We start from the raw sequence: 57,671 nt of genomic DNA, 5'->3' as shown, positions 1-57,671 counted from the left end.
CAGTGAGAATAGAAATAATCAGCCTGCGCGGCTGATCCAGCAGTGCGTGCAATGTCTCGGCGTGTGGATTGCGCTCTCGGCGCAGTTGTTGCAGGTCCAGGCGCGACAGTGAAAAGAGCGCCGTTTCCGAACCCGAAAAAAAAGCCGATCCGCACAACAAAACCACCAGGAGAACCAGCCGAAAAACTATGCCAGGCTCTGACAACAGCACAGGATCAAAGGCAAAGAAAGCCCCCAGATGATGCCATTGCGTACTGATGAACTGGAGTGTGTTGTCCATAGGTCTTTCCCCGTAGACAATCGGAAAGCCTGACCGACACGGTCTGTATACAGATGGGTGGGCAACCGTAGACGACCGCCAAAACTAATTTAAGTGACTTGTCAGGTAAGTCAGGTAAGGTATTGTGCCACAGCGGCATTAAATCTCAAAAAACCTGTAACAGCAGGCCTACCTGCGGATCGATTCTGATTTATTTCAGGCGATCAGTCGCCGGCAACAGTCAGTCCATCGATCAATATCGAACCGCAGCGTATGTTGCGCCGCGTATCCACATCCTTGCCAATCGCGCACAAGCCGCTGAAGATTTCTTTAAGGTTGCCGGCAACTGTCACTTCCTCAACCGGATATTGGATCTGACCGTTCTCAATCCAGAAGCCGGCGGCACCGCGGGAATAGTCCCCAGTGACCATATTGACGCCAAAACCAATCAGCTCGGTTACCAGCAACCCCTTTTCCAGGCCACCGATCAGATTGGCCAGATCCTGGTCTCCTGACTCGGCGGTAAGATTGTGAATACCCCCCGCATTACCAGTCGTCTCGAGCCCAAGGCGCCGCGCAGAGTAGGATCCCAGCAAGTAACGCTGCAGCACACCATTGGTAACAACATTGTCAGCCGAGGTGGTGACACCTTCGCTGTCGTAAGCGGCACTGCCCATGGCGCACTTGAGCAGCGGTTGTTCGTAGATCTGTACAAAATCCGGGAAAACCCGCTGACCGACCTGGTCCAGCAGAAACGACGCCTTGCGGTAGAGCGCACCACCGCTGATCGCCCCGACGAAATGGGATATCAGACTAGAGGCAACCGGTGCTTCGAAAATCACGGGTACCTGGCAGGTGTCGATTTTCCGAGCATCGAGTCGCCGGACTGTTCGCCTGGCAGCCTCCAGACCCACGACATCCGGTTTGTCCAGTTGTGCGGCCTGTCGTGATGAACTGAACCAGTAATCCCGCTGCATCCCGCTGTCGTCCCGACCAATTACCGAACAACTCAGCCCGTGCCGGGTCTTTCGAATCTCTCCCCAGAAGCCACCGGTGGTGGCATAAACCTCGTGTCCTTCATGAGAGCTGACCGAAGCTCCTTCAGAGTTTTCAATTCGCCGATCATGATCGATGGCCGTTTGCTCACACTCCAGTGCCATGTCGCGAGCATCATCGACCGATGGATTCCAGGGATGGAAAAGATCCAGATTGGGAAAGTCCATCGCCAGACGATCCGGATCGGCCAGCCCATTGCACGGATCAGCCTCAGTATATTCAGCGATCCTACAGGCGGCCTGGACTGTATCTTTAACCGACGCTGGCGAATAGTCAGACGTGCTGGCACTTCCGGTTCGTTGTTCAAAATAAACTGTGATGATCAGACTTCGGTCGCGGGTATGCTCTACGGTTTCAAGCTCGCCCATGCGGACATTGACAGACAATCCCTGGCTCAGGGCAGCAGCCGCTTCTGCCCCACTCGCACCCCGTCTCGTTGCTTCGGCCAGAGTCGTCTCGACCACATGGCCAAGGTCTGACGGATCGAGTCGGCTTGACTCAGGTGCTGCAGGTTCGATGCTTTTATTCACTGAGGTTGCTTCTTTCTACAGCCGATCAAACTTCAACGCCACCAACCGTCAGGCCGTCGATCTTTAGGGTGGGCTGACCGACACCCACAGGTACGCTCTGTCCCTCCTTGCCACAGGTGCCGACACCCGAATCCAGGGCAAGATCATTCCCGACCATCGATACTCGCGACAATACATCGGGGCCATTCCCGATCAGGGTTGCACCCTTGACCGGTGTCGTGACTTTTCCGTTTTCAATGAGATAAGCCTCGCTGGCCGAAAACACAAACTTGCCGGACGTGATATCGACCTGCCCACCACCGAAATTGACCGCGTACAGCCCATTACTGACAGATTCGATGACTTCTCCAGGATCATGCTCGCCGGCCAGCATATAGGTATTGGTCATACGCGGCATCGGCAAATGGGCGTACGATTCCCGGCGGCCGTTGCCAGTCGTGTTCACCCCCATCAGACGCGCATTGAGTGTGTCCTGCATATAACCTTTGAGAATGCCATTTTCGATGAGCACCGTAGAGGCCGTGGGGGTCCCCTCATCATCTACCGACAATGATCCCCGGCGGTCTGGCAATGTCCCGTCGTCAACCACGGTACACTGTGTAGAGGCTACCTGTTCACCGACCCGTCCGGAAAACGCCGATGTTCGTTTTCGGTTGAAATCTCCCTCGAGACCGTGACCAATTGCTTCGTGCAATAGAATACCGGGCCAGCCTGGCCCCAGAACCACGGTCATGGTGCCAGCGGGAGAATCTGTGGCTTCCAGATTGATCAGCGCCTGACGTACCGCGTCGCGGGCAAATTCCTCAGCGCGTTCGGCTTCCATAAACCAGTTGTAGCCAAATCGGCCGCCGCCGCCGGCGCTGCCCTGTTCACGACGGCCCTCACTCTCGACGATCACCGTCACATTGAGCCGGACCAGGGGCCGCACATCGGCGACCAGACTGCCATCGTGGCGGGCCACCAGCATCACTTCGTGGGATCCGGCGAGGCTCGCCATCACCTGATTCACGCGGGGGTCTTGCCGTCGCGCTTCGGCTTCAACTTTTTCCAGCAGCTTTATCTTTGATTTTTCTTCCAGCGTCGCGAGCGGATCGGCCGAAGTGTATAACGCAGTGCCGGCATTACTTTGACGATCGACCGCCTGGGTTGCGTCATCGCCTGCCTGTGCGATGGCCCGTGCGGCATTCGCAGCCTGCGTCAGCACTGGCAGCTGAATCTCATCCGAATAGGCAAAACCGGTCTTCTCACCGCTGATTGCCCGCACACCGACACCTTGATCGGTACTTCGACTGCCGGATTTGACAGCGCCGTCTTCCAGTGACCAGGCCTCGTGACGGCTGTATTGAAAATAAAGATCCGCGTAGTCCAGCTGATGCGACATCATTCTCGCCAGCAGGCCGTCTATATCGGTGCGGTCAAGTCCAGAGGGCTCAAGCAATGTCTCGACTGCCGTTTTGAGGGGATCTGTCACAAAGTGTCACACGATGATTAAAAGGGGCGAAGATTATACCGCGCAACCCGGTATGAAAGCCGTCACAGAAAATTTAGCCACACTCCGACCAAGGTTACCGCCAGTAGCTCTGCCCAGCAGGCGCATGAATAGATTACCCGTGCTGGTGAGAAGTTTCTGATGGACCTTCAAACCCATGACATGACCGATTGCGGCGCAGGGCAATAGCCAAACTTGGTGTAGCAGTTGCAGGTCAACGCCGCTATAAACAAAAGCGCTCATCTTGAACACCACCAGAATCCGCCACAGAACGATCAAGGTTTCCCGCAAGTTCTGGCGCGACACCTGGCGCAAGCAAACCGCAGCGGCAAGGCCAGTGCTGCACCCTAAAAAACCCAGCTCGGATAGGACAAATCCACTCCACAGGAAGATCAGTCCGAATGCAATGTACTCCCAGCTGGTTAATTCAGACACATAATCTCTTGTGACGGCTAAATGACACCGACGCCACAATTCAATCAGGTTCAACTTTTAATGAGACACTTCTAAGACTGGCCTCGCCGTCAATTTATCACTCAAGTTTGTCGGCGATACAGCACAAAACTCAGATCATCGGGTTTGGACGGCACATTATCCTCTGCCATGAACATACGCTGCCGCGTTGAACGGGCCAGTCGTCTCCCCACCTGTGCCAACGGCCCTTGGCGAACAATCTCAATGATTTCATCACTGAAAAAATTATCCCACAACCCGTCACTTGCAATCACAATCGTGTCGAAAGTGGCCAATTCATAACAAGCTGAGCGTTCAACCCAGAACGCCTCATTACCGACCATGTTGCTGACTAAATGTCGCTGAGGATGAAACAAGGCGGCTCGTTCGCTGAGTTCCCCGCGGGCCTGAGCGACCCCGACCGGAGAATGACAAACGCTCTGAAACTTGATCCGGCCGCGCTGACCGACCACGAGTGTCGTGGAATCTCCGGCGTGGTAACTGGTGAACCGTTTGTTCTGGATCAGAACAGCCGAGAGCGTTGTCGCACCTATGGACTGGTCCTGACGTATTGAATCGTTGGCATTATCTAACAAGTAACCGACGGGATCTTCGTGCTCGCCAGCAGGTGCGTTGCGCAGTGTTTCTATAACCCGCCTGGCCGCGGCGGCACCGCCGGGCAGACCACCGACCCCATCAGCGACCGCCAGCAACAGCTTCCCGTCCCCCCAGTCAAACACCCCGACCGCGTCCTCATTGCCTTTGTGTCCCGTTGTCGATCGATGAGAGTACACCACCGCCTGGCCAACCTGGCACGCGATAGTCAGGGGATCATCAAGATCCGTACCACAGGTCACGAACGGCATACCCGCAAGAGAAGCAGACGTCAGACAGGCCTCCTTTTCACATCCATTCCATAGTTTCCAGGTGACGGCGCAGTTTCCCGGCACTGCGAAATTTCTGTGCAATCAGTGTGCGCTTAAGCCCTCTGCAGATGTCTTTAACCTCCTGCGGTTGCCGCGCATAGTGGCGCTGCCCACCGATAGCATCGTAGAAAATACGAATGAGATCGTACACGTCATGTTGAATGTTCTCTGCATTGGGGGCCCCCCAGTGGAACATGTCCAGCAGTTTGAGGTCGAATCCCAGACCATATCTCAGCACGATGATGTTGTCGGTATGCAGATCGCCATGATAGTCACCTAGGTTGTGAATAGACTCAATACCGATTGCAAGGGCATGTAACAGGTGCACGCCTTGGAATGGAGAAAGCCTGCGACCACGTTGCCGTTTCAAAAAATCCTGCAGCAATTCGCCTTCGACAAATTCTGACAACAAAAAAGACACTTTGGTGCCCTCGTAGACAAAGGTATCTCGGGTGTGATACTGGATCACCACAGGACAGTGCCGCAATTTGTGCAGTTTCCTGGCATAAAAACGCAAGGCACGGTCATGCGGGTTTCGCTGTGGAAAAAATATTTTTACCGTGCGCTCAATACCGGTACCGCGCTCACAAACCAGGTAGACCTCACCTTCCCATCCCGCACCCAGCAAGGTGACCACCTGGTATTTTCCGGCCAGACAGTCACCACGATGGAGATTAAAACTCCAGATTCTCGGCTCTGATTTCATCAGCGCTACGTCGTTAACATCCTTCGTGGTGTGACACCGTCCAAAGTTTCAGTGCCAATAGACTGCTCGGTAACAGATTAAATTAACGGGCGGTGGGGTCTTTTGCTAGACGACGACCTGCTCCGGGTTCAGGCTTCTTGATCATTAAGGTCCTGTGCAGACTCAGCTTCTTGGGTCTCCTTGGATTTGATCAAGCGTGAACAGTACAACCCCACTTCAAACAGCAACCAAACCGGCACGGCCAGCATGGTTTGTGAAAAAATATCGGGCGGCGTCAACACCATACCCACCAAAAATGCACCCACAATGATGTAAGGCCGCTTGCTGGCCAAACTATCCGGTGTGGTCATACCGACCTTGACCATCAACACGGTTGCAACCGGCACCTCGAACGCCAGGCCAAAGGCGAAAAATAGCTTCAGCACAAAACTGAGGTAGGCATTGATGTCGGTCATCACCAACACCCCTTCGGGTGCGGTACTGGTAAAAAAAGCAAAAATAAGCGGAAAAACTGCGTAGTAAGCAAACAATATACCGAGGTAAAACAGGATACTGCTGGACACCAGCAGGGGTATTGCCAACCGTTTTTCGTGACGATAGAGCCCCGGGGCCACAAACGCCCACAGCTGATACAGCAGATAGGGCATGGCGACCGCTGCTGCTAACGCGAAAGCGAACTTGAACGGCACGAAAAACGGTCCGTGAGGCTCGGTCGAGATCATGCTGTTCCCTTCCGGCAACGCCTCCATCAATGGGGCCGCCAGATACTCATAAAGATCGTTTGCGAACGGTGCCGCGATCAGGAACACAATCAGAATAGAGGCCCCACCGCGCATGATGCGATTCCGCAGCTCCAGCAGGTGGGACATAAACGTCGTTGCCTCATCTCCGGGTCGATTGCTCGGTTCAGCCATGGTCTAATCGGTCAGGGCGTAGGGGTCTTTTTGTCTTTGATCTGGGAAGTGTCTGTGGTGTCATCCACGGGAGACTCGTTTTCTGCCGACTGAGCCGAATCGTCGGTTGCTGTGACATCGGTCACTGACGATTGAATATCATCGGCTGACTTTTTGATGGACTCGACGACCGACTCCACACCGCTGTCATCGGCAACCTCTCCAGCAACACTCTGGAATTCATTTTTCACGTCACTGATTTCGTTGCCTAGCTTGCGAAGGTCGGCCAGTTCACTCTCGCGCATCTCCCGATCAATGTCGGACTTGACGTCAGCAACCATCCTGCGGGCTTTCCCGACCCAGAAACCGAGCGTGCGTGCGACTTTGGGCAGCCGCTCGGGGCCCAAAATCACGAGGGCGATAATCGCAATGATTACGACCTCGGAAAATCCGACGTCAAACATGATGCTGCCTCAGAAAACGGTCAGACTTTTTCCGTCTTCACGTCCTCAGTCGCCTGCGCATCGGCAAGGTCATCCTGGGACGCTTCAGCCTGCTGATCCGCCGCCTCGGAATCCTCGCTGTCGCTGTCACTGTCCCCACCCTTGACCTCTTTCATTGAACTGCGGAACCCTTTGATTGCGCCACCCAGGTCACCACCCATGTTGCGCAGCTTCTTGGTACCAAACAACAACAGCACAATGACCAGTACGATCAGCAGCTGCCAAATACTTATGCCTCCAACACCCATGTGATTCTCCTCTTTTTAATCTGCCATCTCGACAGGGTTGCGACTTGCCCGAACCCACCGATGGAGCGCACCCTGATAGTTGAATAATAACCCTTTTTCGAAAAATCCACGTAAAACTACCCGTCAAACGTCTGCACTAAGCAGCCATAGCTCCCTATTCAGCACTCGGTGACCCGGATTTCATCCTTTTCTAGTCGTCTTCAACCTGGGTACCTGTATCAGATTCTGTATCGGTTGTTCTGCAGTTGGAGGTACTGGTAAAACCTGGCGATGCGTTAGCTGTCGGGACGATCTGGGCCTAAATCATATTATTCTCGATTTACCTCTATGCCCCGCTCAGCCATATACACCTTCGCCTGGTCAATGGTGTACTCGCCAAAGTGAAAGATACTGGCTGCCAGTACGGCATCGGCGCCGCCGTCAACAATGCCCTCGACCAGGTGGTCCAGTGTACCGACACCGCCAGAGGCGATCACCGGTATGGACACTGCGCGTGATACCGCACAAGTGAGTTCGATATCAAAACCGTCACGGGTCCCGTCACGGTCCATGCTGGTCAGCAATATCTCACCAGCACCCATATCCGCGACCTGCCGTGCCCAATCGATAGCGTCCATTCCCGTTGCGCTGCGGCCGCCATGGGTGAACACCTGCCAACGATCATCTTTACGCTTGGCATCAATAGCAACCACAATACACTGTGCGCCAAAGTACTTACTGGCCTCTTTAACTACGCCCGGCCGCTTGACAGCGGCGGTATTGATCGACACCTTGTCAGCACCGGCTTGCAGCATTGTGTGAATATCAGCAACTTCCCGAATACCACCTCCTACTGTCAGCGGTATAAAAACCTCTCCCGCGACTGATCGAACCATGTCAACCATGGTATGTCGATGATCAGAACTCGCGGTGATATCCAGGAACGTAATTTCATCAGCTTTCTGTTCATCGTAGCGCCGTGCAATTTCGACCGGGTCACCCGCATCACGAATATCGACAAAGTTGATGCCCTTCACCACCCGACCCTGATCGACATCAAGACAGGGAATAATCCGTTTCGCAAGACCCACGATTCAGAATACCTCAGCGTAGCTCTGTGCTAAGGCCTGACCTTCCCGATAGTCGAGTGTTCCTTCGTAAATTGCACGGCCCGTGATCACCGCTTGGATGCCGGACTCCGCACACTCACCCAAACGCCGGATATCCTCGGTATCCCGGATTCCCCCGGAAGCAATGACCGGGATCCGCACAGACTCAGCGAGTCGCACCGTCGCTTCCACATTGACACCACTGAGCATGCCATCGCGTTCGATATCCGTGTAGATGATCGCCTCAACACCATCGTGTTCAAAGTGCTGTGCCGTGTCAATCACATCATGACCGGAGAGTTTTGACCAACCATCGGTTGCGATCTGGCCATCACGGGCGTCCAGTCCCACCATGATATGACCCGGAAATTCCGTACACAGGTCGCTAACAAAATGGGGCTCATTTACTGCCTGCGTGCCGATAATCACATATCGAATGCCGGTTTCCAAATAGGCCTCGACTGTTTCTTCATCTCGAATCCCCCCACCCACCTGAATTCGAATGTCGGGATACGCGTCACTGATACGCTGAATGAGTTTTGCATTGGCCGGACGGCCTTCTGTCGCCCCATCGAGATCAACGATATGGAGCCGCTGTGCACCCTGACTGACCCAGCGCTCGGCCGCCTTCACAGGATCGTCGTCGAAAACCGTTTCCTCGTCCATGTTGCCCTGCCGCAGGCGAACACAACGGCCTTGCTTAATATCAATTGCTGGAATCAACAACATGGGTCTGGGTGCCGATTAACTGATTTGTTGCTTTAGCCTCAGGTACAACCATTCCAGTGCACGAAGTTGTGCAAAAGAGCAAGTCCCTGGGTATGACTCTTTTCTGGGTGAAATTGTACCGCAAAGACGTTCTCCCGCCCCGCCGCAGAGGTGAACCGCACACCGTATTCAGTCGTGCCCAGCACCTCTACACACTGCACCGCATCGGCATAGTAGCTGTGTACAAAATAGAACCGGCTGTGCTGATTGATACCAGCCCACAGCGGATGAGAAGTGGTCTGGGTAACGTTATTCCAGCCCATGTGAGGCACCTTTTGGACGTCATGATCCAACCCGATGCCCTCTGTAAAATGTTTCACCTCTCCTTTTAGAAAGCCAAGCCCGACTCTTCCGCCATCTTCTGTACTGTGGTCAAACAGCGCCTGCAGTCCCAGACAGATGCCAAGTACGGGTCTTGACTGGAGCACTGTGGACAACGTCTCCTGCAGACCCTGACGGGCCAGCGCATCCAACCACGTACCTACTGCACCCTGGCCCGGCAATACGACATGACTCGCCTGGCCGATGACGTCCGGCTCGCAACTGATTTCCACACGAGTACCGGATGCAACCCGCTCCAACGCTTTGCCGACAGAATGGAGGTTGCCGGTGCCGAGGTCGACAACGGCAATGTAAGACACAACCGAGCCTACAACGAGCCCTTGGTTGAAGGAATTGCACCAGCCAGTCGGCTATCAACCGAGACTGCAACGCGAAAAGCACGGCCGAAAGCCTTGAAAACAGTTTCGGCAATGTGATGGGCATTGTGACCGCGCAGATTGTCGATGTGCATCGTTACAGCGGCATGAGCGCAAAACCCCTGAAAAAACTCGTGGATCAGATCGAGGTCGAAATCCCCTACCCGTGCTCGCGGCCACTTCACGGTATAGTGCAAACCCGGCCGACCAGAGAAATCCACCACCACCCGACTTAAAGCTTCGTCCAGCGGTACATAAGCATGCCCGTATCGCGTGATTCCACCGCGGTCGCCAAGTGCTTTATTAACTGCCTGACCCAATGAGATACCAACGTCTTCGACCGTGTGGTGTGCATCTATATGAAGATCACCGCTCGCGTTGATCGCGAGATCAATTAACCCATGTCGCGCCACTTGGTCCAGCATGTGTTCGAAAAAACCTATGCCGATATCGAGCTCAGCTGTACCGCGACCATCCAGATCAATATCCAAAGTGATCTGGGTTTCGCGGGTGTTACGCGTAATCTGAGCGCTGCGTTGTGACATGAATTAAGTCTTGGGAGGAATTCAGTGAATACCAGTCCTGTGACGGGGCAGCTATTTTACCCAATCATGATCACATTACGAAGATTCACGTAAATCCACTGTTTCAAGACTGTTTCTGAGCGCAGCTACAAATGCCTGATTGTCGTCCGTACTGGATACACTGACCCGCAAACAGTCCGCCAGCGCTTCATGGGAGCCGTCGAGATTCTTAACCAGTATGCCTGATTGACGCAAGCACTGGAATATTTCCGTTCCTCTTCCACGCGGCATACGCATCAACAGAAAATTGCCGTCGCTGGGATACACTTGAACGTCCGGCAGACCAAGAAGCGCGATTGACAACTGTTCCCTGTGATTGCAGATCTGCTCCGCGCACCGTTGAAACCATTCCATATGCTCCAGTGCAAAACGCACGCTGACCTGAGTCAGTGTATTCACATTGTAAGGCAGTCTGACTTTATTAAATTGATCAAGCCAGTTCTTGGGACCGGCCAAAAAGCCCAGTCGAAGAGCAGCCAGACCCAACTTTGAAAAAGTTCGCATGACCACCAGATTGTCATGGTCAGTAATCCGATCAAGAAAGGTATGACCGCAGAAAGCGTGGTAGGCCTCATCCACAACGACCAGTCCAGGCGCAGCATCGATGATCGCGTGAACGGTTTCATTACTGCACAAGCTGCCTGTAGGGTTATTCGGTCGGGCCAGAAACACACAACAGGGCTGATGCTCAGCGATCCCGTCTAGACAGGCCTGAAGATCGATCCGAAACTCAGTATCCCGGGGCACACCTAGAAACCGGGTACCGGTGACAGAGGCGATCATCGAATACATCGAAAAACTCGGTTCTGGCGCCATGATCACCTGACCCCGACCACCGAGGGTCATGGCGATGATCTGAATCAACTCATCTGATCCGTTCCCCAGCATCAGATCAGCCGCCTGATCCAGGCCGCACCAAGTCTTCAGATCCTGGCGCAAAGCTGTGCCCTGTGGGTCCGGATACCGGTTAAGTGGAACCGTGGAAATAATCTGCAGCCACTGATCTTTGATCTCTGACGGCCAGGTATAGGGGTTTTCCATCGCATCTAATTTCAGCAGGCCGTCTGCTGAATCGGCGTGATAAGGAGACAACTCAAGAATACGCGACGGCACCCAGCGCGCTATCCGATTACCTTGGCCGGGCACCGGTTCAGTCCTTTGCCGGCGGTCGGTTTCGAAACGCTGCCGACTGAGCATGTGCAGTCAGACCTTCAGATGCCGCGATTGTGATGGCGGTTTCCGACAGATCAGCTGCACCCTGAGCGGAACACCGGATCACACTGCTCCGAGTCTGAAAATCGTACACGCCCAGAGGCGAACTGAAGCGCGCTGTACCGGCTGTTGGCAAGACATGATTCGGGCCTACACAGTAGTCGCCCAGCGATTCGGCGCTGTAGTGACCGCAGAACACAGCGCCAGCATGACGTACCCGTGCAAGCAGTTCCTCAGGTTCATCGACCATGAGCTGAAGATGCTCGGGTGCGATCCGGTTGGCAATCGCAATAGCTTCATAAAGGCTATCGACCAGAATAACTGCACCGCGTGCCTGCAGGGACGCTGTAATAACAGAATGTCGATCGAGTTGCGGCAACAGTCGATTGACTGCCAACCGCACCCGTTCAATCTGTCTACTGTCGGGACAGATCAAAATAGATTGTGCCTGCTTATCGTGTTCTGCCTGAGCCATAAGGTCGATTGCAACCCAGTCTGGATCGGCACTGTCATCGCAGATCACGACCACTTCAGAAGGTCCCGCTATCATATCTATACCCACTTGACCAAAGACCTGCCTTTTGGCTTCGGCAACAAAGCGATTCCCTGGCCCTACGATTTTGTCAACTCGCGGTACTGTTCCAGTGCCATAAGCCATAGCTGCCACTGCCTGTGCACCGCCAATCTGAAACACACGATCAACCCCGGCGACACGAGACGCTGCCAACACAGCATCGCTGCATTGACCGCCAGAAGCCGGAACGGTCATCACGATCTCGTCAACACCCGCGACCCGGGCCGGTACGCTGTTCATCAGTACTGACGATGGGTAGGACGCTGTACCGCCTGGCACATAGATGCCAACGCGCTCGAGTGGTCGGATCTGCTGCCCCAGACGTGTGCCGTCCTCTTGCTCGTAGTGCCAGGATGTCTCACGCTGGCGAGTGTGAAACTGCCGGATTCTGTCGGCGGCGTGCTCCAGAGACCGACGCAAACCGACGTCAATTCGTGATAACGCGTTTTCACATTCCGAGGGGTCAATTTCAAGGTCTGCTGGTTCCTTGCATCGTAGGCCATCGTATTGTGCCGTCAGATCCAGCAACGCCTGGTCCCCGTATTGCCGAACCTTGCCAATTATCTCCCGAACCGTTTTCTCGACATGGGTATCGAACACCTGATCACGGTCTAGTAACGCGTCGAGTTGGGCAGAAAAATCCGGCGAATCAGTCTTCAACTGTCGCAGCAGGCTGGGCATTTTGTCGTGAACCGCGTTCATGCTGCAGAAAATATTACGATGTGTACATAGCCGCTTGGGGATACTGGCCACTGGAGATCCGCTGGATACGTGCACCACACTGGGCGAGTTTTTCTTCGATACAGTCATACCCACGATCAATATGGTAGATACGATCCACAACCGTCTGGCCTTGAGCGGCCAGTCCGGCCAGGACTAGACAGGCAGACGCTCTAAGATCCGTCGCCATCACTTGGGCACCACTTAAGTTTTTCACACCACGCACCCGGGCTGTATTGCCACGCAACTCTATGTCGGCGCCCATCCGCTGCAATTCCTGGACATGCATAAATCGACTCTCAAATATCGACTCCGTTACTGTTGCCGCACCCTCAGCGATACTGTTGAGGAGCATGAACTGCGCCTGCAAATCTGTTGGAAACCCGGGAAATGGTTGAGTTTTCAGGTCAACTGCCTGTAATCGACAACCATCCATAGACAGTGCGATGGTGTCCTGATCGATCCTGATCGAGGCGCCCATGGCATCGAGTTTCGCCAGTACGGCATCAAGCAATCTTGTTTCTATGCCGCCAAGCTGAATCTGGCCACCGGTTGCAGCCGCCGCTGCAAGATAAGTGCCGGCTTCAATTCTGTCAGGGGCAACCCTATGGTAGGCGCCACTTAACCTTGCCACACCCTCTATTTCGATCTGACCGCTACCGGCACCACTGATCCTTGCACCCATCGCGACCAAGCATTCAGCGAGGTCTACCACTTCGGGCTCTCTGGCCGCGTTTTCCAGTGTTGTCCGGCCGTCGGCCAGTACGGCTGCCATCATCAGGTTTTCGGTACCCGTCACAGTCACCGTGTTAAAAATTATCCGGCAGCCCTGTAAACGACCCGCCGGTACGCTGGCCCGGATGTAGCCACCTTCTACCGTAACTTGTGCCCCCATCATCTCGAATCCCTGGATATGCAGATCGACTGGCCGTGAGCCGATCGCACAACCACCCGGGAGCGACACCTCGGCTTCGCCGAAGCGCGCTAGCAGCGGCCCCAAAACCAAAACGGAGGCACGCATGGTTCTGACCAGTTCATAAGGCGCCCGATGACTGGTCAATTCAGCCGCATTAACGGCTATCGCCAGCTTATCGTCAACCTCAATACGTACCCCAAGGTGACCGAGCAGTTCCAGTGTGGTCGTAATGTCCCGCAGATGTGGCACGTTGCTAACAACCAAATTCTGATCAGTCAGCAGTGACGCAATGAGAACAGGTAGCGCTGCATTCTTTGCGCCTGAGATTCGAATCTCACCCTCAAGCGGAATACCGCCACTGATCAGAAGTTTGTCCACGTGCTAAAACATTTAAGTACTGTTTACTCTGTCCGTCGATTCTGGATCGAGTAGTTACGCCTGTCCAGTTGTTCCCACCACCGACAAGTAAAAGGCGCCCGCGGGCGCCTTTATTAACTCACTGACTCAACCCCGAGCTGTCAGTTTGTGACCGTCTCCAGTTTGGCCTTGAGTTCACCACTTTCATACATTTCTGTCACGATATCACTGCCGCCGACAAATTCTCCGTTGATATAGAGTTGCGGGATGGTCGGCCAGTTCGAGAAATCCTTAATCCCCTGGCGAATTTGGTCATCTGAAAGCACGTCGGCTGAGGCGAATTGCGCCCCGCACTCCTGCAGTATCTGCACAAGCCTGCCGGAAAAACCACACTGTGGGAAGTCGGGGCTTCCCTTCATAAACAGCATGACACTGTTTTCCTCAACAATGTTTTTGATTTGTTCCTGCACATCCATTAGCGTCCCCTTTGCTTACCTTCTCGTTGATAAAACCTGTCGGCTCAAGCGTTACTGTGGTGTCAACGTTCTCATCGACAGCGCATGAATCTCTTCGTCCATCTTATCTCCAAGTGCTGCATACACCATCTGCTGCTGTTGAATACGGTTTTTCCCTTCAAAGCCGGCGTAAACGACGACCGCCTCAAAATGTCGACCGTCACCCGAGATGTCGACCTGCGACCCTGGCAGATTCTGTTCGATCCAGTCCTTGATGTCTTCAGGTGTCGGCATAATTCGAAAAATTAATCCTACGATCGTCCCCGCACCAGACCATGAGTCCCGATACGGCTTCAAGAGTATATCGATAGGCGCAAAAAGGAAACCTACAAAATGTAAGCGATTCGACTCCCCATCGGGCTGATGACCACACTACTGAAGGGTAGGCCGCTTCAGCAAAGGCCCTCAGCCGTCTGCGTCCTGTGTCTCCAGCGCATAGACGAGGGCCTCAAACCCTTTGGTCCTGATGATCTGGTCGTAGCTGCGGCGATAACTCAGCACCAGACTGATACCGTCAAGCCTGACATCGTAAATCTGCCACCGGCCGTCCGCACTGCGCAGGAAAGCATAATCGACTGGCACTGGCGCCTGCCCGGGATCCCGCACCCGGGTCTGTACCAAGGCAGTCCGGGCTGACTCATCGAAAGCCAGGGGCAGGTATTCGATTTCTTCCTGGCCGGTGTACTCGAACATCACTGTGGCATAAGTTCTGATCATCAGGTCCATAAAAGCACGGGTAAAACGATGTCGCAGATCGGGATCGGCTGTCTTGAAATGCGCGCCCAGGATGAGTCGGGTGATCTTGTCGACTGCAAACTGCGCACGGACAAGACGATTGACCAGGTCATAAAGCTGGCCCTTATCGGCTGCCAGTGTCGACCGGTTACTGTCCAACTCAGCCAGCAACTGTTCTACGGTTTCACGCAGTAACGTGTCAGGTCGTTGCTCTGCTCGAGCGGGCTGCGCTGCCATAGATACAACCATCATAACAGCTGACAACACGATCCCAGACACGCGCATTCCAAGGCGGTTGTTAAAACGTGGCAACTGAGTAGTCACGATTGTCGACTCACAATGGTTTAAAGATCAGGAGCAGTTTAGGCAACAACGTCAACGATGCCAGCAGTGCAATTAGCATCGCCAATGCGGTCAGCATGCCAAAGTGAATGGTCGGCACAAAATTCGACAGTGTCAATATAGAGAACCCCGCAATGATCGTTATGGCGGTATACGAGATTGCATTGCCAATACTGGCGTGGCAGTTGCGCAACGTTATCACGTAGTCACGGTGCTGTAGAAACTCTTCTCTGAACCGGTACAGGTAATGAATGCTGTTGTCGACAGCAACACCAATTGTAATCGAAGCAATTGTGATGGTCATCATATCCAGTGGAATTCCAATCAACCCCATTAGACCCAGAATAGACACAGCGGCCAGTAGGTTGGGAATGATTCCGATGATGGCCAGTGCCCAAGAACGAAAAAGTATGAGCAACATAATTGCTATGCCCAGCATCACGACACCCAGTGCTTCAATCTGTGACTTAAACAGGCTCTGCAGCATATTGTTGTATAGCACAAGCAGCCCGGTAATCTGCAGACGATCCTCGGCTAGTCCCACATCCTGAATAAGCCCAGCTCGCAACTGTTTAAGCAGCTCATCGCGACGAAGATCGGCAAGCGAATCCTTGACTCTGACACTGATTCTGGCCTCGTTGTCTGCAACCGATATGTAGGGATCTATCAGTGTCGACTTCAGATTTTGGGGCATTCGCTTGTACACAATTGCCAGTTCAAACGCATCAAAAGGTCCTTTGTTGATCTCTTCACCCACTCGAATGAACGACGCCACCGACATCACCTTTCCGATTCCGTAGACTGTCTCGATGTAGTCGTGGGCCTTTTTGACAAGTTCTATCTTGTCCGGGGTGAACCAGTAATCTTGATCATCACCGGTATCCGTCGTACCCAACAGTAACTTAAGTTCTTCATCTTCCTCTTCTAATGCCACCGAGCGTTCGGCTTCTGGAAACCGGATCAGGATATCCAACGGCGTAGTGCCGCCAAGTTGGTCGTCGATGACCCGCAGGCCACGATGAATTTCAGTGTCCTCGCCAAAGTAGTTCACGAAACTGTTTTCCACTTCAAGGCGCATTATGCCGATAAAACTCAACCCAACCAGCACAGCAGACAATACCAGTATCCACCTGCCATGATGCACGGTCAGCCGGGCCAAACCCAGCGTAAAATGGAACGGCCGGATGGTCTGAATTTGAGTGCGTGACGCGTGACCAAGCAGCACCAACATGACGGGAAACAACAGGAAACAGGTCAGGAAAGTAACGCCGAGACCCAAAGACATCATCCAGCCGAAATCAATCACCGGCTTGATATCACTGAAAACCAGTGATCCAAAGGCAATGATTGTGGTCAACGCAGTATAGAGACATGGCCAGAACATCTTCTGTGTCGTTTTAAACACCAACTCCTGCTGCGACCTGCCAGGTTCATCACGCTCGAGTTGCCGATATCGAACAATCAGATGGACTGTCATGGACATGGTGATGATCAGCATCAGTGCAACAAAGTTTGACGAAATCACTGTGACCGGCCAGCCCATGAACCCCAGTAGCCCGACCATCGTCAGACCGGCATAGACGCAACTGATCAATGGTAACAACACCCAGCGTGGCCGGCGAAAGATCAGACTCAGAATCAACACCAGAAACAAAAAGACACCACAGCCAAAAACGAATAGATCGTTTCTGATGAAGGTAATCATGTCGTCGGCCACCATTGGCACGCCACCCAGCACCAGTTGTCCATGATCTCGGTACTGATCCATGATGCCGCGAAGTTGCTCGATCAGCCGGTGGTTATGCTGATCGGCCTGGTGTTTTGCCAAGACGTAAGCCTGCGTGACACGATCGAGTGATTTTTTTTCGCTCACTGTGAAGTTGGCTTGCTGGCTTCGCGACAGTAACTGGTCACGCTCGGCCTGTAACGCAATTAGCGGCGTGTTTTCTGCAAGGTTGACCTGCAGTGCAGTCGTTTTGCCATCCGTGCTGATGACTAGATCACTGAAGATAGGGCTGATAATCAGCTCGTCTCTTGCCTTGTCTGTGTCGACCAGTGGGCTCTCCAGGGTTCGGTAACTACTGGCTAACTCTGATAAAGAGCCCTCATGCTGCTTCAGCAGTGGGACATCGAGCAGGGTGACTACCGATTCAACGCCGTTTAGCGCTGTGATCTGATCCTTAATCCGACGGATCACATTGAGCGTGTTGTTAGCAAAAAGATCCTGGTTTGGAATAAAAGCAACAAAGATGAAGCTGCGTGTTTGATAGCGCTCAGACATCTGCCTAAATATCCGCAGGTCTTCGTCATCTTCAAGCAACAGAGAATCAGCAGACGCGTCCAAACGGAATTGGCTGACATTAGCTGAGAAAAAGATGAGCACACCAAGCAGCAACGCCAGCATCAGGAACGGTCGGCCCAGAACTGTTTTGGAATACAACACCGGGAAGTCCATCATAAGCCCCTGTTCGGCAATGAACGCTCCGATGAACTGGCCTGCGGTCGGACTTTTAACAGTCCGACCAGCCCGGAGCCGAAGGAGTGTTTGGCCTGAATCACGATCCGTATCGCTGAGCACTGACAATGCATGATTCCAGTAGAATAGTCCAGATCGCGGCTGTTGGCTGCCTAAACACAAATTAAGGCGTCATGAACAAAATCGATTTCACTCGTGAAGGCCGAGAGGTCCTGTCGCTGGAAAGCCGTGCACTGGGGCAGCTCGCGGACCGGCTTGATGCCGGATTTAGCCGCGCGTGCGAGCTGCTGCTGGCCTGTGACGGCCGCGTCATAGTGGTTGGGATGGGGAAATCAGGTCACATCGGTGGAAAAATAGCTGCAACGCTAGCCAGTACCGGTACTCCGGCATTTTTTGTCCACCCCGGAGAAGCCAGTCACGGGGACCTGGGGATGATCACACCGGGTGACCTGGTGATTGCCATTTCGAACTCCGGCGAGACCCCTGAGATCCTGACCCTACTGCCCATCATTAAACGCATGGGCATACCCCTGATCGCCATGACCGGTCAGGCGAAGTCTACGCTGGGTAATGCTGCGGTCGAATGTCTCGACACCAGTGTCGACAAAGAAGCGTGCCCACACAACCTGGCACCCACAGCCAGCACGACAGCCACTCTGGGCATGGGAGATGCGCTGGCCATCGCCGTACTCAAATCCCGCGGTTTCAGCCGCGACGACTTCGCGCGATCTCACCCTGGTGGTACCTTGGGACGACGTCTATTGATTTACGTTCGCGATGTCATGCACACCGGCCATGACATGCCGCTGGTTGCATCCGGCAGTCAACTCACCACGGCGTTGGAAGAGATGTCGGCCAAAGGCCTGGGCATGACTGGCATAGTCAATCCTGAAGGCCACCTGATCGGCATATATACTGACGGTGATGTCCGGCGCTCCATAAATCGGTCTATAGATGTCAAAACCACCGTGATTGACCAGGTGATGGTGTCGGACCCGCGTTCAACCGCCGCCGATGCGCTGGCCGCTGAAGTCGTCCAGCTCATGCGTCAACACTCGATCAACGGATTGTTTGCGGTAGATCCGGAACAGCGACCAATTGGCGCCCTCAATGCACTCGACCTGATTCGGGCGGGCATATTCTGAAATGGCCGATCGCCACCTTGAACAAGCAGTGCTCGTCGCCACGATCGCGGTGATGTTCGGACTGAGCCTATGGCTGCAGATGAATTTTCTCAAACCGACATTACCCCAAAATGGGACTGTCATCAGCCACGAACCGGACTACTACATTCATAAGTTCACGGCCACGGGACGTGATGCCAATGGCATCGCCTACGTACTGGAAGCCAAGCGCCTGGCGCATTTCCCAGACGATAATACCGCTTTGCTGGATGAACCCCGGCTGGTGCAATATGGACAGGACACATCATCACGCACGACCTCCAGCGACTCCGGCCTGGTCTACGAAAACGGCACCAAGATTCTGCTGCAGGGTAACGTTCAGGTAACCCAAGGCGCAACAGATACGGCCGTGGGCAGCGTGACGTCAGCCGATAGAATGACCATTAAACTCCGGTAATTACCCGGCAGATCACCCCGTTCGAGCTTATCCAGGCCGCAATCGCTTGCCCGATGGTGAAAAGTGCCGGCCTCTCGGGGGGTAGTCGGCCTCGGTTTGTTAGAATTCAGCTTATGTTCCCCCCGGTTTTTGTTGTGCTTCTCCTCGCTTTATCAGTGATTCCGCCGACGTCCGTACACGCGCTGGAAAGTGACCGTGACCAACCAGCCCTGATTGAAGCAGACGAAGTTGAACTCGACTTTGCCAGCGGACAGCGGATTTACCGTGGCAATGTCTCGATCAAGCAGGGCACGATCAGAATCATTGCGGATGAGGTCGAACTTTATTACCACGATGAGCAGCTGGAAAAGGCGATAGCACGTGGCAACCCGGCCGTGTTTCGACAACGGCCCGATCAGAAACTGCAAGACGTCATCGGCCAGAGTAAGATTATCGAACTGGATGAAATCAATAATATTGTCACATTTATCGGTCAAGCCACAATCAGACAGGGTCGCGATGCGGTCTCTGGCGACACCATCGTCTACGATATGGCACGGGATAAGATGAATGTCCGTGGTCGGACTCGAACGACCAAAGCACCTGAACAAACAAACGACGACTCCGATCAATCCTCACAAGATCCTGCTGCCACCGGTTCAGATCGCCCACGCATCGTATTACAACCGAGATCCAAAGAAACCAGTAGTGCACAAACCGCCGCCAGCACCGGCAGTACCGGTGCGAAAGACACGTCGGCTGCCACTCTTTCAAACAACCTGCAGGCCCCGACATTTCGTGCCGCCTACGTTGTCGAAGGCGGCGCAATGATGTATGGCGTCCGCAGTCAGGCTTCACCGTCCATTGGGGTACTGAACGTGGGTGAACCCGTGAAAGTAATCGCTTCAAGCGGCGGCTGGTTCAAGGTGAATGTTACCCGCGGAGTGAGGGTGTGGATCTACGGTCGTTATGTGTCCGGACAGGGTCCGACCGGCACAGTCTCCGGCGACAATGTACGCCTGCGTAGTACACCGTCGACCGAACCGGACTCGGTCGTGGTCGGGAAGCTCATGAGCGGTGCGAGAGTTCGTATTCTTGAAGTCAGCAACGACTGGAAAAAGATCTCACCGCCAGTGGGTTTCGGCGTCTGGGTGCCTTCGTTACGACTCAGACTGTTGCAGGACGTCAACGACGTCTGGTCCACCACCTGGCAAGACAGCCTTGGCGACGATGGGAAGTAAAGTCGAGATGCGGTGTTACCCCGGATTTACACTTCTTACCTATTAATCGGGAGATACTCTTTTGGCCACACTGGAGACACACGGACTGGTAAAACATTTTCGCGGTTCGATTGTTGTCGATCATGTTGACCTGCGCGTGAACAGCGGGGAAATCGTAGGGCTTTTGGGGCCCAATGGCGCAGGCAAAACAACCTGTTTTTACATGATCTGTGGTCTTACCCGGCGGGGAGATGGTCTCGTACAGCTGGACGACACAGACATCGGTGATCTTCCTATGCATGCCAGGGCCAGACTGGGGATTGGCTATCTGCCCCAAGAGCCCTCAATCTTCAGACGGCTGACTGTAGAACAGAATATCCTGGCCGTACTTGAGGCCTTACCTGATCTCAGTGCAAAACAGCGGCAGAAGCGAGCTGACGTCATGCTGTCTGAGTTTGGCATTGCGCACAAACGCAATGCTAAAGGCTACAGCCTCTCCGGCGGCGAACGCCGGCGCGTCGAAATCGCTCGAGCGGTTGCCATGCAGCCTGCTTTTATACTGCTGGACGAACCTTTTGCGGGTATAGATCCGATTTCCTTGGGTGACATTCGGCGCATCATTACCCACCTGCGCGATATCGGAATCGGTGTCCTGATCACTGATCACAATGTACGTGAGACCCTAGGTATCTGTGATCGCGCCTACATTCTTGCACAAGGCCGTATAGTGACGTCCGGAACAGCAGATCATATACTCGCCCACCCTGAAGTCCGCGCCGTTTTTCTGGGCGATGAATTCAGTCTTTGACAGCAGCTGGTTGTTGTCCCTGGCAAACTTAAACCCTGTAATAAAGCCGCTTTCACGACAATGAGCTGAATCCTGTGGCCATCAAGCAATCACTACAAATTCGAGCGGGGTCGCATCTGCAGCTGACACCTCAGATGCGACAATCTCTTCGTATTCTGCAACTCTCCAGCGTTGAGGTTGATCAGGAGATTGTGCAGGCACTCGAGTGCAATCCCTGTCTAGAGCAGGTTGAAGAACACTCGGAAAACAACCTGGTTGATTACCCAACAGCATCGCGCGCGGTCGAATTTGAGAGGCAGGCCGACAACTCTCACACGAATGACTTGGCGTTGTCCCGGCACACCGATTCTGACTTAAGTCACATGGCCGGCGCTAACAGGAACAATCCCTATGACACTGTAAAGCAGGGCACCACACTACAGGACGAATTGCTTCAGAGCCTTTCGGATCACCGGTTGAGCAGCAAAGATGCCGCCATTGCACGAGCTGTGATTGGATCACTGGACGAGCGCGGTTACCTTACGGCAAAGGTTGACGAGTTACACGAGCTTCTTGCATCTCAGATCAGCGTCCAGGCACCGGAGATCGAGGCTATGGTGCACCTGGTACAAATGCTCTCAATTCCAGGGATTGGCGCATACGACCTTGCCGATTGTCTTCGCCTGCAACTGGAACAACTCGATGCGAGCACACCCGGCCGAACGGCTGCATTGCGGTTAGTCAAGGCACACCTACCACTGCTGACCAAACGTAAGTTCACTGAGTTAATTCGTCTGTTACAGATAGACCGCGAAGAGCTGTCACAGGTCATCGATCTGATTCGCGAGCTGGATCATGCGCCCGGGAGACATCTGAGCACTGAACAAACGCACCACGTGGTGCCCGACGTTTACGTTTACCGCCAGCAAGAGAAATGGCAGGTCATACTGAATTCAGCAGTCAGCCACAGACTGTGCGTAACGACCTACTATCAAAGATATCTACAGAATCAAGACTCCGATACCCGACAATACCTTAAACAAAAAATGTCGGAAGCCGCAGACTTCATTCGCGGCTTGGATCAACGCGCTGCAACCATCTTGCGCATCGCAACAGAAATCGTTCGGCGGCAGCAAACATTTATGGCTGAGGGAGAAAGTCGATTAAAACCGCTAACAAGGCGCGAGATTGCATCGGCTCTCAATTTGCACGAATCAACGGTGTCGCGGGCAACTGACCATAAATATATGCTGACACCGAAGGGGATTTTTAAATTCAAACACTTTTTCACCACCAAAGTTGGGGTGCACAAGGGCGAGGGTCAGTCAGCCCGTGCTGTTCAGGCACAGATCCGAAAAATGATAGAATTCGAAACCCCTTCGAAGCCAATCAGCGACGGTATAAATTCCAAAATGCTCGCCGATAAAGGTGTGTCTATCGCCCGCCGTACAGTTGCGAAGTACCGCGAACAAATGAACATTCCTCCAGCAGACCAGCGAGAATCGGTGCTCTGACAACCCGTCGTATCGATTCACATTGAGCCAGCCTCTGGAACCTACAAACTGTCTTCCGAAGAATATGCGCCCATGAATTCGACAGCACATCGCGGCCTTTTAGCAGGATTACTGAGTACGAGCAGAATACGGTTGAACGTCGCAGCTTCCAGCAAAAAAAGAATGCTCGAGGAACTCGCAGGATTACTGTCTCACAATCGATCTGATCTACATCGAGACACTGTGTTCCAAGTGCTGAATGAACGCGAACGCCTAGGAAGTACGGGGATAGGCGATGGGATTGCCTTACCTCATGGTCGCTTGAACGGCCTGACCGAACCATTGGCTGCGGTTATCCGGCTGCGGCAAGCGCTTGATTTTGACGCGGTAGATGATGGACCCGTCAAGCTGATTGTAGGGCTGCTGGTACCGGCTAATGCCACAGAACAGCACCTCGACATACTGGCCAGTCTGGCAGAAACATTCAGCAAGGGAGAGCAACGACGGGCTATCCTCAGGGCGCGCGATGCCCAGACTCTGTTTGCACTCCTGACCTGACATCACCCGGGGGGCACGTTAGAGTTCCAACGATCAAAACAGCAGACCAGCAGCCAACACGATGGATTTCATTATAGTCAGCGGAATCTCCGGATCCGGCAAGAGCATTGCGCTGCACGCCCTGGAGGATCTAGGCTATTACTGCATCGATAATCTGCCTGCCGTGCTGTTGCCGCAGCTATCCGATTATCTGGGACAAAACACTGAAGGCCTTTCTGACCGTGCTGCTGTCAGCATTGATTCACGCAACCGACAGTTTCTTCAGGCTGTCCCTTCGAGTCTAGGGCATTTGCGCAATGCCGGACTCGACGTTCGAATCATCTTTCTAATTTCCGATGACGAGACTCTAGTCAGACGATACAGTGAGACCCGCCGTCGACACCCATTGACCAATGACACAACAACCTTGATCGACGGCATCATTGAAGAAAGGCGACTGCTATCACCGCTGGAACAGGATGCAGATCGCCGTATAGACACCACTTCCACCAGCCCTTACGAGCTACGCGCGATGATCCGTCAGTTTGTCAGCGGACAGCATCAAAATGGAACAAATCTTGTGTTCAAGTCGTTCGGGTTCAAACATGGGACACCATCAGATGCGGACTATATTTTTGACGTTCGTTGTTTGCCTAACCCCTACTGGGAAACCGAACTTCGTGACATGACAGGCCTGGATAAAACTGTGATTGACTTTCTCGAAACTGAAGATTCAGCACGAGAACTGGTCAACCAGATCAGTGGTTTTCTTGAGCACTGGCTACCGCATTATGATGAAGAAACCCGAAGTTACCTGACAGTCGCATTAGGTTGCACCGGCGGTCAGCATAGATCCGTTTACGTCGCGCAGCGGCTTGCCGAGCATTTTCAATACCGCGATGCCCCTGTTCAGGTCGCTCATCGCGATCTCAACATGAATTCACTGCCGACCTGACATGAAAGTTTCACAGAACGTCGAGGTGATCAATCGTCTGGGCCTCCATGCCCGCGCCTGTGCCAGTCTGGTCAAGACCACAATAAAATTTGACGCCCGGGTTGAAGTACAGGTGGGAGATCATGTGTGCGACGGTAAGAGCATTATGGGACTCATGATGCTGGCAGCGACCCAGGGCACTTATATTTGTGTGACCGCAGATGGTGACGATGCCCAGGCTGCGGTTAAACAGATCAAAGAACTTTTTGCGAACCGCTTCGGAGAAGATGAGTAGTGTTATCGCTTAATGGCACCGGTATTGGAAACGGGCTGACCTTCGGTCGTGCTGTCGTACTTGACCGCTGGAGACGGACAACCCCCGACTACAATATTCCCCAGGAGTCGGTAGACACCGAGATTGATCGATTCAGAACGGCGCTGGCCAACGTCAAAGCACAGCTGCGCGGGTTGGAAAATACCCTCCCCCCTGATGCGCCACCGGAAACAGTCGCGTTTATTGAGGTCCATCTGCTGATGCTCGATGACCCGGTGATTTCGGAACAACCGGTTGCGTCGATACGCCGAGACCGGAAAAATGCTGAAAGTGCGCTGAAAACGCACGCCGACACGCTGGTCGCATTCTTCGACCGGATCGAAGACCCTTACCTGAGAAGCAAGAAAAACGACGTTCACCAAATCGTAGATCGAGTGATGAACGAGTTGCTCGGGCTGGCGCTTTCCGAACCCGCGCAATTAAGCTCACGTCTTGATGGCCAGATTATTGTCACAAACGATCTGACACCTGCAGAGACTGTATCCTTGCATCAGCGGGGTGTCAGTGCTTTCATCACCAGCCTAGGCGGACCTATTTCACACACTGCCATCCTCGCTCGCAGTCTGCATATACCTGCCGTGGTCGGCTTGCACAGCGCGATCCGTTATATCCGGAACGATGACGTGCTGATCATTGATGCTGCCAACGACACGGTCATCGTCGCACCAGACGAGGACACTCTGGCCAATTTCCACCAGCGTCAGAAGGCCCATGTCCAACATACGGCAAAGCTTGCCCTGCTGAGTGACCGGCCAGCTGTCACGCAGGACGGCATTAACGTGAAACTCCTGGCCAACATCGAATTCCCTGAAGATCTGCCTGGTTTGGCGTCGGTCGGGGCAGAAGGTGTTGGCCTTTATCGCACTGAGTTTCTGTTCATGAACCGTCCTGAACCACCAACTGAAGATGAACAGTACGAAGCTTATTGCCAGGTTCTTGATTCAGTATCGGGGGCAGTCACCATACGGACTCTGGATCTCGGTGCTGACAAGCAGGTGGATGGCGGCCGTGCCGATGGCGAAAAAACGATTAATCCTGCGCTGGGTCTTAGGGCAATACGCCTGTGTCTCAACGAACCTACTTTGTTCAAACCCCAGTTACGCGCAATCTTTCGTGCTGCCTCACGCGGTGACGCTAGAATCATGATCCCTATGATTTCCAGTCTTGATGAGCTTGATCAGGCTCTGGAACTGGTCCGCGAGACCTGTCGGGAGTTGGAGAAGGAGAGTAAAATGTTCAATCCAGACGTTCCCATCGGCGGCATGATCGAAGTACCCGCAGCTGCAATCGCCGCCGACCTGTTTGCCCGGAAGCTTAAGTTTCTGTCTATAGGGACCAACGATTTGATCCAGTACACACTGGCCGTCGACAGAATAGATGACGAGGTCAACTATTTGTACGATCCGCTACACCCGTCGGTCTTACGCCTCATCCATCAGGTCATTGAGGCAGGAAACCACGCCGGAATTCCCGTGGCGATGTGCGGTGAAATGGCAGGGGACCCCGTCTTTACACGACTGCTGCTCGGTCTGGGTCTGCGTGAGTTCAGTATGGAGGCATCCAGCCTACCGGGCATCAAACAACGAATTTTAGAGAGTCGTATTAATGAGCTTGAAAACTTCTCCCGCCAGACCCTGGACTGTCTAGACAAGGCATCGCTACGGCGCATGGTCGACCAGCTCAACCACACTCTGGAAAAGCCAGCATGAGCAATTGTGCCAGCAGTGAACCCTATGCGTTGCAGGTGCTCGGCGACAGTATGGCACCTGAGTTCCCTGACGGCTGCGTGGTGGTGTCAGAACCGGGTGGCGCCGTACATGACGGTTGCTATGTGATTGCTGACTACAAAGGTGAGATTATTCTCAGGCAGCTGCGTCTCACAGCTGGCGAATGGCACCTCGAACCTCTCAATCCTAAATACCCGCGCTTCAAGATAGACGGCCCAGAAAATATCCGCGGTATTGTCATTCAACGCGCGGGCCGCCGCCGTGTTGATCGACGATCCTACCTGTAGCTGCATGCAGTCTCTCGAGTAGTACGGTCTCAATAGATCACCATCAATCCTGCTGACCGTCGACACGGCGCCGGATACCGTGTTCGACAGCCATAACAGCGGCCTCAACCCGTGAATGCAGTTCCAGTTTTCGCAGTATCGCCTTAACGTGCAAGGCCCAACCACATAGGATCAATGTAGTCCGGGCCTTTTTTGAACGTTGAGACCTGGTGGCCACGTTGCGTCAACGCTGCAGCCAGGCCGGCACTGACGACAGTTTTTCCAGAGGATTTGTGGGCCGCAGAGATCAGGAATCGATTCACTGGTGTGGCTGCTCCGCTGTTGGTTTCACTCTCCACAGATGATCCAGTGAGGTGCGGTTAAGCCCGGTTCGATCCGGGCAGTGGCCCGGTTACCGTGGGCAAAAATGGCAGGGCACGAACAGCCAACACAGTCAGCAACAAGGCGAGGCTCACCCCGCCAATACCCAATGCCAGTTCCGGCAGGGTGGGTAGGTAGTGCGTAATTTCACCATCGTAATGTCCACTGTCGACGCGATAACCGGACACCAGGCGCAAGGGGTAGGCCTGCGCGCCGATAATAATGACATAAAGATGGCACAAACCGCCCACAATCACCATCAGCGCGGCTGTCAGTGACCAGGCTGGGGCACAGAAACGACGATCCAAAAACCACCAGACGGGAACAATCCCCCCGCACAGCACGAACCCCAGCCAGAACAGCCAGGGGTAGACACCACCATCAACGAGCAGGAATCGTTCTATCCCGAGGTGATGTGCCATATAAAGATTGGTCAGATGGTGCAACGCCACCAGATACAATACACCGAGGATAAACAGCGCAGAGAGCCGACGGAGTTTTTCTGACAGTTCAGATGAAACCCGGTAACCGTTCCAGCGACACATTGTCAGGATTGTCACCCAGAAAACAGCCATTCCCAGTGACAGGGACATCAGAATGAAAAGGGGCGCCAAAATCGCCGTGTCATAGGCATCCCGCGCAACAAGAAACCCGAATATCGCCCCGGTGCCGGAGGTTAAGATCAACCGCCAAATCAAAGCGAACACCCCCACCGATCTGACATAACCGTGCATTCCCGGCGTCATCATCACCCACAGATAAGCCAGCACCACCAGCACAAAACCGGTGTACAGGAATATATTCCAGGCGAACACCGACCTGAAGTTGTAATACGTCATCGCCACAACCAGTCGGTCGGGTCGGCCTAAGTCCAAAACAAGCACCGCCAATCCGCCGGTCAGCAATGCAACCGCCAACAGACCGGATAGCCGCGCCCATGGCCGGTAATCCGAACCACTAAACACCGAACTGATCGATGCGGTATTAAGCGCACCTGAAGCGGATAGAATCAGGAATATCGCAAACACATGAGGTAATCCCCAGACCACCCGGTTGTCCATCCCCGTCACCCAATGGCCTTGGGATTCAATGTGATGCGCTGCAATCAACCCGGCGCCGATCAGAATAATCAACAGCCACAACAACAGCCGGTAGCCGGTGTGGGAGCCTGCGAGAGCCTGAAACCGAATGTTCTCCATACGCTGCCTCTAAACCCCGCGGTAGCGCACACCGGTGTTCAGCTCAAGGTCCGGCCGTAGTCCCCGGTGGGGTTGTGAACGCACAGTTTTTGACACGGTACTTTCCGCATCAGAGAGATCGCCAAAAGCGAGTGCACCCCCCCCATCGACAGCACAACTTTCAACACAGGCTGGCGTACGATCCTGGTCTACCCGGTGGACACACAGGGTACAACTCTCAACCGTGCCCTTACCGCGCGGAGAATAGCTTTTCTGTCCGGTCACATCCTCGTGGACAAAGGACCTTGCGTTGAATGGGCAAGCCATCATGCAGTAACGGCAACCGATACAGGTATGTTTATCCACCAGCACTATGCCGTCTGCTCGCCTGAAAGACGCACCGGTGGGACAAACATCAACACAAGGTGGGTCCTCGCAGTGCTGGCACATCAGTGGCAGGGATACTGACCGATCGCTGGATTCATCGACCAGTTCAACCTTGCGGATCCATTGCGGATCCAGCGGTTTTCTTCCGGTCTTAGCCAGTGCGTGCTCGTCTTCACAGGCCGACACACAGGCCCGGCAGTCGGTGGCACATCGGTTGGCATCGACCAGAAGCCCCCAACGGGTTTCTGCCGACGCGGGTTCATCTTCATCTCTCGCCAGCGCGAGGTCTACAAGTTTTACGCCCGGCGCAATCGCCAGGAGGGCAGCGCCCGCACCAGTTCCACCGAGGAAACGACGCCGTGGTTTGTTGTTTACAGGGTCCGTCATCACTGTTTCTCCACATCATCAGGCACCGCAGCATGGCAACTGAAACAATCGATCTTAACCGCCGTGTAGGTATGACAGCTGCTGCAGAATTGTCCCGGTGCATTTACCGGAATGTAGGCACCATTATCTGCCTGGGATGCATGACAGTCCACACAGCCCACCAGGCTGTGTCGTTTAGATCGCACGCCCAAGTGCACCGAAATCTTCCGATGGTGCATCAGGTACTCAAAATGATCTCGACGCATGATGTCGGTCGGCTCCACACAGCGCTCGCCCTTGCCTTTCGGATAGGAAGGCATGGTCACGTCAGCGATGCTCGAGGCGGTAAGACTGACGATCATCAATGACCCAATGACAAAACGATGAGTCATTCGACTGCTGGTTCGTAACCAAAAAAAACAGGGTCTATCACTCTCCCATACCCATATCAATATAGCCGGTAGGACACACATCAGCACAGATGTGACACCCAATACAGCGATTGTAATCGGTATCCACATAACGCCCGGTGGTTGACTTGTCTTTATTGACCCGGAATACCGCGTCCTGAGGGCAGTAAATGACACAGTTGTCGCACTCAAAGCACATACCACAGCTCATACAGCGCTCTGATTCTGTTTGTGCCGCCTCTGTACTGAGCCCGCGATGGCGTTCCTCGAAATGGCTAAGCACCGCATCTGCACCGGGCACCGATGCTTCCCGCTGATCACGGTCTTGCTGCAAAAAATGGGCCAGGTACAGTCTGTCCGACGAGATGATTTCGTGGGCTGAACGGTCCTCGTAATTGTGAATCACACTATCGGCTGTGTCTGTTCCCCAGTTCTGCGTGTGGTCGTATTCGGTCGGGGCCAGATTCTGTTCGGTCAGTTTATTGAGCAGATTGAAATGGTGGACATCGACCTTGGGCCGGCGCACCAGTTCCTGGGTTTTCAAATAATGATCGATACTGTCAGCAGCGACAGCTGCTTGTCCGATTGCGGTTGTCAGCAGGTGTGGGCGAACGATGTCGCCGGCAACGAAGTGGCCAGGACGCCCGGGAACTTAAAAAAATTGATCGGCTTCGATCAGGGATCGTTCATTGCCCAGTTCTTCAATACCGGACAGGTCGCCACCCTGACCAATGGCCGATACCACCAGATCAGCCTCGATCTCAAACTCAGTGTTCTCAACCGGTTGTGGGACGCCCTGCTTATCAACGACGCACTTACTCATTCGAACCGCGGTCGCACGTCCATCTGTACCTTTCACAAGACCAACGGGCATCACGCCGTTTAATATAGTGACCCCCTCGGTGAGGGCATCATCGATTTCTTCTGACGCCGCCGTCATCTGCGACTGGTCAAACAAAGCCGTCAACGTGACGCTCGCGCCCTGACGCATTGCAGCCATAGCTGAGTCGTGTGCGGTGTACCCACCAATGACCGCCTCCGGGCGATACTTGCTTTTTAGGTTCTTAATTCGGCCTAAACGACGGGCTACAGAGACCACGTCAACAGAGGTGTCCCCACCACCGATACACACCACCCGTTCAGCGCTCACCTGCATTCGACCCGTGTTGAATGCTTCCAGAAATTTCACACCGGACACACAGTTTGCCGTGCCCTTCCAGCCGTCGACTGGCAGATCGCGGCCAGTCTGACAGCCAATGGCCCACAACACTGCATCAAACTCGGCCTCCAGTTCTTCGATGCCGATATCCTGCCCGACGCGAACACCTGTTCGAACATCGATCGCCTCCAGTTCCAGTATCCGATCTATCTCTCGGTCCAGTATATCTCGAGGCGTCCGGTACCCAGGGATACCGTAACGAAACATACCGCCCAGCCGGTCCTGCATCTCGAACACCGTTGAGGCGTGGCCGCGACGCCGCAGCTGATAGACTGCCGAAAGACCGGCGGGTCCACTACCCACAATCGCCACTCGCTTGCCCGACAGTTCCGGGGGTTCCTCAAACCGGTAACGCTGCTGGAATGCGGTGTCACCGATAAACTGTTCCACAGCATTGATGCCGACGAAGTCATCAACTTGGTTGCGATTGCAACCCGCCTCGCAGGGTGCCGAGCACACCCGACCCATCATGGCCGGAAAGGGGTTTGCTTCGGTTGAGCGACGAAAAGCATATTCCTGCCATTCAACACCTTCGGGCGGGGGTTCCATGCCGCGGACGATCTGCAGCCAGCCACGAACATCTTCTCCCGACGGACAACTGCCTTGGCACGGGGGGGCGGTGAACATAGGTCGGACACTTGTGTGAATGATCGGCAGTGAAAATTTTCTTCTTTAGATCATCGTAAGTATGCGTCTCGCCGTCCGCATATTTTCGAAATGTCAGTGCTTGGATCTGTACGTCAGCATCTGCCATCATGGTTTTCTCTTGACTAACATCGCTCGCAGTTATTGGGCCGGTTCAAACACGAGCGCATCACCGATCAACTGGTGAACACCCACCACCATGTCCATACCCATGCCATATTCCGGCAATACTTTGCTGAACTGGCTCTTGCAGATTGCACAGATGGCCGCCATGTGCGTCACACCGTTTTCCTCGATAACCCGCTTTAGGGCACTCACACGAGGTAGGGCTCCCTTTATCCTGAGTTCGAGAAGATCATCGGTGAGCAACCCGCCGCCGCCGCCGCAACAAAATGTGTGTTCGTGGGTGGTCTCAGGTGCCATGTCAACAAAATGCGAGCAGGCCGACCTGATCAGTGCTCTGGGAATAGTGAACTGTCCTCCAGGCGTGTCGCCCATGCGCGAGCCTCGCGAGACATTGCACGAATCATGGAATGTCACCACCTTGTCATCATTCTGCGCCGGATCGAGCTTGAGTTGACCCTGTTGTAGTAGGTCATACGTCAGCTCACAGACATGTTGGGGAGCGGGATATGCCGGATCTAGAAAATCGAATGGTCCGATCAGCGTGTTCCAGAAACTGTAAGCAACACGCCAGGCGTGACCACATTCACCCACCACAATCCGTTTTACACCGAGATCGAGCGCGGCTTGACGAATACGTTCGGCGATCTTTTGCATGTTTTCGTAGTTGCCGATAAAAATACCAAAGTTTGCAGCTTCTGATGCATAAGAACTCAGGGTCCAGCTGATTCCTGCCTGATGAAAGACCTTGGCATAGCCAATAAGACCATACACATGGGGCTCGGCAAAAAAATCAGCAGACGGTATCACCAGCAGCACCTCCGCACCCGTCTGGTTCAACGGGAATTTGACGGGCACATTGATCTCTTCCTCGACTTCCTCTTCCAGGCCTTCGAGCGTATCGACAAGCGCGGGTTCCGGCAGCCCCAGGTTGTTCCCGATTTTGTGCACCTTGCCGATAATTTCGTTGGCATACTTCTGCCCCACACCGATCGAGGCCAGAATTTCGCGACCGGCCATCGTGATCTCTGCCGTATCAATACCGAATGGACAGTAAACCGCACAACGTCGACATTCGGAACATTGATGGTAGTAACGGTACCAGTCATCAATGACTTCCTCGGTCAACTCGACTGCGCCCACCAGCTTCGGAAAGTACTTGCCGGCAACTGTGAAATAGCGACGATAGACGCTGCGTAAAAGATCTTGCCGGGCGACGGGCATATTCTTGGGATCACCGGTCCCCAGGTAATAGTGGCACTTGTCCGTGCAGGCACCACACTTCACGCACGAATCAAGAAATACCGGCAGTGCACGATACTTGCCGAGCAGTTCCTCCATTTTGTCAAGGGCGACCGTTTTCCAGTTGTCAACCAGCTCGCCGGGGAATCCCAATGGTTCCTGATGCTCGGCCTTGGCAACAAAGGGACTGCTGTGTGCCATGGCTGCCGGCTGTAATGGCGGGGTCTCGAGGGTCACCTTGACAACAGGGATGGAGAATTCGTGTTTCGCCATGAGCAAAAACTACCGTCGGGTTAACCGGTTGATTTCGTCTGCCCACGGCGCGCTGTGGCGTTTTTCCCGGGGCGTATCTTTCATCGTAAGGGTGGGACTAAAAAAAACACCTGGTGCATGGAGGAGCTTGCTGAACGGAAATATGACCATCAAAAAGATGACCAGTGTCAGGTGGATCAGCAACAAAGGCTCAGCCGGCAACGGCTGCCAGTCGAATGCCACCAGCCCGAGAGTAAACGCTTTAAGTGCGACGATGTCGGAATGAACGCCGTATTTAATGGCAAACCCCGAACCTGCGATGGCTCCCAGCAGTACCAGCATCAGGTGATCCGACGGCGCACTAATGTAGCGAACCCGATCGACCAGAAAACGACGGGCCGACAGCCCCAGCAAACCAAACAGCATCACCCCACCCCCGTAGAGGCCTACCCATTGGATCAATTCGACCCACTGCCACACGGGTTCCGTGAAGTAGCGTAAATGGCGCAGCAGAGCAACCAGCAACCCGAAATGAAACAACCAGCCGAACAGCCAGGTCCACTTGCTTGCTTTGAAAAGGCTCTCGAACAACACGACCTCGCGAAACATCCGGGCGACAACACCGCCAGTCGTCGTTGGCGCCGGCGTGATTGGAATAACCAGTGGTGCCGGTGTCCTGCCGTAGCGGATAACTCGCAAAGCCACACCCACAACGAGACAGAGTGCTGCCACGAGAAACAGAAAGGCATAGACAGTGCCCAGAATCAAAACCAGCGCTCTCTATAAATTCGACCCGGCATCTGCCGTGTCCAACTAGTAGGCTGAACCGATCGTGACGCGCGTTAACATTTAGACGCAGCCGGTTGGCTTGGGCAGGCCCGCATACTTACAGGCCTGTTTGGCCGGGCCATAGGGGAACAGTTCATAGAGATATTTACTGTTGCCTTTATCTTTGCCCAATCGTTTACCGATAGCTTTGGTCAGGACCCGCACTGCTGGAGCGATCTGATACTCCTCGTAGTAATCACGCAGAAAATTGATGACTTCCCAGTGGTATTCACTGAGATCGCAATCATCCGCAGTCGCCATACGGTCGGCAACGTCAGCGTTCCAGTCACTCAAGTTAGCGAGATAGCCTTCCTCGTCTGTCTCGTAGGTTTTACCATTGACTTCAAATGCCAAATCGACTCTCCCTTTAATTAATCTACAACCAGCTCTGCACTTTATCGTTGGTTACCGCAAGTTCCACAAATCCGTCGTAGCCAACGAGATTTATACCGCTGATCATCTTCTCGGATCCGATTCCGCGCGCCTTGAGATCCGGCTCCAGCGCGTAAATGGTGGAGGAGGCCATCGCGGCTTCGACCATCGACGTCACAGCTGTACCGGACATTGCCGCATACACTGCATCTTCTATCAGCAGGATATCGCTGCCTGATTTGGCTAGTCCCAGACAGGTCTGTAGACTGTGACTGTCGAATGGCGACTTGTTGACCGTGTGCAGCATCGTCATTGCTAGAAATTCAGAATCACATCCTGTTGTTCAAGCAGGTCTGATAGCTGTGCTCGGCTGACCACCCGGATCGACGGTTTTTCCGCCCAGTCCTCTTCTTCATCTTCCCAAGTCAGATTCATCAGATCATTTAATTCTAGGCCTCTTTCGTCGAGCGATTCCTGCTCCACGTACAGCTTGGTGACCTCATAATCGCCCAATGCACCGTAGGTGGGCGCAACATTCTTCATGCCTGAATCGGCAGTGTCCTGGCCCTTATTGAGCTGGAACACGCCGTCACCAATAAACGCCATGCTGACGTCCTGATCGAAAGCGGCACCAATGAGCACCACTTCAAGACCTTCAAGCGGATAGATGGTCCCGTGGGGAGCGTGGCGATTGACGTACATGAATTTTTTCATAGCCTTGCCCGATTCGTCAGTCGCCGAAGACCAGCAGTCGATCTGCTTCAATGCCGGCCTCGATCAGCTGGCCCAGGCCTGATATGCGGAAACCCGGTGCGATATTGTCGCCATCTTTGCCGTTGCGTTTGGCTTCGTCTTTATCCAGGATACCACGGCGCTGGGCCGCGGCGACACAGACCACCAGGTCGATGTCATGATCGTGCGCCAGTTCGCTCCACCGGTCTACGATATGACGATCATCCTGGGGCGGGGTCGTCATCCGCGTGCCATTGTAAACACCGTCGTGATAGAAAAACACTCGGAAAATTTCGTGGCCAGCATTGAGCGCTGCCCGAGTAAAGTGATACGCCGTATCAGCGGCCTGATGGGTGTACGGCCCCTCATTGACCATGACAGAGAATTTCATCTGACCTCCCTAGGAACCGGATATGGGTAGATGCATTGAGGCTCTGACGCGAACCACGCCAGTGATCGATGTGATACTTCGTAAAAGGCAGGCCTGTCAGCTCAAAAAAGCGCGGCCAACCAATGCGATCGATCCAGTCGTTTATGCGCTCCCAGTCCCTGGCATCGTCCTTGTAGGTGTTGAGAATTCGCTTGACGATAGCCGTCGCTTCCGGCCAGCGGGGCGGATTATTCGGTATGCCAGAGGCGACGAGTTTCTGGAAACTTGGCTTACTGCGTGCATTAGAATGATTACCGCCCACCCATATGGCGAGTTTTGTATGCTCGGGATCGTTAATCTGCATGGGTGGACACGGTGGATAGCAGGCACCGCAACAGATGCATTTTTTTCATCCACTTCCAGAGTTGGCTTACCGTTGACCTGATGGGACGAGAAGGAAAGGAGAAATTATAGGCCTATCAAGTGCAGCAGTCGATGCACAACATCCTGGGTTCTTCCGCTGCACTCGATAGGCAGCCAAAACCAACGTAGATCAGTTGGCGTTGAGACTAATGGGACCAGTACTCAGCTACTTTGCCAGTTCATGGCCTTATCTGTAACACCACTCTGTCCATCTTCATAACCGGCCGTATAGGCGTCGGTGACCCGCTGTTCCTCGCGCTGGGGATTACCCAAGTATCCACCGGCCCATCCTTGGATATAGTCCTTATCGATACCCAGTTTTTCGAGCTGGTCTATGGTCTCGTTGTACACGTTGTACACGTTGTACACGTTGTTCATGTTGTAACTGTTGGGATGTTGGAGTTCTCGTGCATCAAGAAGGGCAAGCAAGCCCTTCTTGATAACACAATTCTGTCCGCTCAGGGCTTTACGGTGCTCAGGCCGAGGATCTCCCAGTCCTACATGCCACCGCGATACCACTTGATTTTGTGGGCGGGGTAACCGACTTTGAGTAGGTTCTTGATATTGTTTGGAGATTGACCACACCACATACCGTGCAGTGGTCAGTCGTCCTGCTCGACTTCTTGCAATATCTCAGATCGCCGAGCAGTAATACTCGCCGTCAAATAAGCGCTCGCTTGCGCGTACTGCAGCGCAGCTGTCAACTTGGCCAGCGCTGTCTGCAATTCGCCTGAAAGATAGTGGTATTCAGCAAGTGCCTGAAACGATTCTGCGGTGCGGCCGAGTTCGCCTTCAGCGCGTGCCAACAGTTTGAACAGTCGCATGCTGTGTGGTAAGGCCCGAAGTCCGGCACGAATCACCGGTTTGGCCTGATCAGGTTTGCCGGCCTTGATCAACATATCGGCATAATAACTCGCAACTACTGGATCATCCGGTACCGTCGTCGTCGCTTCAGCGAGCAGCTTCAAGGCACTGTTAAGATCACCCGTCGCCTGCAGTGACTCGGCCAAGCCCACCACATAAAAAATATTCTTGGGTGACTGCGCCCGCAGTGACAGGGCCAGCTCAACGGACTGATTATAGGCCCCTGTACGCAGGCCGCTGAGCATCAGGCCATAACGACCAGCACTTGCCACCTCTGGAATGTCCGCTCCCGCCTGGCTTTGAAAAGTGGCGGCCAGATGTTCTGCATCCGCGCCGTATCTCGCCAACGCTCTCGCCCGCAAAAGCAGATACTCTAGCGTCTGTGATGTTGCTTCCTGAGGATGACCTACCACACGTGATTCGATTTCTGCGATCCGGTTGAGTGACAGCGGGTGGGTGCGAAAATATTCGGGTGTCTCGTTTACCTGAAACCGGGTGTCTTGTGCCAAACGCTGGATAAACCGCGCCATCGCCTGCGGTTCGTAGCCTGCGGTACTGAGTATTCTTAAACCTATGGCATCTGCTTCACGTTCAAATGTGCGGGTATAGCTCAACTGATCCGACAGGGCTGCGGCATTGGTCGCCGCCATAGTGGCCGCACCGGCCTGACCCCCAAGAAGAATTCCAGCGATCAGGCCAGCCGTCGCAGGTATCTGCCGCTTGCGAGCACGTTCGATCATTCGCGGTAAGTGGCGCTGGGTAACATGGGCCAGTTCATGGGCGATCACCGAGGCAAATTCTGCCTCGGTTTCAGCGGTTGCAATCAGACCCGTAAACAAAACGATCTGACCGCCCGGACCCGCGAAGCCATTGATCGCGGGGTTATCGACCAGATGGAACCCGATGACGCCCGGCTCAACGTTCAGGCCCTGACCCAAGCGAGCTCCAATTCGGTCCACACTGTTCACCAACAAAGGGTCTTCAATCAAGCGCAAGCGCGTGCGGGCCAGACGGATGAATTCGCGGCCTAACGCCTGTTCTTCGGCAGTGACCACCACCTTCAGCGCATCACCATCCAGTCGGGTCAGTTCATCGCCGCCAGCCAGTGGGCAGCGCAACACCGCCACAGCGACGAAAATCAAACAGCAACTGGTCTGCAATAGCGCCTTGGGAAGAGATGGTTTCACGGCCTGATTGTACCCCCGCCAGCGGTGACCGCTGGTTCCAGCGTGGATTCTAGGATCACACATATCGCCCCCGTTACGGTCTTTTTTACTGTTTTTCGCAGGTCATCGATCCGATTAATCTTAAGATTAGATTATTCTTCAGTGACTGATGCGAATTGACCGTGAATCCCGCGTCTGACAAGGGTAGACTGGTCCAGCCATTTGGCGGTGCAGGCGCCGACCAACCAACCGAATTCGTAATGCCTGGCGTTTTAAAGCCATGAACCTAAAACAACTCGTGTAAAGGCAACCGATATGTCCAACTTTGACCAGGAACTCGATGCGCGCGGACTCAACTGCCCCCTGCCCATCCTCAGGGCCAAAAAAACCCTGAACACAATGATCGGTGGTCAGATTCTGAAGATTATGGCGACCGACCCCGGATCCGTAAAAGACTTTGAGGCATTCGCAAAACAGACCGGCAACGAACTGCTGGACTCTTCAGAACTCGACGGCGAGTTCCACTTCATGCTGAAAAAAATCGCTTGAACCGAGCCCACTGACAATATCTGACTTGGATCCGACACCACTTCGAAGGAGATAAACCGTGGATTCCAAAAGACTGACCATCATAGCAACAAAAGGCACACTTGACTGGGCTTACCCGCCCTTCATTCTAGCCTCGACCGCTGCGGCACTGGGCTACCAGGTGACCATGTTTTTTACCTTTTACGGACTGCAACTGCTCAAGAAAAAGCTCGACCTTAAAGTCAGCCCTCTCGGCAATCCCGGCATGCCCATGCCGATGGCTATGAACAAGTGGTTCCCGGTTCTGGGTACAGCCATGCCCGGGATGGAAACAATGATGACTGCCATGATGAAAAATACCATCAAGTCAAAAGGCGTGGCCACGATTGAAGAGCTTCGGGATTTGTGTCTCGAAGCTGATGCAAAACTGATCGGTTGTCAGATGACCATCGATTTATTTGACATGAAGCGAGAAGATTTTATCGATAACATCGACATCGGCGGGGCTGCGACCTACTTCGAACACGCTGGAGAAGCTAACGTCAATCTGTTTATTTAGAGTATCACGGAGCCATCTCACAACCAGCCTCGTCACGCGTACCGCCCGATTCACTACACGTGTTTATAGCCGGCGGTGGGTCAACACCGGAAAGCGGCGCCGTTTGTCTCGAACCGATTGAAGATCGATGTCGGCCAACACCACCTGGGGCGTGGGTTCGGTCTGCTCAGCGACAACCTCACCCCATGGATCAATAATTAGGCTGTGGCCGAAGGTCTCTCGCCCACCCGGATGACACCCCACCTGCGCCGGCGCGATGATCCAGGCAAGGTTCTCAATCGCCCGGCAACGCAGCAGAACATGCCAGTGCGCTTGTCCTGTTGGTACAGTGAAAGCGGACGGAACGGTAAACACTTCAGCACCACGCTCGCTCAGCGTTCGAAAGAGTTCTGGGAAACGCATGTCGTAACAAATCGTCAGGCCCACCTGGGTGTTGGGCACGGAAACCAGCACTGGTTGGGATCCAGCGTCAGTTCGAGCTGACTCCTGATACGACTCTCCACCGCCTACATCAACGTCGAAAAGATGGATCTTGTCGTAACGCGCAAGAAACTCGCCGCCTGCGCCATACATCAAACAGCTGTTCGTGACCTTTCCTTCAGTGCTTGCCAGTGGAATTGAACCCCCCACCAGTGAAATGCTGTGTTTTTTAGCCAACTCCGATAGAAAGCGCTGAGCTTCCAGACCACGCTGGGCCGCAGCAAGCCTGACTTCATGATTTCCGGTCATCAGGGAAAAATTTTCCGGCAACACAACAAACTCGGCACCGGACTCAACCGCCTGACCAATCAGACCGTCGGCGACCGTGAGGTTTTCGTCCACCACTTCACCGGAATTCATCTGCAGTGCTGCCACTTTCATCGCCGTTCAAGCTGTCCTAGTTTTGAGTTGTCGACCTGATAGCATCGCATAGACAATCACGTGTCACCGACCTCTAGCAACAATAGCAGCCGGTCTTGTCCACCTGAGCCGGGTTCCAGCACGATGTAGCTCGATGGAATACCCAATGCGACCAACCATTCGCGCAACTCCAGTGCCCAGGCGTTACCCTTGTCACCTCCGGGATAACGGATGGTCACTTGTTGGCGAGGGTTTTCAACAAATAGCGCCAGCAGTTGTTTGACCGGCGGTAGAGAAAGTACGGTTTTAGTCGTGCGCCGAGCAGGCCAATCCTCAGCAAATATCGGCTGCTCGAGCAATGTCTCGGGGATGCCCTGACCCGCAAACAAATTCGGGACACCACCTGCCAGATTCAGTAATAAGATTACGATTAATTGCCGAGTGATCACATCACAACCATGTCAACGTTTTGTTCACGCGAGTCACCGACTGCACTATTTGATGACAGGGACCAGACGGGCCTTAGTTAACAGCGCGTATGTCTCGTGGAGAGGTAATCCCATAATATTCGAGTAGCTTCCGCTGATGTGGCTGATTAATGTTGCACCCACACCTTGTATCGCGTAGGCACCGGCCTTATCGTAAGGCTCCATGCTGGCACAGTAGTTCTCGATCTGAACGCTCGTTAGCTGTGTAAATGTCACCTCGCTCATGACTGTCTGAGTCTGGGTGGTCGGGCCCGACGCCAAGGCGATGCCCGTGTAGACCTGATGCATCCGGCCTGACAACTTGTGGAGCATACAGGCCGCTTCACGACGCGAACCCGGTTTACCCAATATCTCCTTGTCAATCACGACACAGGTATCCGCTCCGAGAATGGGTGGCACTGATTTGCCGCGCTCGGCAAACCAGGATTCTGCGGCTTTGACTTTACCGCTGGCAAGGCGTACCACCATTTGATTTGCGGGTTCATCCGGTAACCGTGTCTCATCAAGGTCGACAACCAGAACCGTAAAAGGCACCTTAATCTGATTCAACAAGGCCTGCCGCCGGGGAGAAGCCGATGCAAGGCACAGAGGCACAGTCAGGTCCTTTTTGTCGGTCGCCGGGTCCGATGATAAGGCAGCCCCATAACAATACTGTGGGCCCGATAGAGTTGTTCAGCAATAACCACTCGGACCAAGGAATGGGCCAGGGTGAATCTGGACAATGACCAACATTCGGCAGCTTGTTCGAGCACCTGTGCAGACAAGCCATCGGCTCCACCGGCTAGAAGTGCGACATCCTGAGCCTGATCGATCCAGTTGCCGAGTTTCTGTGCAAGGTCTTCGCTGGACAATTGTTTTCCCATGATATCCAGTGCAACCAGTCTGCAGTCTGGTGGAGCCACCGACAGTAAACGTTCACCTTCCTCACGAACCAGCCGCTCCACATCTGTTTTCTGGCTGCGTTTGCCCGGTTCCACTTCCACCAGTTCCAGACGGGCCGAACCCCGAAGCCGTTGTGCATAGTCAGCAAAGCCTTCATTAACCCACGTCGGCATACGCCGGCCCACAGAAATAAGCAGTAGGCGCATCAATTCAAAGGTCAGTCTGTCCGTCCCGTGTGAGCTGCACCACTCTCGACAAACGATCGTCCCACAATCCTTCCAGGTCATAAAACCCCCGGGTATCGGGTAGCATCAGGTGAACCACAACATCACCAAAATCTAACAATACCCAGTCACTGCCGGATTCGCCCTCGGTACCAATGGGCAACAGGCCTTGCGCCTTCACCTGGGTTCGTACATGATTTGCAAGGGCGAGAACATGACGCGTGGAAGTACCACTGGCCACCACCATCCAGTCTGTGATGTCAGTAAGACCCCGGACATCGAGTTGTCGAATATCGTTGGCCTTGGCATCCTCCAGTGCAGCTAAAACCATGGCCTTGAGATCTTCTGTGCTTGAAGCGCTGGGATCAGCTGTGGTAGCCATACAGTGCATTATCCTTAATATAGTTTGCGACCGGTTCGGGCAAAATCTCAGTATTCACTGTGCCCTGCAATATCTCAGTACGAACACCCGTTGATGAGATATCCAACAGGGGAACATCGACACAGACGACCCATCCGGCTGTGCGCTTAACCAGATCATCGGCCGTGTCGGCCCTGGCCTGTATCCACCAGTCGGGCAGAACGGCAGGTAAACGCCAGCCCGGCCGGCCCATAACTGCGATGTGGGCCAGTTCCAGCAATTCGGTCCAGCGGTACCATTCGGTCAGACGCAAAACCGTGTCAATTCCCAGAATCAGGCAAAGCGGCAGCGTTGGCCAATCTTGTCTCAGTTCTTCAAGCGTCAACACGGTATAAGATGGCCCCGCGCGCCTGATTTCCCGGTCGTCTGCCTCGAACCCTGGCCAACCGTCAACTGCGAGGCGAACCATTTCAAGTCGGTGGACAGGGTCGGCCAGCGGTTCTTCTCTCAGCAAAGGTACCGAAACCGGGATAAACAGCACTTTGTCCATCGGCAGTTGCCGCCTGACCGCATCGGCCACCTGTAAGTGACCGTCATGTACGGGATCGAATGTACCCCCAAAAATACCCATGATGGGACTCGTATCCGTTCTGTCGACGACGGCTGCTCCCGAGGCTTCAGGATCGCACACTACCAGCGCCAAGTACGATGAACTTTCGAGTGGTCAACCCTTCCAATCCAACTGGACCGCGGACATGCAGTTTGTCTGTGCTGATTCCGATCTCCGCACCAAGCCCGTATTCAAAACCATCGGCGAACTGAGTCGATGCATTAACCATGACCGAACTGGAATCGACTTCCCGCAGAAAGCGTCGACTGGTCTCCAGATCCTGGGTCACAATCGCATCGGTGTGGCCAGAACCATAACGTTCGATGTGCTCAATTGCCTGATCGAGGTTTGCGACCACCCGTACAGCCAGAACAGGAGCCAGAAACTCCGTGCCCCAGTCCTCCTCGGTGGCAGCGTTCGCGTCGGGCACCAGTTGCCTGGTGTGTTCACAACCGCGGATTTCAACACCTTCAACCCGATACTTGGGAACCAAACGTTGCAGTACCTTTTCAGCAACGGATTCTGCCAGCAACAAGGTTTCCATTGCGCCACATACACCGTAACGCCGGCACTTGGCATTAAAGGCAATGGCGACAGCCTGGTCGATATCCGCTGCGCTATCAACGTAAACATGGCAGTTTCCATCGAGATGTTTGATTACGGGTATTGTCGATTCACGGCTCACCCGTTCGATAAGGCCACGACCACCGCGTGGCACAATGACATCGACAAATTCAGACATCCCGAGCAACTCACCCACCACACTGCGGTCGGTGTTGTCGAACACCTGTATGGCCGACACAGGCAAGCCTGCCGCCTGCAAGCCTTCTTGCAGGTACCCAGCGATGGCGAGGTTAGATCGAATCGCCTCACTGCCACCCCGCAGAATGGCGGCATTCCCCGATTTAAGACATAACCCGCCTGCATCAGCTGTGACGTTCGGCCGGGACTCATAGATGATGCCGATCACACCCAAAGGCACCCGCATGCGGCCGACCTCGATGCCAGAAGGCCTGCGATTCATATCACTGATCTCGCCCACCGGATCCGGCAGCGACGCAACCTGTTGCAGGCTCAGTACCATTGACGCGACCCGATCAGGCGTCAGTTCCAAGCGGTCGAGCAGCGCGTCAGCCAACCCCTGCTGTGTACCGGCTGCAACATCCAGGCGGTTTTGCTCCAGAATCTGGTTTTGACCCGCGGCAATAGCCTGCGCCATAGCCAACAACGCTTCGTTTTTCTGACGCGTCGACGCTTGTGCCACAATCCGACTGGCCGTGCGGGCTGCCCTACCACAGTTGCGAACGTACTGTGATAGATCGATGCAACTGTCGAGCGCTTCTTTCATATTTTCAATGTGTTAAGTCAAACTTCCAGACACGGTATTTATACCACAAACCGACAACAGCACCTGTTCGAGCTCAGCCCAGACATTGCCGGCTGCGCTTTTGCGACCCTTAACCACATAATCCAGCTGGCACAGTCGAGACAACAACGCCGCCCAGTAGTCATGGGGATGACGCCTAAGCGCGGCTTTCACACAAGTGATACGGCTGCGCCAAACCTGATGGCGCTGGAATACGGCCGCCTGTGATTCTCCGCCGGCAAGCGCAGCTGAGATCGCTTCCAGGGTCCGGACCTCGCGCGCGAAGGCCCACAGTAACAGCACCGACTCGGTGCCTTCCCGCCGTAGCACACTCAATATGCGCAGGGCCCTGATCTCATCCCCCGACAGTGCGGTATCCACCAGATTGTAGACACTGAAACGGGCCTGATCTTGGGTAAGTTCATCCAGTCGTTTCTCGTCCAGCGTCGCGCCAGTCTCGAGTACGAGTGCCAGTTTACTGATCTCCTGTGCTGCGGCCATCAGGTTACCCTCAGCGTAATAGGCAAGCCTTTGGACTGCACCTGGAGTCGCGGCAATTTTCTGAGTGTTAAGACGCTGCTCGATCCATCGCGGCAACTGATCGCGTGTCAGGGCTCGGGCTTCGACTACCAGTCCCTCTTTTTCCATGGCCTTGAACCATTTGCTGGACTGACCCCGCTTATCGATCCGCCCCGCGATAACGACCAGGATAGTGTCTTCAACTTTCTCATCCAAATAGGTCAGCATTGCCTTCGAACCAGCATCACCCGGCTTACCCGTCGGTAACCGGATTTCGATCAGACGACGACTCGAAAACAATGACAGCGAACGAGCGTTGCCATCCAATTCTGACCACTCCAAATCGATACCGGCGGTCAACGAACGTACTTCATCAACCCCTGCCTGACGTGCTACCACACGAATCTGATCGGCCGCCTCTTCGAGCATTAGCGGTTCGGCACCAAACAAAACGTAGGCACCGACCAGTCCCTTCTCCAGCCGGGCAGCGAGTGCAGATGGGTTTACTCGCACAAGTTGATCATCCTTATTCCTGCCGGCATCAAGAAAAACGCTCTGTTTTCAAACCTCCAGGGGGAGCTTGCGACACACTGTTGAGGCGACGCAAGATCTGCTGCACCAGGTCGTCACGCATACGTGCACGTAAGGCATCTTCTTCTTGTTTCTTCTGCAGTACCTGGGTGCTCTGGTACTCCAGCGTCCGGCTTAGCTTAAGGCGGGCGGGGCTCGTAAGAACACGACCGGCCCGATCCACAAAGCGGCAGAGTACTTCATAGGTCAGAATGTAACCAGTTGCCTGTCCACGACTGTTTATAGACAGTACCTGACGATCATACTTGACACTGACAAGATCGATAATAGCGCTCGCATTGTCGGGGTCATTGACTGCCATGATGCCACTGCGATTTAAGACTTTCGTGAGATCCGCTTTGAACTCGGCATCAGCCGCATTGACATAGGGTGCGGTCAGTACGGGCGATAACACCATCTCACCGCGCAGGTGGAACCCGCACCCTGCCAGGAGCAGGAGGTATAAGACCCCAAGCAAGATCTGGACTTTGTATCTGCCCAGTGGCGCGACCCCGCTGTCAACGATGAAACCGCCCCCCGCCCCCTTGATTGGCGTGTTCATCAGATCACCACATTGACGAGTTTCTGCGGCACCACGATAAATCGTTTGATCTCTGATTCACCTATATGGCGACCAATCTTTTCATCGGCCAACACCTGTTCTCGGATCTGCAGTTCATCAGCATCTATCGCGACCTCGATTTGACCACGCAGTTTTCCATTAACCTGAACAGCCAGCTTACAGGTGGATGCCTGCAGCGCTGTGAAATCGACTTCTGGCCAACTTGCATCGAGAAGCTCAGCGCCCGGATTCATGAGCTGCCACAAACTGTGCGCAATATGGGGTACCACTGGCGACAGCACTCGTATCAGAATATCCATCGCCTCACGCAGCGCAGATTGACGGGCAGGATCCTCGCCGGGCTCAAAACGATCGAGTCCATTAAACAGTTCCATACTGGCGGCGACCACTGTGTTGAACTGATTCCGTGCCATATCCCGATTGATTCGCTGGAGCACTGTATAGACCAGTCGACGGATCTCACGGGTTTCGGCGTCCCATTCGAGGTCTTGATTTACGTCGTTTACGTCTGAAAGACACGACTGGTGACGATGGGCCAGCGCCCATAACCGCCGCAGAAAGCGCAATGAGCCCGCAACAGCATCGTCATTCCACTCCAGGGTCTGGTCCGGAGGTGATGCGAACATTGTAAATAGACGCACCGTGTCGGCACCGTAACGATCCACCATGTCTTGCGGATCTACGCCATTGTTTTTGGACTTCGACATGGTGGTCCAGCCTGTGGGGTTAACCGTTGTGCCATCGTGCAACCACACCGCGCTGATCGTTTTCCCTTTTTCGTCACGCTCGACCCGTACCTCGTCGGGTCGGATCCAGGTTCTACCGGTTTCCGGACTGTCCTGATAGTACGCCTCGGCCAGAACCATCCCCTGACAGAGAAGCTTCGTGGTTGGCTCATCACTGCTGACAATACCCGCATCGCGCATCAGTTTGTGCCAGAAACGAAAATACAGCAGGTGCATCACCGCATGTTCTATACCACCGATGTAATGATCTACAGGTAGCCAGTAATCGGCGCGTTCATCCAGCATCGAATCGGCACCCGGTGTGCAATAGCGGGCGTAGTACCAGCTGGATTCCACGAAAGTGTCAAACGTGTCGGTTTCACGTTCTGCGGGTCGCTCACACTGCGGGCAGGCTGTCTGCCGCCATTGTGGGTCTGCTTTAATGGGTGACTGTACGCCCATAAATGTGACATCTTCCGGCAGAAGAACCGGGAGTTGATCATCTGGGACTGGGACGTCTCCACAATGTTCACAGTGCACGACTGGAATTGGGCAACCCCAGTAGCGCTGCCGGGATACTCCCCAGTCCCGCAAGCGATAATTAACCTGGCGCCGGCCAATGCCCAAAGCTTCGACATGATCGGCAATGCGCTCAAAGGCCGCATCATAATCAAGACCGCTAAACGTCCCTGAATTAACCGTCACTATGTTCTGTTTGTCTACCCACGCGGCCGTCATTACGTCAATTACGCTGCCGTCTGCTGGAGCAATAACCTGCTGTATAGGAAGCTCGTAACGTTGCGCGAACGCATGATCCCTTTCATCGTGGCCAGGAACAGCCATGATCGCACCGGTACCGTAGCCCATCAGCACGAAGTTCGCGACCCAGACTGGAATATGTTCTCCGCTGAGAGGATTTACCGCATTCACACCCAGTGGCAGGCCGTTCTTTTCCATTGCTTCAAGGTCAACCTCACTGATACCTCCAGTTCGGCACTGCTCGAGAAAGTCTGCTATTGCTGTGTTCCCGCCGGCCGCTTCGCGCGCCAGTGGGTGGTCGGCTGCAACCGCCATGAAGGTGGCGCCGAAAAGGGTGTCCGGCCGGGTGGTGAAAATCCTCAGCGGATCCCCCCCGTCAGCGAGTGCAAAATCCACTTCCAGGCCCACCGACCGACCGATCCAATTTCGCTGCATGGTCTTTACAGAATCGGGCCAACCGTCTAATTGGTCGAGTTCTTCCAGAAGTTCGTCTACATAGGCTGTGATCCGTATGAACCATTGCGGTATTTCTCGCTTCTCTACCTCTGCACCGGAACGCCAGCCTCTGCCATCGACAACCTGTTCGTTCGCCAGCACGGTCTGATCAACCGGGTCCCAGTTCACCACTGCATTTTTCCGATAGGCCAGCCCTTTCTTTAGGAGACGCGTAAAAAACCACTGCTCCCACCGGTAATACTCGGGCCGGCAGGTGGTGACTTCTCGTGTCCAGTCATAGGCAAAACCCATGCGTTTCAGCTGCCCTCGCATATGCTCTATGTTCTGGTAGGTCCATTCCGATGGCGGAACCTTGCGTTGGATCGCGGCATTTTCCGCCGGCAGGCCAAATGCATCCCAGCCCATGGGCTGGAGCACGTTACGACCGCACATGCGCTGATATCGGCTCATGACATCACCGATGGTGTAGTTGCGCACGTGGCCCATGTGGAGGTGGCCTGAGGGGTAGGGCAACATCGAAAGGCAGTAGAACTTTTCCCGGGTAGGGTCCTCAGTCACTTCAAAACTGTGATTCTGCAACCAGTAGTCCTGGACCTGCTGTTCGATGGCCTGTGGGTCGTATCGTTCGTCTATCGAACGGTTCATCGATCTGGTATGGGAATCAAGCAGTCGAACCTGTCACGCTCAGCGATCTTTAGCGGGCACGGACAGATCCTCCGCGCAGGGCCAGTCACAGAACGGGAAAGGTCGTTGATCGGTGTTCCAAGATACGTATTGCAGCACGCTGTATGCAAACAGATTGAGATCCGCAGTAAACTTTTTGAGTCGGATGTTGACTGAGCCCCTGAAGACGACCAACACAAACTGAAAGAGCATACTCACTCCAACCAGGAACTTCACCACGTAAAACACCATAAAGAAGTAAACGAGCATCACCGCCAGGCGCAACCAGGTCTCGCCGGTCCGAAGTTCAGTTGGTTCGTGTGCGTCCATTGTCCTTGATATCCGACCCCAAGACCGGCCAGTCCGATCTCGGGTGGCCTGATTTTACTATATTGAACCGTTTTCGCCGCACCAGCCCAGTCTGACAGATTGGGCGACTAACCCCCCCGAAATCGAACTGCCCGATCTTATCGAGTTCTTGAGCCGGTTTCTGACGCGCCCTCAAGCCTGTGTCGGCAGGAGCGCATGACAGTGCCAGCACAGTTCAAAACTGCCTGGGGAGATCTCACCGCAAGAATTACATAACTGTTCGTCTTCCGGGCTGGCTTCGTAACGCTCAATCACTGCCCGGGCAGCACGAAACTGATGATTCTGAACGATCCAAACATCCGGCCAGGCATCGGTGACCGGCAGTTCTCCGATGGCGCCTTGCGCGTTCTCGTTAAATACCTGAGCACTGATACCGGCGCTTTCAAGTTGTTGCCGGATCAGGTGCGCTTCCGGCAGCGTTGCAGCAGTGTAGACGCGGCGCATCGTTGCTGTAACTGCCACTCAGGAGAGATACTGGTGCTGTCTTGACCAGGGGATGGTGTTGTCCTGACCGCGGGCAAACAGAACTTGGAAGACTTGTAACGATCCGTGGAGAAAGCCGGCAATCGATCCACACAGATAAAGTCGCCAGGCCCGAGTAAACACCGGGTCAAACATCCCGACCACTTCATTGCTGGCTTCGTCATAACGCGCCAGCCAAAGTTCCAGTGTCCGCGCATAGTGCAGCCTGAGATTTTCAACATCAAGCACTGAAAAATTGTTTGGCTCGAGAATATCCATCATCTCTCGTAGAGTCGGCGGGTAGGCACCCGGAAATATCCTTTGTTCAATCCATTCATTCATCAGCTTCGGTTGGTTTCGACCAATCGTGTGAATCAGCGCCCGGCCATCTGCCGCAAGGCACGTGTCAACTACCGAACCCAAAGCTGAATAGTTCTGTTTGCCTACGTGTTCCAGCATACCTACCGATACGAATACGTCATATTCACCACTGGCGTTCCTGTAGTCATCCTCCACGTAGCGCACCCTGTCATCATACCCTTCTGCTTTTGCCCGCTCGGTTGCATACCTGACTTGCTCATGAGAGATGTTCCAGGCTGTCACCTTGGCACCGTAATGGAGTGCCATGTGTCGAGCGAGTGATCCCCAGCCACAGCCCGCCTCTACCACCCGGTCACCCGATTTAAGCTGCAATTTTCGACAGATGTGATCCATTTTGGCTTGTTGTGCCGCTTCCAGACTCATATCGGGCTCCGGAAAATAGGCACAGGTGTACTGCATCTCAGAGTCCAGCCATAACTTGTAGAATGCATTACTGATATCGTAATGATGATGAATGTGGTCACGTGAGCCCTGCAGTGTGTTACTGCGTGGTCTATTGCGGAATAGAAGTTTAAGCACACCTCCAAGAAATGACCGCTGTCGTGCCCGGCTGCCATACACTTCAACCAGCAGATCGACCAGATCGCCATCGACCTCGATATTGCCTGCTGCAAACTCTTCACCAAACGCAACATCGCCTTTCAGGACTAACTGTCTCAGGGCCCGATGACTGTGAATTTTGACTGTCGCCAGCGATTCTCCCTGACGAGGCGGAATGCTAAAGCCGTCCCACAGGCGTATCGATACCTGAGGATGGCCCAGCTGCTGAACCAACTGGTACAGACCCCAACGCTCGTACGCATGTGAGGACCCCTTGGCTATTGAGTCGCCGGTCCTGACGCTCTGACCCGCGGTGGTTCTGCTGCTGACTGTTGAATCTCTGCTATTCAACGCTAGAAACAACCTGATCATGTCCTAAACTGCTCTCAATAATACCTTGTCGTCGTGAGTCGTCAAGGCCGGCATCAAATGAAAATGCCCGGGTCAACCAACCCCTTACCGACAAACGAATTCTGGACGGAGCAGATGGTGCTTCACTCGCATCAACCTCCTCACACGGGTTAATCAACTACAGGATGCGCTCCGATATTTTTTGGCCAGGCATTGATCACCGCATGGACCAATGTAGCGAGTGGTATCGCGAAAAATACGCCGATCAGGCCCCACAAGCTCCCAAAGATCAAAACAGCCGAAATGATCGCAACGGGATGCAGATTATTGACTTCTGAAAACAAAATAGGAACCAACAAATTACCATCTAATAGTTGGATAACAACATATGCAGCTAACAAATAACCAAATTCGCTACCCCAACCCCACTGAAACCATGCCACCAATACCACGGGAATTGTGACCACTGCAGCACCAACGTAAGGAATTAGGACTGACAATGCAACAACCATGGCCAGCAAGGTCGCATATTCGAGACCCAGGAGCGAAAAACTGATCTGACAGGCAAACCAGACGGCAACAATTTCCCAGAACTTGCCGCGGACATAGTTGCCAATCTGTCGATCGACTTCGATCCAGACCTTTTCTACCAATTGGTATTCCTTGGGCACGAAGCGACTTAACCACCGCATCATCGTCTGTTTGTCTTTGAGGAAAAAAAATACCAGTAGTGGCAGCAACACTAGATAAATCAGCACCGTGATTAGTCCGACAACTGATGACATAGAAATCGAAACTATCGCCTGACCCCAAGATGTCAGTTCTAAACGCATGGCTGTCATGATCTCGTCGATCTGGGTTTGAGAAACGAGGTCTGGATACATATCCGGAAGTTTCAACATAGCAGCGTGCCCTTTCCCCAACATGCTGGGAATCTGCTGTACAAGCTGGGTGGCCTGTTGCGACACCAACGGCAACAATCCAAACAATATCACGACAACAAACAACAGAAATAAGATAAATACGATCAAGACTGCAACTAATCGGGGTACCCTCATACGCTCTAATTTACTGACCAGCCCTTCCAACAAATAAGCGATCACGATTCCGACGAGTAAGGGACCAATCATGTGACCCATCAGAATTAGCACCGCGAATAACACCAGGAGGCACAGCCCCAAATACACAACCTGAGGGTTTGAAAAATGTTGCTTGAACCAGCTTGTAATTAATTCCATGCGCCAGGATTCCGGTAGTCAGTGCCAAGACATGAGGCGTCAGGGCCTTAGTCTGCCACTATTTCAAAGTCGTGGGTAAGTACTGCAACCGCACCCAGCATCCTGGATGCTGAACAGTATTTTTCAGCGGAAAGGTCAATCGCCCGGCCGACCTTTTTAGGATCGAGGTCGTTGCCACTGACGACAAAATGAGCGTGAATCCGGGTGAAGACCTGCGGTATTTCTTCGGCTCGTTGTGCCTCTATTTCCACTCGCATATCACTGAATGCCTGACGCGATTTGCGCAGGATGAACATCACATCGATGAGCGTGCAGCCACCCATACCCAGTAGTAACATTTCCATGGGTCGCGGGCCCTGATTCTGACCCCCCAGATCAGGTGCCATGTCCATAGTCACTCGATGACCGCTATCTGATGAACCCAACAGTGCGTTGTCCGCCGTGACCGTCACCGTTGCGTGCATCAGATTAACCGTATCCGCTTTAGTGTGTGAGATCGAACAGTTCAGCCAACCGCTGGCCTGGTTCTTCAGCCCGCATAAACGCTTCACCAACCAGAAAACTACTCACACCGCTCTGGCGCATCAAAGCAACATCCTGGGCTGTCTGAATTCCGCTTTCCGTGACCACGAGAACATCACTAGGTATCGAAGGCAACAAATCGAGCGTTGTTGTCAGCGTTGTCTCGAAAGTATGTAGATCACGGTTGTTAACACCAATCATTTTCGGTTTGATCGCCAGAGCCAGTTCGAGTTCGTTCCTATCATGCACTTCGATCAGTATATCCAAGCCGTAGTCAGTTGCAGCCGCTGCCAGCTCAGCCATAGTCGTTGGATCTAACGCCGCAACGATCAACAGTATACAGTCCGCACCCATAGCTCGGGATTCGGCGATCTGCAAAGGATCAATCATGAAATCTTTGCGTAAAACCGGTAACCTGCTGGCGCAGCGTGCAGTCACAAGATCTTCGGCCCGACCCTGAAAAAAATCAGGCTCCGTCAGTACTGAAAGGCAAGCCGCACCACCTTTGGCATAACTCAAGGCGATTGAGGTCGGATCGAAGTCGGCACGTATAACGCCCTGACTGGGTGAAGCTTTTTTGATCTCAGCGATCACCGCGGCACTGCCCTGCGAGGCGCGGGTCGACAAAGCATCTATAAATCCGCGCGGTGGCTCCTGGGACGCAACCAGTCGATCAAGGGCTGATTGTGATGTCGTCCCACGCAACTCCGAAATCTGCTCCCGTTTACGGTCAAGTATGCGTTCCAGAATATCGGCGCGGGGCCTTTCCATGGCTAAGCGCCGTCAAGAAAATTCTGCAGTTGCTGGTGACCATACTGAGTGAGTATGGATTCGGGATGAAACTGAACCCCCTGGAGTGGCCAATCCTGGTGCCGTATACCCATGATTTCGTCATCATCGGCCCGTGCCGTAATTTCAAAACAATCCGGCAGTGAAGCCTCCTGAACCACCAGCGAGTGATACCGGGTTGCCTGAAAAGGACTCGGCACCCCCCCGAACAATCCTTCACCCTGGTGCGTGATCATAGAGGTTTTGCCGTGCATCAACTGCCTCGCTCGCACGATGACGCCACCGAAGGCCTGGGCGATACTCTGATGCCCCAGACAAACGCCCAGTATGGAAATATGTTCACCAAATTTCTTGACCAGATCTACCGAGATGCCGGCTTCATTCGGTGTACACGGCCCCGGTGAAATCACGATATGGTCGGGTGCGATTTTGTCTATTTCGTCGAGGGTGATCTGGTCGTTTCGGTAAACGATGACTTCCTGGCCTAACTCACCCAGATACTGCACTAGGTTGTAGGTAAACGAATCGTAATTGTCGATCATGAGCAACATGTCTGAATTTCCTCGATCATCCTGGCCAGGTGCCCACCCGTGCTAGCGATCAAGCACTGCCAGATCGAGCCCCTGTGCCGCCATCGCTGCTGCGCGAAACACCGCTCGACCTTTGTTCATCGTCTCCTTCCATTCTTGCGCAGGGATCGAGTCGGCAACTATGCCAGCACCGGCTTGAATGTACAGCCGTCCATTGGCAATGATCGCAGTACGGATCGTGATCGCTGTATCCATATTCCCGTTCCAACCAATGTAACCCAGCGCTCCAGCATAAATACCACGACGGTCTGGTTCCAGCTCTTCGATGATCTCCATTGCGCGTACCTTGGGTGCGCCGGACACGGTCCCGGCTGGAAATGTTGCGCGGAGTACATCAATCGCATCATAGTCATCACGCAGTTGTCCCACCACATTAGAGGCAATGTGCATTACGTGTGAATACCGTTCGATTTCCATCTTTGCAGTCAGTTTGACCGAACCGATCTGGGCGATCCGGCCAACGTCATTACGCCCGAGGTCCACCAGCATCAGGTGTTCGGCAAGTTCCTTGGGATCAGAGATCAATTCCTGCTCCAGATGCAGATCTTCTTCATCGGTGTGTCCCCGACGGCGGGTGCCCGCAATGGGCCGTACCGTGACTTGTCCGTCTTCCAGTCGGGCCAAAATTTCCGGCGAGGAACCGACGATGTGGAAATCCTCCAGGTCAAGATAGTACATGTAGGGCGACGGATTAACTGTGCGCAGTGCCCGGTACATGGTGAGAGGTTCGGTTCGAAAAGGTATGGACAGACGCTGTGACAGCACTGTCTGAAAAACATCGCCGCTGCGAATATATTCCTTGGCCACTTCAACAGCAGCTTCAAACTCGGTTTGCTCAAAGGAAGAGATAAAATCATCCTCTGCAACCGGCGCAGTCGTTGGTACTGCTGCCGACACCGTTTCTTGCTGAATCTGATTCGCCAGCTCGTCTAAACGGTGATTACCGGCTTCAAAAGCATCCTCTGTTTCAGGATCGGTGTGGACGATAACATGGAGCCGGCCACTGAGATTATCAAACACCACGACTTCATCTGACACCATCAGCAGAATATCCGGCGCTCCAACTGGATCGGGTTTGGCGGTCTCCCCCAGATGGGTTTCTACATAATTGATTGTTTCGTAGCCGAAGTAACCGACCAGACCACCGGTAAACCTGGGCATGCCATCGATCTGAGGGACACGGAACTGATGCTGAATCTGTTGAATGGCACTCAGCGGATCATCGGTGGACTGGCTGTGAATCACCTCGCCGGCCTCTTCAATCACGACCTGATCACCGTCGACCTTGATCACCGTTGCACACGGCAGTCCGATCATCGAGTAGCGGCCCCACTTCTCGCCGCCCTGTACTGACTCGAGTAGGTAGCTGTATGCACCCCGAGCAAGTTTGGCATACGCGCTGACTGGCGTCTCGAGATCGGCCAGCACTGTCCTTACCATGGGGATACGGTTATAACCCGCAGCCCGATACCGGTCATAGTCTAAACGGCTGATCATTTTAGAATTTCTCCTGAACTGCAGGCAGTTCCGGCAAGACTCAGTGGACTACGGTGTTGTTCAGTAAGCACGACAAATGGTTCGATGGTGAGGTTATTGGGGATTGAAGGCTGTCACCCCACTGATGAACAGCGATAGCGATAGCGCTGTCGATCTCCTGGAGATCTAGGGCTATTGTACTCAGCCGGCGACTTGCAGGCACTTACACAGCTGAAACATCGTATCTATTGCCCCATAAGTTGCGTCCTGTTCGATATCGTCCTGACCGGCATAGCCGTAGGTAGCCCACAATACCGGGATCCCGGCAGCGCCGGCAGCACGAATGTCGTTGGTCGAATCACCGACGAACACACAGGCTGTCAGCGCCACCCCCAATTGCTCGGCGGCAAACTCAAGTGGCGCCGGATCGGGTTTTTTCAGTGACAGATCGTCACCGGATACCACAGCGCCGAAGAACCCTATTAGCCCGGATTTCTCCAGCAACGGTTTGGTAAAACGGCTCGGTTTGTTGGTGACGCAGGCTAATGCCAGTCCTCTGGATATCAGTATCTGCAACGTTTCATGGACGCCGGGATAAAGCGTACTGTCTTGGTAAACTGATTCGGCGTAATAGCGCTGAAAGAGCACATAGCTCTGCTCGATCAAGGATTCAGCTGGCACATTCCCAAAATTCGCGGTCAGCGCGCGCATGACCAGGCTGCGTGCACCATCACCGACCCAGCCCTTAACTTGCGTACAGTTCACGTGGGGGTATCCCAGCGCACTCAACATCTTATTGGTCGCAACTGTCAGATCCGGCGCGGAATCGACCAGCGTACCGTCAAGGTCAAACAGTACCGCACGAACCGACAGGGGTCGTGAAAGGGATCGCCCGGCCGGACCAAGGCCGGCCTGGCTCATCGTCTGGCCTGGGCGAGTGCAGCACGCAACTGGCCGATGACTGAATCGTAGCGGTTTGGGTCCGAATCATTGCCGGCACCAAAAACTGCCGACCCAGCGACAAAGGTGTCGGCACCTGCTTGCGCGATGGAGCTGATGTTTCCCAGATTGACACCCCCATCGACCTCAAGCCGTATTTCCAAACCCGACTCCTCGATCATCGCCCGAACCTGTTTAAGCTTCTCCAGTGTGGTTGGGATGAACTTTTGTCCAGCGAACCCTGGATTCACTGACATCAGAAGAATCAAGTCTACGTTGTGCATTGCATAGCGCAGGGAATCCAGTGGCGTGGCCGGATTGAACACAAGGCCAGGCCGGCATCCATTGTCCCGAATCAGTTGTAGGGTGCGATCGACATGATCACTGGCTTCGGGATGGAAAGAAATATAGGTCGCTCCGGCATCGGCAAAATCGGGAATAATCCGATCCACAGGCTTTACCATCAGATGAACGTCTATGGGTGCCTGGATACCATGGCTGCGCAGTGCTCGGCAAACCACAGGGCCTATTGTCAGATTTGGAACGTAATGGTTATCCATAACATCAAAATGCACCATATCGGCACCGGATGCCATCACAGCTTCGACGTCTTCGCCGAGCTTTGCGAAGTCGGCTGAAAGAATAGACGGTGCGATAAGGTCTTGTTTCATGGTCTTGGTTGGGGTTTAGTTTGAACCGTAGTGGTCATATGCTGGATCAGTTTCTCGTTACGGTATTACCAGAAACAAAGCTGATTCACCGCGCTGAATATTCAGCAACAGTCCGCGGGTTCTACCGTTTACGATCTGCACCAGATCTTCCAGGCTAAACACCCACTGCCGGTTCACCGAAAGAATAACATCACCCGAACGCAGGCCAGACTGCCAGGCGGGGCTGCCTGAGGTGACCTCTACAACCCTTATCCCGGGTTGGCCGTTCTGACTGCTGCTGTCGTCAACGTCTTCCAGACGAGCGCCCTCGAAGCTTTCGCTGATCTGAATTCCTCGTCCGGATTCGGCAACAATCGCCCTGATGCGTATTTTCTTGTTGACCGACTTGCGATCACGAATATAAGTCAACTCGATTTCTTCATCAGCCCGTGCCAGGCCAATGACGTTTCGAAGTTCTGCGGCACCTTTAATGGCTCGGCCATCTACCATCGTAATGACATCGCCTTCCCGAAGATCTGCCGCCTGCGCCGCTGAATCCGGCATGACCTTGGAAATCAGCGCGCCGCTGCCGGTCTCAATTCCAAACGCTTGAGCAAGTTCCGGTGTCAGATCCTGAATGTGTACACCGAGTCGACCGCGCCGTACTTCACCGAACTCAATGATCTGCGCGGTCAGGCTCATTACCATGTTGACGGGAATGGCAAAACCGATTCCAACGTTACCGCCACCTCGAGCCAGTATGGCGGTGTTCACCCCAATCAGTTCTCCACGCAGATTGACCAGTGCCCCACCTGAATTCCCAAAATTGATGGATGCATCGGTCTGAATAAAATCTTCATAGCCCTCTATACCGAGTCCGCTTCGGCCGAGTGCGCTGACGATCCCGGACGTCGCCGTTTGACTCAACCCAAACGGGTTGCCAATCGCCACCACGAAATCCCCGACTCGCAGTGCAGCGGAATCGCCAATATTAATCGCCTGCAGACCCTGTGCTGGTATCTGGATGACTGCGACGTCGGCTTCGGGATCGGCACCCACCACCTTTGCCTCAAAGGATCGGCCGTCATCCAGACGGACGCGAATTTGGTCCGCGTTTTCGATCACATGATGATTGGTCACCACGTAGCCGGATTCACTGTCAATGATGACACCTGATCCCAGACTCTGTGTACGGCGTTGTCTGGGCTGATTGTCAGGGCGCCTATTGAAAAAACGCTCGAAAAAAGGATCCGATTGAAAAGGACTACCGCCAACTGACACCCGTCCTTCGGTCGAAATGTTGACCACGGAGGGTAGTACATCTTCCAGCATGGGAGCCAGACTGGGCAAGGTCTGACCATCGAGTG

Annotated in this window: 63 protein-coding genes and 6 pseudogenes (2 of these 69 running past the window's edge); 12 read left to right on the top strand and 57 right to left on the bottom strand. The window is 53.9% G+C overall.

What is annotated here, in order from left to right:
• From MK323_03585 to MK323_03490, 20 genes and pseudogenes are all read right to left on the bottom strand, one after another.
• A protein-coding gene (locus MK323_03585) for a hemolysin family protein (GenBank protein MCH2481239.1) crosses the window boundary here: on the bottom strand, window positions 1-280 show its start. 1,328 nt of this gene lie to the left of the window's left edge; 280 of the gene's 1,608 nt are visible here — the first part of the coding sequence; its start codon is at window positions 278-280; the stop codon falls past the left edge of the window.
• 203 nt (window positions 281-483) lie between these two features.
• Entirely contained in the window at window positions 484-1,845 is a 1,362-nt protein-coding gene (gene pmbA, locus MK323_03580) for a metalloprotease PmbA (protein ID MCH2481238.1), read from the bottom strand.
• A 25-nt stretch (window positions 1,846-1,870) separates the two neighbouring features.
• The gene (tldD, locus tag MK323_03575) at window positions 1,871-3,316 is read right to left on the bottom strand and encodes a metalloprotease TldD (protein ID MCH2481237.1); all 1,446 of its coding nucleotides are present in this window, start codon (window positions 3,314-3,316) and stop codon (window positions 1,871-1,873) included.
• Between the two features lie 33 nt (window positions 3,317-3,349).
• Window positions 3,350-3,769, bottom strand: coding sequence for a hypothetical protein (locus MK323_03570; protein MCH2481236.1), 420 nt, complete (start codon window positions 3,767-3,769; stop codon window positions 3,350-3,352).
• Between the two features lie 101 nt (window positions 3,770-3,870).
• On the bottom strand, window positions 3,871-4,737 hold the full coding sequence (locus MK323_03565; protein ID MCH2481235.1) for a protein phosphatase 2C domain-containing protein: 867 nt from the start codon (window positions 4,735-4,737) through the stop codon (window positions 3,871-3,873).
• A complete protein-coding gene (locus MK323_03560) occupies window positions 4,691-5,419 on the bottom strand; it encodes a protein kinase (protein ID MCH2481234.1) in 729 nt (242 codons plus the stop codon). Before MK323_03560 ends, MK323_03565 begins: the two co-directional genes overlap by 47 nt.
• Window positions 5,420-5,595: 176 nt before the next feature.
• Window positions 5,596-6,333 (bottom strand): annotated as a pseudogene (gene tatC, locus MK323_03555) (twin-arginine translocase subunit TatC).
• Window positions 6,334-6,344: 11 nt separating this feature from the next.
• Complete coding sequence (gene tatB / locus MK323_03550; GenBank protein ID MCH2481233.1) at window positions 6,345-6,776, bottom strand: Sec-independent protein translocase protein TatB; 432 nt, start codon at window positions 6,774-6,776, stop codon at window positions 6,345-6,347.
• Between the two features lie 20 nt (window positions 6,777-6,796).
• The gene (tatA, locus tag MK323_03545) at window positions 6,797-7,063 is read right to left on the bottom strand and encodes a Sec-independent protein translocase subunit TatA (protein ID MCH2481232.1); all 267 of its coding nucleotides are present in this window, start codon (window positions 7,061-7,063) and stop codon (window positions 6,797-6,799) included.
• 308 nt (window positions 7,064-7,371) lie between these two features.
• The gene (gene hisF, locus MK323_03540; protein ID MCH2481231.1) at window positions 7,372-8,133 is read right to left on the bottom strand and encodes an imidazole glycerol phosphate synthase subunit HisF; all 762 of its coding nucleotides are present in this window, start codon (window positions 8,131-8,133) and stop codon (window positions 7,372-7,374) included.
• A 3-nt stretch (window positions 8,134-8,136) separates the two neighbouring features.
• A complete protein-coding gene (hisA, locus tag MK323_03535; GenBank protein MCH2481230.1) occupies window positions 8,137-8,880 on the bottom strand; it encodes a 1-(5-phosphoribosyl)-5-[(5-phosphoribosylamino)methylideneamino]imidazole-4-carboxamide isomerase in 744 nt (247 codons plus the stop codon).
• A 38-nt stretch (window positions 8,881-8,918) separates the two neighbouring features.
• Window positions 8,919-9,560, bottom strand: coding sequence for an imidazole glycerol phosphate synthase subunit HisH (gene hisH, locus MK323_03530; GenBank protein MCH2481229.1), 642 nt, complete (start codon window positions 9,558-9,560; stop codon window positions 8,919-8,921).
• 8 nt (window positions 9,561-9,568) lie between these two features.
• Complete coding sequence (hisB, locus tag MK323_03525) at window positions 9,569-10,162, bottom strand: imidazoleglycerol-phosphate dehydratase HisB (protein ID MCH2481228.1); 594 nt, start codon at window positions 10,160-10,162, stop codon at window positions 9,569-9,571.
• Between the two features lie 75 nt (window positions 10,163-10,237).
• Window positions 10,238-11,347, bottom strand: a complete 1,110-nt coding sequence (gene hisC / locus MK323_03520) for a histidinol-phosphate transaminase (protein ID MCH2481227.1) — start codon at window positions 11,345-11,347, stop codon at window positions 10,238-10,240.
• Between the two features lie 4 nt (window positions 11,348-11,351).
• A complete protein-coding gene (gene hisD, locus MK323_03515; protein ID MCH2481226.1) occupies window positions 11,352-12,668 on the bottom strand; it encodes a histidinol dehydrogenase in 1,317 nt (438 codons plus the stop codon).
• A 34-nt stretch (window positions 12,669-12,702) separates the two neighbouring features.
• Window positions 12,703-14,001: a UDP-N-acetylglucosamine 1-carboxyvinyltransferase gene (gene murA, locus MK323_03510; protein ID MCH2481225.1), complete on the bottom strand. Its 1,299-nt coding sequence runs from the start codon at window positions 13,999-14,001 to the stop codon at window positions 12,703-12,705.
• Between the two features lie 140 nt (window positions 14,002-14,141).
• On the bottom strand, window positions 14,142-14,456 hold the full coding sequence (gene grxD / locus MK323_03505; protein ID MCH2481224.1) for a Grx4 family monothiol glutaredoxin: 315 nt from the start codon (window positions 14,454-14,456) through the stop codon (window positions 14,142-14,144).
• 51 nt (window positions 14,457-14,507) lie between these two features.
• Window positions 14,508-14,732, bottom strand: a complete 225-nt coding sequence (locus tag MK323_03500; protein MCH2481223.1) for a BolA/IbaG family iron-sulfur metabolism protein — start codon at window positions 14,730-14,732, stop codon at window positions 14,508-14,510.
• 168 nt (window positions 14,733-14,900) lie between these two features.
• Window positions 14,901-15,467 (bottom strand): ABC transporter substrate-binding protein, encoded by a 567-nt coding sequence (locus MK323_03495; protein MCH2481222.1) that lies wholly within the window; start codon window positions 15,465-15,467, stop codon window positions 14,901-14,903.
• Window positions 15,468-15,564: 97 nt separating this feature from the next.
• Window positions 15,565-18,150, bottom strand: a complete 2,586-nt coding sequence (locus tag MK323_03490; protein MCH2481221.1) for an MMPL family transporter — start codon at window positions 18,148-18,150, stop codon at window positions 15,565-15,567.
• A 71-nt stretch (window positions 18,151-18,221) separates the two neighbouring features.
• Here MK323_03490 and MK323_03485 point away from each other — a divergent pair, with 71 nt between their 5' ends.
• From MK323_03485 to MK323_03440, 10 genes are all read left to right on the top strand, one after another.
• Entirely contained in the window at window positions 18,222-19,193 is a 972-nt protein-coding gene (locus tag MK323_03485; GenBank protein ID MCH2481220.1) for a KpsF/GutQ family sugar-phosphate isomerase, read from the top strand.
• Window position 19,194: 1 nt separating this feature from the next.
• Complete coding sequence (gene lptC, locus MK323_03480) at window positions 19,195-19,629, top strand: LPS export ABC transporter periplasmic protein LptC (GenBank protein ID MCH2481219.1); 435 nt, start codon at window positions 19,195-19,197, stop codon at window positions 19,627-19,629.
• 113 nt (window positions 19,630-19,742) lie between these two features.
• Window positions 19,743-20,849, top strand: coding sequence for a lipopolysaccharide transport periplasmic protein LptA (gene lptA, locus MK323_03475; protein MCH2481218.1), 1,107 nt, complete (start codon window positions 19,743-19,745; stop codon window positions 20,847-20,849).
• 61 nt (window positions 20,850-20,910) lie between these two features.
• A complete protein-coding gene (gene lptB / locus MK323_03470; GenBank protein ID MCH2481217.1) occupies window positions 20,911-21,636 on the top strand; it encodes an LPS export ABC transporter ATP-binding protein in 726 nt (241 codons plus the stop codon).
• 74 nt (window positions 21,637-21,710) lie between these two features.
• Window positions 21,711-23,129, top strand: coding sequence for an RNA polymerase factor sigma-54 (gene rpoN, locus MK323_03465; GenBank protein MCH2481216.1), 1,419 nt, complete (start codon window positions 21,711-21,713; stop codon window positions 23,127-23,129).
• A gap of 72 nt (window positions 23,130-23,201) precedes the next feature.
• Complete coding sequence (locus MK323_03460) at window positions 23,202-23,666, top strand: PTS sugar transporter subunit IIA (GenBank protein MCH2481215.1); 465 nt, start codon at window positions 23,202-23,204, stop codon at window positions 23,664-23,666.
• Between the two features lie 61 nt (window positions 23,667-23,727).
• Window positions 23,728-24,600: an RNase adapter RapZ gene (gene rapZ, locus MK323_03455; protein MCH2481214.1), complete on the top strand. Its 873-nt coding sequence runs from the start codon at window positions 23,728-23,730 to the stop codon at window positions 24,598-24,600.
• Window position 24,601: 1 nt separating this feature from the next.
• On the top strand, window positions 24,602-24,874 hold the full coding sequence (locus MK323_03450) for an HPr family phosphocarrier protein (GenBank protein ID MCH2481213.1): 273 nt from the start codon (window positions 24,602-24,604) through the stop codon (window positions 24,872-24,874).
• The gene (ptsP, locus tag MK323_03445) at window positions 24,874-26,622 is read left to right on the top strand and encodes a phosphoenolpyruvate--protein phosphotransferase (GenBank protein ID MCH2481212.1); all 1,749 of its coding nucleotides are present in this window, start codon (window positions 24,874-24,876) and stop codon (window positions 26,620-26,622) included. Before MK323_03450 ends, ptsP begins: the two co-directional genes overlap by 1 nt.
• The gene (locus MK323_03440; GenBank protein ID MCH2481211.1) at window positions 26,619-26,927 is read left to right on the top strand and encodes a S24 family peptidase; all 309 of its coding nucleotides are present in this window, start codon (window positions 26,619-26,621) and stop codon (window positions 26,925-26,927) included. Before ptsP ends, MK323_03440 begins: the two co-directional genes overlap by 4 nt.
• A 43-nt stretch (window positions 26,928-26,970) precedes the next feature.
• On the opposite strand, the pseudogene MK323_03435 reads toward MK323_03440, so the two are convergent.
• The 16 genes and pseudogenes from MK323_03435 to MK323_03360 form a co-directional block, all read right to left on the bottom strand.
• Window positions 26,971-27,081: pseudogene (locus tag MK323_03435) on the bottom strand (two-component system response regulator NarL).
• A gap of 1 nt (window position 27,082) precedes the next feature.
• Window positions 27,083-27,229: pseudogene (locus MK323_03430) on the bottom strand (AAA family ATPase).
• 57 nt (window positions 27,230-27,286) lie between these two features.
• Window positions 27,287-28,486: a polysulfide reductase NrfD gene (gene nrfD, locus MK323_03425; protein ID MCH2481210.1), complete on the bottom strand. Its 1,200-nt coding sequence runs from the start codon at window positions 28,484-28,486 to the stop codon at window positions 27,287-27,289.
• Window positions 28,487-28,495: 9 nt separating this feature from the next.
• On the bottom strand, window positions 28,496-29,239 hold the full coding sequence (locus MK323_03420) for a 4Fe-4S dicluster domain-containing protein (protein ID MCH2481209.1): 744 nt from the start codon (window positions 29,237-29,239) through the stop codon (window positions 28,496-28,498).
• Entirely contained in the window at window positions 29,239-29,610 is a 372-nt protein-coding gene (locus tag MK323_03415; GenBank protein ID MCH2481208.1) for an Hdr-like menaquinol oxidoreductase cytochrome c subunit, read from the bottom strand. Before MK323_03415 ends, MK323_03420 begins: the two co-directional genes overlap by 1 nt.
• 37 nt (window positions 29,611-29,647) lie before the next feature.
• Window positions 29,648-31,601: pseudogene (locus tag MK323_03410) on the bottom strand (NAD(P)-binding protein).
• A 32-nt stretch (window positions 31,602-31,633) separates the two neighbouring features.
• Window positions 31,634-33,130: a (Fe-S)-binding protein gene (locus MK323_03405; GenBank protein MCH2481207.1), complete on the bottom strand. Its 1,497-nt coding sequence runs from the start codon at window positions 33,128-33,130 to the stop codon at window positions 31,634-31,636.
• A 9-nt stretch (window positions 33,131-33,139) separates the two neighbouring features.
• Complete coding sequence (locus tag MK323_03400; protein ID MCH2481206.1) at window positions 33,140-33,877, bottom strand: respiratory nitrate reductase subunit gamma; 738 nt, start codon at window positions 33,875-33,877, stop codon at window positions 33,140-33,142.
• A gap of 81 nt (window positions 33,878-33,958) precedes the next feature.
• Window positions 33,959-34,291 (bottom strand): TusE/DsrC/DsvC family sulfur relay protein, encoded by a 333-nt coding sequence (locus tag MK323_03395; GenBank protein MCH2481205.1) that lies wholly within the window; start codon window positions 34,289-34,291, stop codon window positions 33,959-33,961.
• Window positions 34,292-34,313: 22 nt separating this feature from the next.
• Window positions 34,314-34,622, bottom strand: a complete 309-nt coding sequence (tusB, locus tag MK323_03390; GenBank protein MCH2481204.1) for a sulfurtransferase complex subunit TusB — start codon at window positions 34,620-34,622, stop codon at window positions 34,314-34,316.
• A gap of 2 nt (window positions 34,623-34,624) precedes the next feature.
• Entirely contained in the window at window positions 34,625-35,023 is a 399-nt protein-coding gene (tusC, locus tag MK323_03385) for a sulfurtransferase complex subunit TusC (protein MCH2481203.1), read from the bottom strand.
• Between the two features lie 16 nt (window positions 35,024-35,039).
• Window positions 35,040-35,432, bottom strand: coding sequence for a sulfurtransferase complex subunit TusD (gene tusD, locus MK323_03380; protein ID MCH2481202.1), 393 nt, complete (start codon window positions 35,430-35,432; stop codon window positions 35,040-35,042).
• Window positions 35,407-35,852 (bottom strand): annotated as a pseudogene (locus MK323_03375) (dissimilatory-type sulfite reductase subunit beta). Before MK323_03375 ends, tusD begins: the two are co-directional and overlap by 26 nt.
• Window positions 35,853-35,996: 144 nt before the next feature.
• A complete protein-coding gene (locus tag MK323_03370) occupies window positions 35,997-36,194 on the bottom strand; it encodes a hypothetical protein (GenBank protein MCH2481201.1) in 198 nt (65 codons plus the stop codon).
• Between the two features lie 137 nt (window positions 36,195-36,331).
• Window positions 36,332-36,430: pseudogene (locus MK323_03365) on the bottom strand (rhodanese-like domain-containing protein).
• A gap of 6 nt (window positions 36,431-36,436) precedes the next feature.
• Window positions 36,437-37,885 carry a M48 family metalloprotease gene (locus MK323_03360; protein MCH2481200.1) on the bottom strand — a complete coding sequence of 483 codons (1,449 nt, stop codon included), beginning with the start codon at window positions 37,883-37,885 and terminating at the stop codon, window positions 36,437-36,439.
• A 294-nt stretch (window positions 37,886-38,179) separates the two neighbouring features.
• Between MK323_03360 and MK323_03355 the strand changes: the two genes are divergently transcribed.
• Both MK323_03355 and MK323_03350 read left to right on the top strand, forming a co-directional pair.
• The gene (locus tag MK323_03355; protein ID MCH2481199.1) at window positions 38,180-38,413 is read left to right on the top strand and encodes a sulfurtransferase TusA family protein; all 234 of its coding nucleotides are present in this window, start codon (window positions 38,180-38,182) and stop codon (window positions 38,411-38,413) included.
• Window positions 38,414-38,471: 58 nt separating this feature from the next.
• Window positions 38,472-38,951 carry a DsrE/DsrF/DrsH-like family protein gene (locus tag MK323_03350; GenBank protein ID MCH2481198.1) on the top strand — a complete coding sequence of 160 codons (480 nt, stop codon included), beginning with the start codon at window positions 38,472-38,474 and terminating at the stop codon, window positions 38,949-38,951.
• A gap of 63 nt (window positions 38,952-39,014) precedes the next feature.
• On the opposite strand, the gene MK323_03345 is transcribed toward MK323_03350, so the two are convergent.
• The 21 genes from MK323_03345 to MK323_03245 all read right to left on the bottom strand — a co-directional run.
• Entirely contained in the window at window positions 39,015-39,812 is a 798-nt protein-coding gene (locus tag MK323_03345; protein ID MCH2481197.1) for a carbon-nitrogen hydrolase family protein, read from the bottom strand.
• Window positions 39,813-39,868: 56 nt separating this feature from the next.
• On the bottom strand, window positions 39,869-40,240 hold the full coding sequence (locus tag MK323_03340) for a hypothetical protein (GenBank protein ID MCH2481196.1): 372 nt from the start codon (window positions 40,238-40,240) through the stop codon (window positions 39,869-39,871).
• A 45-nt stretch (window positions 40,241-40,285) separates the two neighbouring features.
• A complete protein-coding gene (locus tag MK323_03335; protein MCH2481195.1) occupies window positions 40,286-40,879 on the bottom strand; it encodes a Maf family protein in 594 nt (197 codons plus the stop codon).
• Window positions 40,876-41,367, bottom strand: coding sequence for a 23S rRNA (pseudouridine(1915)-N(3))-methyltransferase RlmH (gene rlmH, locus MK323_03330; GenBank protein MCH2481194.1), 492 nt, complete (start codon window positions 41,365-41,367; stop codon window positions 40,876-40,878). Before rlmH ends, MK323_03335 begins: the two co-directional genes overlap by 4 nt.
• A 4-nt stretch (window positions 41,368-41,371) precedes the next feature.
• Window positions 41,372-41,767: a ribosome silencing factor gene (gene rsfS, locus MK323_03325; GenBank protein ID MCH2481193.1), complete on the bottom strand. Its 396-nt coding sequence runs from the start codon at window positions 41,765-41,767 to the stop codon at window positions 41,372-41,374.
• Window positions 41,751-42,437: a nicotinate-nucleotide adenylyltransferase gene (gene nadD / locus MK323_03320; protein MCH2481192.1), complete on the bottom strand. Its 687-nt coding sequence runs from the start codon at window positions 42,435-42,437 to the stop codon at window positions 41,751-41,753. The genes rsfS and nadD overlap by 17 nt, the downstream gene beginning before the upstream one ends.
• Window positions 42,424-43,680 carry a glutamate-5-semialdehyde dehydrogenase gene (locus MK323_03315; GenBank protein ID MCH2481191.1) on the bottom strand — a complete coding sequence of 419 codons (1,257 nt, stop codon included), beginning with the start codon at window positions 43,678-43,680 and terminating at the stop codon, window positions 42,424-42,426. Before MK323_03315 ends, nadD begins: the two co-directional genes overlap by 14 nt.
• A gap of 36 nt (window positions 43,681-43,716) precedes the next feature.
• Window positions 43,717-44,754 carry a DNA polymerase III subunit delta gene (holA, locus tag MK323_03310; protein ID MCH2481190.1) on the bottom strand — a complete coding sequence of 346 codons (1,038 nt, stop codon included), beginning with the start codon at window positions 44,752-44,754 and terminating at the stop codon, window positions 43,717-43,719.
• Window positions 44,755-44,782: 28 nt separating this feature from the next.
• Complete coding sequence (lptE, locus tag MK323_03305; GenBank protein MCH2481189.1) at window positions 44,783-45,373, bottom strand: LPS assembly lipoprotein LptE; 591 nt, start codon at window positions 45,371-45,373, stop codon at window positions 44,783-44,785.
• Window positions 45,373-47,979, bottom strand: a complete 2,607-nt coding sequence (gene leuS / locus MK323_03300) for a leucine--tRNA ligase (protein ID MCH2481188.1) — start codon at window positions 47,977-47,979, stop codon at window positions 45,373-45,375. The genes lptE and leuS overlap by 1 nt, the downstream gene beginning before the upstream one ends.
• Window positions 47,980-48,018: 39 nt before the next feature.
• Window positions 48,019-48,327: a DUF4389 domain-containing protein gene (locus MK323_03295; GenBank protein MCH2481187.1), complete on the bottom strand. Its 309-nt coding sequence runs from the start codon at window positions 48,325-48,327 to the stop codon at window positions 48,019-48,021.
• 171 nt (window positions 48,328-48,498) lie between these two features.
• The gene (locus MK323_03290) at window positions 48,499-48,828 is read right to left on the bottom strand and encodes a DUF2007 domain-containing protein (GenBank protein MCH2481186.1); all 330 of its coding nucleotides are present in this window, start codon (window positions 48,826-48,828) and stop codon (window positions 48,499-48,501) included.
• Complete coding sequence (locus MK323_03285) at window positions 48,829-50,100, bottom strand: cyclopropane-fatty-acyl-phospholipid synthase family protein (protein MCH2481185.1); 1,272 nt, start codon at window positions 50,098-50,100, stop codon at window positions 48,829-48,831.
• A 170-nt stretch (window positions 50,101-50,270) separates the two neighbouring features.
• On the bottom strand, window positions 50,271-51,338 hold the full coding sequence (locus tag MK323_03280) for an AI-2E family transporter (GenBank protein MCH2481184.1): 1,068 nt from the start codon (window positions 51,336-51,338) through the stop codon (window positions 50,271-50,273).
• A 47-nt stretch (window positions 51,339-51,385) separates the two neighbouring features.
• On the bottom strand, window positions 51,386-51,802 hold the full coding sequence (locus MK323_03275) for an OsmC family protein (protein ID MCH2481183.1): 417 nt from the start codon (window positions 51,800-51,802) through the stop codon (window positions 51,386-51,388).
• A 19-nt stretch (window positions 51,803-51,821) separates the two neighbouring features.
• Window positions 51,822-52,631, bottom strand: coding sequence for an indole-3-glycerol phosphate synthase TrpC (gene trpC / locus MK323_03270; protein ID MCH2481182.1), 810 nt, complete (start codon window positions 52,629-52,631; stop codon window positions 51,822-51,824).
• Window positions 52,632-52,633: 2 nt separating this feature from the next.
• Window positions 52,634-53,200, bottom strand: coding sequence for an aminodeoxychorismate/anthranilate synthase component II (locus tag MK323_03265; protein ID MCH2481181.1), 567 nt, complete (start codon window positions 53,198-53,200; stop codon window positions 52,634-52,636).
• Between the two features lie 42 nt (window positions 53,201-53,242).
• Window positions 53,243-54,736, bottom strand: a complete 1,494-nt coding sequence (trpE, locus tag MK323_03260) for an anthranilate synthase component I (protein ID MCH2481180.1) — start codon at window positions 54,734-54,736, stop codon at window positions 53,243-53,245.
• A gap of 180 nt (window positions 54,737-54,916) precedes the next feature.
• Window positions 54,917-55,636, bottom strand: coding sequence for a phosphoglycolate phosphatase (locus MK323_03255; GenBank protein MCH2481179.1), 720 nt, complete (start codon window positions 55,634-55,636; stop codon window positions 54,917-54,919).
• Window positions 55,633-56,325, bottom strand: coding sequence for a ribulose-phosphate 3-epimerase (gene rpe, locus MK323_03250; protein ID MCH2481178.1), 693 nt, complete (start codon window positions 56,323-56,325; stop codon window positions 55,633-55,635). Before rpe ends, MK323_03255 begins: the two co-directional genes overlap by 4 nt.
• A gap of 57 nt (window positions 56,326-56,382) precedes the next feature.
• Window positions 56,383-57,671 carry the 3' portion of a DegQ family serine endoprotease gene (locus tag MK323_03245; GenBank protein ID MCH2481177.1) on the bottom strand. The gene runs 91 nt beyond the window's last position, so only the last 1,289 of its 1,380 coding nucleotides appear in the window; its start codon lies off the right edge, out of view — the gene reads right to left on this strand; its stop codon occupies window positions 56,383-56,385.

Source organism: Gammaproteobacteria bacterium (assembly GCA_022450155.1).
GTDB lineage: Bacteria > Pseudomonadota > Gammaproteobacteria > Arenicellales > UBA868 > REDSEA-S09-B13.
This window is presented reverse-complemented; position numbering and strand designations above follow the sequence as displayed.

Coding starts and splice junctions, on each gene's coding strand:
- MK323_03265 (MCH2481181.1), bottom strand. CDS start 53,200: ATGTTGCTCATGATCGACAATTACGATTCGTTTACCTACAACCTAGTG.
- tusD (MCH2481202.1), bottom strand. CDS start 35,432: ATGAAATTCTCTGTCATGGTCAATGAGGGGCCGTACACCCATCAGGCC.
- MK323_03415 (MCH2481208.1), bottom strand. CDS start 29,610: ATGACTCATCGTTTTGTCATTGGGTCATTGATGATCGTCAGTCTTACC.
- trpE (MCH2481180.1), bottom strand. CDS start 54,736: ATGATCAGCCGTTTAGACTATGACCGGTATCGGGCTGCGGGTTATAAC.
- trpC (MCH2481182.1), bottom strand. CDS start 52,631: ATGGAAAGGCCCCGCGCCGATATTCTGGAACGCATACTTGACCGTAAA.
- MK323_03275 (MCH2481183.1), bottom strand. CDS start 51,802: ATGCACGCAACGGTGACGGTCACGGCGGACAACGCACTGTTGGGTTCA.
- rsfS (MCH2481193.1), bottom strand. CDS start 41,767: ATGGCTACCACAGCTGATCCCAGCGCTTCAAGCACAGAAGATCTCAAG.
- MK323_03295 (MCH2481187.1), bottom strand. CDS start 48,327: ATGGACGCACACGAACCAACTGAACTTCGGACCGGCGAGACCTGGTTG.
- lptA (MCH2481218.1), top strand. CDS start 19,743: ATGTTCCCCCCGGTTTTTGTTGTGCTTCTCCTCGCTTTATCAGTGATT.
- lptE (MCH2481189.1), bottom strand. CDS start 45,373: ATGAACACGCCAATCAAGGGGGCGGGGGGCGGTTTCATCGTTGACAGC.
- lptC (MCH2481219.1), top strand. CDS start 19,195: ATGGCCGATCGCCACCTTGAACAAGCAGTGCTCGTCGCCACGATCGCG.
- MK323_03450 (MCH2481213.1), top strand. CDS start 24,602: ATGAAAGTTTCACAGAACGTCGAGGTGATCAATCGTCTGGGCCTCCAT.
- MK323_03355 (MCH2481199.1), top strand. CDS start 38,180: ATGTCCAACTTTGACCAGGAACTCGATGCGCGCGGACTCAACTGCCCC.
- MK323_03460 (MCH2481215.1), top strand. CDS start 23,202: ATGAATTCGACAGCACATCGCGGCCTTTTAGCAGGATTACTGAGTACG.
- leuS (MCH2481188.1), bottom strand. CDS start 47,979: ATGAACCGTTCGATAGACGAACGATACGACCCACAGGCCATCGAACAG.
- hisD (MCH2481226.1), bottom strand. CDS start 12,668: ATGCCCAGCCTGCTGCGACAGTTGAAGACTGATTCGCCGGATTTTTCT.
- grxD (MCH2481224.1), bottom strand. CDS start 14,456: ATGGATGTGCAGGAACAAATCAAAAACATTGTTGAGGAAAACAGTGTC.
- MK323_03345 (MCH2481197.1), bottom strand. CDS start 39,812: ATGAAAGTGGCAGCACTGCAGATGAATTCCGGTGAAGTGGTGGACGAA.
- MK323_03405 (MCH2481207.1), bottom strand. CDS start 33,130: ATGGCGAAACACGAATTCTCCATCCCTGTTGTCAAGGTGACCCTCGAG.
- MK323_03495 (MCH2481222.1), bottom strand. CDS start 15,467: ATGGCAGCGCAGCCCGCTCGAGCAGAGCAACGACCTGACACGTTACTG.
- nrfD (MCH2481210.1), bottom strand. CDS start 28,486: ATGGAGAACATTCGGTTTCAGGCTCTCGCAGGCTCCCACACCGGCTAC.
- MK323_03560 (MCH2481234.1), bottom strand. CDS start 5,419: ATGAAATCAGAGCCGAGAATCTGGAGTTTTAATCTCCATCGTGGTGAC.
- rlmH (MCH2481194.1), bottom strand. CDS start 41,367: ATGCGCCTACTGCTTATTTCTGTGGGCCGGCGTATGCCGACGTGGGTT.
- rpe (MCH2481178.1), bottom strand. CDS start 56,325: ATGAAACAAGACCTTATCGCACCGTCTATTCTTTCAGCCGACTTCGCA.
- hisA (MCH2481230.1), bottom strand. CDS start 8,880: ATGTTGTTGATTCCAGCAATTGATATTAAGCAAGGCCGTTGTGTTCGC.
- hisB (MCH2481228.1), bottom strand. CDS start 10,162: ATGTCACAACGCAGCGCTCAGATTACGCGTAACACCCGCGAAACCCAG.
- tatB (MCH2481233.1), bottom strand. CDS start 6,776: ATGTTTGACGTCGGATTTTCCGAGGTCGTAATCATTGCGATTATCGCC.
- rapZ (MCH2481214.1), top strand. CDS start 23,728: ATGGATTTCATTATAGTCAGCGGAATCTCCGGATCCGGCAAGAGCATT.
- MK323_03255 (MCH2481179.1), bottom strand. CDS start 55,636: ATGAGCCAGGCCGGCCTTGGTCCGGCCGGGCGATCCCTTTCACGACCC.
- tusC (MCH2481203.1), bottom strand. CDS start 35,023: ATGAAAAAATTCATGTACGTCAATCGCCACGCTCCCCACGGGACCATC.
- MK323_03440 (MCH2481211.1), top strand. CDS start 26,619: ATGAGCAATTGTGCCAGCAGTGAACCCTATGCGTTGCAGGTGCTCGGC.
- MK323_03420 (MCH2481209.1), bottom strand. CDS start 29,239: ATGACGGACCCTGTAAACAACAAACCACGGCGTCGTTTCCTCGGTGGA.
- tatA (MCH2481232.1), bottom strand. CDS start 7,063: ATGGGTGTTGGAGGCATAAGTATTTGGCAGCTGCTGATCGTACTGGTC.
- MK323_03485 (MCH2481220.1), top strand. CDS start 18,222: ATGAACAAAATCGATTTCACTCGTGAAGGCCGAGAGGTCCTGTCGCTG.
- MK323_03280 (MCH2481184.1), bottom strand. CDS start 51,338: ATGGAATTAATTACAAGCTGGTTCAAGCAACATTTTTCAAACCCTCAG.
- tusB (MCH2481204.1), bottom strand. CDS start 34,622: ATGACGATGCTGCACACGGTCAACAAGTCGCCATTCGACAGTCACAGT.